General features: G+C 68.1%; 52 protein-coding genes (1 of these 52 only partly in view). 28 read left to right on the top strand and 24 right to left on the bottom strand.

Annotation, left to right across the window (positions count from 1 at the left end):
* Positions 1 to 322: the 3' portion of an anti-sigma factor antagonist RssC gene (gene rssC / locus FG99_RS01870; protein WP_043266908.1), read on the top strand. It extends 161 nt beyond the left edge of the window; only the last 322 of its 483 coding nucleotides appear in the window; the start codon falls outside the window, past its left edge; the stop codon is at positions 320 to 322.
* 76 nt (positions 323 to 398) lie between these two features.
* On the opposite strand, the gene tal is transcribed toward rssC, so the two are convergent.
* The gene (tal, locus tag FG99_RS01865; protein WP_009619159.1) at positions 399 to 1,319 is read right to left on the bottom strand and encodes a transaldolase; all 921 of its coding nucleotides are present in this window, start codon (positions 1,317 to 1,319) and stop codon (positions 399 to 401) included.
* A gap of 63 nt (positions 1,320 to 1,382) precedes the next feature.
* The gene (dusA, locus tag FG99_RS01860; RefSeq protein WP_051878354.1) at positions 1,383 to 2,354 is read right to left on the bottom strand and encodes a tRNA dihydrouridine(20/20a) synthase DusA; all 972 of its coding nucleotides are present in this window, start codon (positions 2,352 to 2,354) and stop codon (positions 1,383 to 1,385) included.
* A gap of 284 nt (positions 2,355 to 2,638) precedes the next feature.
* On the opposite strand from dusA, the gene FG99_RS01855 reads away from it, so the two are divergent.
* Entirely contained in the window at positions 2,639 to 2,899 is a 261-nt protein-coding gene (locus FG99_RS01855; RefSeq protein ID WP_043315376.1) for a hypothetical protein, read from the top strand.
* Between the two features lie 59 nt (positions 2,900 to 2,958).
* On the opposite strand, the gene FG99_RS31890 is transcribed toward FG99_RS01855, so the two are convergent.
* Positions 2,959 to 3,474 carry a hypothetical protein gene (locus FG99_RS31890; protein ID WP_043266903.1) on the bottom strand — a complete coding sequence of 172 codons (516 nt, stop codon included), beginning with the start codon at positions 3,472 to 3,474 and terminating at the stop codon, positions 2,959 to 2,961.
* A gap of 963 nt (positions 3,475 to 4,437) precedes the next feature.
* On the opposite strand from FG99_RS31890, the gene FG99_RS01845 reads away from it, so the two are divergent.
* On the top strand, positions 4,438 to 5,493 hold the full coding sequence (locus FG99_RS01845; protein WP_043266902.1) for an OmpA family protein: 1,056 nt from the start codon (positions 4,438 to 4,440) through the stop codon (positions 5,491 to 5,493).
* A gap of 338 nt (positions 5,494 to 5,831) precedes the next feature.
* On the opposite strand, the gene FG99_RS01840 is transcribed toward FG99_RS01845, so the two are convergent.
* Positions 5,832 to 6,368, bottom strand: a complete 537-nt coding sequence (locus FG99_RS01840) for a C40 family peptidase (protein ID WP_043266900.1) — start codon at positions 6,366 to 6,368, stop codon at positions 5,832 to 5,834.
* Positions 6,369 to 6,710: 342 nt separating this feature from the next.
* Here FG99_RS01840 and FG99_RS01835 point away from each other — a divergent pair, with 342 nt between their 5' ends.
* Positions 6,711 to 7,277: a DUF4124 domain-containing protein gene (locus FG99_RS01835; RefSeq protein WP_043266898.1), complete on the top strand. Its 567-nt coding sequence runs from the start codon at positions 6,711 to 6,713 to the stop codon at positions 7,275 to 7,277.
* A 7-nt stretch (positions 7,278 to 7,284) separates the two neighbouring features.
* On the opposite strand, the gene FG99_RS31885 is transcribed toward FG99_RS01835, so the two are convergent.
* Positions 7,285 to 7,659 (bottom strand): hypothetical protein, encoded by a 375-nt coding sequence (locus FG99_RS31885; RefSeq protein WP_141766131.1) that lies wholly within the window; start codon positions 7,657 to 7,659, stop codon positions 7,285 to 7,287.
* An 11-nt stretch (positions 7,660 to 7,670) separates the two neighbouring features.
* The gene (locus FG99_RS01830; protein ID WP_043266896.1) at positions 7,671 to 7,958 is read right to left on the bottom strand and encodes a colicin Z C-terminal domain-related protein; all 288 of its coding nucleotides are present in this window, start codon (positions 7,956 to 7,958) and stop codon (positions 7,671 to 7,673) included.
* A gap of 386 nt (positions 7,959 to 8,344) precedes the next feature.
* Here FG99_RS01830 and FG99_RS01825 point away from each other — a divergent pair, with 386 nt between their 5' ends.
* Entirely contained in the window at positions 8,345 to 9,967 is a 1,623-nt protein-coding gene (locus tag FG99_RS01825) for a methyl-accepting chemotaxis protein (protein WP_043266894.1), read from the top strand.
* Between the two features lie 391 nt (positions 9,968 to 10,358).
* Here FG99_RS01825 and FG99_RS01820 read toward each other — a convergent pair whose 3' ends face one another.
* Together FG99_RS01820 and FG99_RS01815 are read right to left on the bottom strand one after the other, a co-directional pair.
* Positions 10,359 to 11,102: a TorF family putative porin gene (locus FG99_RS01820; protein ID WP_043266892.1), complete on the bottom strand. Its 744-nt coding sequence runs from the start codon at positions 11,100 to 11,102 to the stop codon at positions 10,359 to 10,361.
* Positions 11,103 to 11,251: 149 nt separating this feature from the next.
* Positions 11,252 to 13,009 (bottom strand): amidohydrolase, encoded by a 1,758-nt coding sequence (locus FG99_RS01815; RefSeq protein WP_043266889.1) that lies wholly within the window; start codon positions 13,007 to 13,009, stop codon positions 11,252 to 11,254.
* 115 nt (positions 13,010 to 13,124) lie between these two features.
* Between FG99_RS01815 and FG99_RS01810 the strand changes: the two genes are divergently transcribed.
* Entirely contained in the window at positions 13,125 to 14,036 is a 912-nt protein-coding gene (locus FG99_RS01810; RefSeq protein WP_043266887.1) for a LysR family transcriptional regulator, read from the top strand.
* On the opposite strand, the gene FG99_RS01805 is transcribed toward FG99_RS01810, so the two are convergent.
* A complete protein-coding gene (locus FG99_RS01805; protein WP_043266885.1) occupies positions 14,033 to 15,040 on the bottom strand; it encodes an AraC family transcriptional regulator in 1,008 nt (335 codons plus the stop codon). The genes FG99_RS01810 and FG99_RS01805 overlap by 4 nt on opposite strands.
* A gap of 153 nt (positions 15,041 to 15,193) precedes the next feature.
* Here FG99_RS01805 and FG99_RS01800 point away from each other — a divergent pair, with 153 nt between their 5' ends.
* The 7 genes from FG99_RS01800 to FG99_RS01770 all read left to right on the top strand — a co-directional run bounded on the left by FG99_RS01800 (position 15,194) and on the right by FG99_RS01770 (position 21,988).
* A complete protein-coding gene (locus tag FG99_RS01800) occupies positions 15,194 to 16,669 on the top strand; it encodes a flavin-containing monooxygenase (RefSeq protein WP_043266883.1) in 1,476 nt (491 codons plus the stop codon).
* Positions 16,653 to 17,594 (top strand): alpha/beta hydrolase, encoded by a 942-nt coding sequence (locus tag FG99_RS01795; RefSeq protein ID WP_043266881.1) that lies wholly within the window; start codon positions 16,653 to 16,655, stop codon positions 17,592 to 17,594. The genes FG99_RS01800 and FG99_RS01795 overlap by 17 nt, the downstream gene beginning before the upstream one ends.
* Entirely contained in the window at positions 17,594 to 18,355 is a 762-nt protein-coding gene (locus FG99_RS01790; protein WP_043266879.1) for an SDR family oxidoreductase, read from the top strand. Before FG99_RS01795 ends, FG99_RS01790 begins: the two co-directional genes overlap by 1 nt.
* Positions 18,356 to 18,461: 106 nt before the next feature.
* Positions 18,462 to 19,361, top strand: a complete 900-nt coding sequence (locus FG99_RS01785; RefSeq protein ID WP_043266877.1) for a DMT family transporter — start codon at positions 18,462 to 18,464, stop codon at positions 19,359 to 19,361.
* Positions 19,362 to 19,596: 235 nt separating this feature from the next.
* Positions 19,597 to 19,938 carry a ribonuclease E inhibitor RraB gene (locus tag FG99_RS01780; RefSeq protein WP_009619201.1) on the top strand — a complete coding sequence of 114 codons (342 nt, stop codon included), beginning with the start codon at positions 19,597 to 19,599 and terminating at the stop codon, positions 19,936 to 19,938.
* A 163-nt stretch (positions 19,939 to 20,101) separates the two neighbouring features.
* The gene (locus tag FG99_RS01775; protein ID WP_043266875.1) at positions 20,102 to 20,806 is read left to right on the top strand and encodes a type 1 glutamine amidotransferase; all 705 of its coding nucleotides are present in this window, start codon (positions 20,102 to 20,104) and stop codon (positions 20,804 to 20,806) included.
* Between the two features lie 102 nt (positions 20,807 to 20,908).
* Entirely contained in the window at positions 20,909 to 21,988 is a 1,080-nt protein-coding gene (locus tag FG99_RS01770) for a PAS domain-containing protein (RefSeq protein ID WP_043266873.1), read from the top strand.
* Positions 21,989 to 22,357: 369 nt separating this feature from the next.
* On the opposite strand, the gene FG99_RS01765 is transcribed toward FG99_RS01770, so the two are convergent.
* Both FG99_RS01765 and FG99_RS01760 read right to left on the bottom strand, forming a co-directional pair.
* A complete protein-coding gene (locus FG99_RS01765) occupies positions 22,358 to 22,921 on the bottom strand; it encodes a carboxymuconolactone decarboxylase family protein (protein ID WP_043266871.1) in 564 nt (187 codons plus the stop codon).
* Positions 22,922 to 22,930: 9 nt separating this feature from the next.
* On the bottom strand, positions 22,931 to 24,259 hold the full coding sequence (locus FG99_RS01760) for an aspartate aminotransferase family protein (protein ID WP_043266869.1): 1,329 nt from the start codon (positions 24,257 to 24,259) through the stop codon (positions 22,931 to 22,933).
* 364 nt (positions 24,260 to 24,623) lie between these two features.
* Here FG99_RS01760 and glnH point away from each other — a divergent pair, with 364 nt between their 5' ends.
* The 5 genes from glnH to FG99_RS01735 are packed head-to-tail and all read left to right on the top strand — an operon-like array spanning position 24,624 to position 28,728.
* On the top strand, positions 24,624 to 25,367 hold the full coding sequence (gene glnH / locus FG99_RS01755) for a glutamine ABC transporter substrate-binding protein GlnH (protein WP_043266867.1): 744 nt from the start codon (positions 24,624 to 24,626) through the stop codon (positions 25,365 to 25,367).
* 17 nt (positions 25,368 to 25,384) lie between these two features.
* Positions 25,385 to 26,041, top strand: a complete 657-nt coding sequence (gene glnP, locus FG99_RS01750) for a glutamine ABC transporter permease GlnP (RefSeq protein WP_009619207.1) — start codon at positions 25,385 to 25,387, stop codon at positions 26,039 to 26,041.
* Positions 26,038 to 26,760, top strand: coding sequence for a glutamine ABC transporter ATP-binding protein GlnQ (gene glnQ, locus FG99_RS01745; RefSeq protein WP_009619208.1), 723 nt, complete (start codon positions 26,038 to 26,040; stop codon positions 26,758 to 26,760). The genes glnP and glnQ overlap by 4 nt, the downstream gene beginning before the upstream one ends.
* A 10-nt stretch (positions 26,761 to 26,770) precedes the next feature.
* Entirely contained in the window at positions 26,771 to 27,826 is a 1,056-nt protein-coding gene (locus FG99_RS01740; protein WP_043266865.1) for an acyl-CoA--6-aminopenicillanic acid acyl-transferase, read from the top strand.
* Positions 27,826 to 28,728 carry a MurR/RpiR family transcriptional regulator gene (locus tag FG99_RS01735; protein ID WP_024128311.1) on the top strand — a complete coding sequence of 301 codons (903 nt, stop codon included), beginning with the start codon at positions 27,826 to 27,828 and terminating at the stop codon, positions 28,726 to 28,728. Before FG99_RS01740 ends, FG99_RS01735 begins: the two co-directional genes overlap by 1 nt.
* Before the next feature lie 7 nt (positions 28,729 to 28,735).
* Here the strand turns inward: FG99_RS01735 and glpD are convergent, their stop codons facing one another.
* Positions 28,736 to 30,274 (bottom strand): glycerol-3-phosphate dehydrogenase, encoded by a 1,539-nt coding sequence (gene glpD, locus FG99_RS01730; protein ID WP_043266863.1) that lies wholly within the window; start codon positions 30,272 to 30,274, stop codon positions 28,736 to 28,738.
* A 141-nt stretch (positions 30,275 to 30,415) separates the two neighbouring features.
* Entirely contained in the window at positions 30,416 to 31,171 is a 756-nt protein-coding gene (locus FG99_RS01725; RefSeq protein ID WP_043266861.1) for a DeoR/GlpR family transcriptional regulator, read from the bottom strand.
* Between the two features lie 397 nt (positions 31,172 to 31,568).
* Here FG99_RS01725 and FG99_RS01720 point away from each other — a divergent pair, with 397 nt between their 5' ends.
* The 5 genes from FG99_RS01720 (at position 31,569) to nudC (ending at position 38,737) form a co-directional block, all read left to right on the top strand.
* Complete coding sequence (locus FG99_RS01720; RefSeq protein WP_009619217.1) at positions 31,569 to 33,836, top strand: Orn/Lys/Arg family decarboxylase; 2,268 nt, start codon at positions 31,569 to 31,571, stop codon at positions 33,834 to 33,836.
* Positions 33,837 to 33,873: 37 nt separating this feature from the next.
* Positions 33,874 to 35,226, top strand: coding sequence for an amino acid permease (locus FG99_RS01715; protein WP_043266859.1), 1,353 nt, complete (start codon positions 33,874 to 33,876; stop codon positions 35,224 to 35,226).
* A gap of 137 nt (positions 35,227 to 35,363) precedes the next feature.
* The gene (locus FG99_RS01710) at positions 35,364 to 36,176 is read left to right on the top strand and encodes a crotonase/enoyl-CoA hydratase family protein (RefSeq protein ID WP_043266857.1); all 813 of its coding nucleotides are present in this window, start codon (positions 35,364 to 35,366) and stop codon (positions 36,174 to 36,176) included.
* 39 nt (positions 36,177 to 36,215) lie between these two features.
* The gene (locus FG99_RS01705) at positions 36,216 to 37,895 is read left to right on the top strand and encodes a FimL-related protein (protein ID WP_043266856.1); all 1,680 of its coding nucleotides are present in this window, start codon (positions 36,216 to 36,218) and stop codon (positions 37,893 to 37,895) included.
* Positions 37,895 to 38,737: an NAD(+) diphosphatase gene (gene nudC, locus FG99_RS01700; RefSeq protein WP_043266854.1), complete on the top strand. Its 843-nt coding sequence runs from the start codon at positions 37,895 to 37,897 to the stop codon at positions 38,735 to 38,737. The genes FG99_RS01705 and nudC overlap by 1 nt, the downstream gene beginning before the upstream one ends.
* Before the next feature lie 22 nt (positions 38,738 to 38,759).
* Here nudC and FG99_RS01695 read toward each other — a convergent pair whose 3' ends face one another.
* Positions 38,760 to 39,551: a TSUP family transporter gene (locus FG99_RS01695; protein WP_043266851.1), complete on the bottom strand. Its 792-nt coding sequence runs from the start codon at positions 39,549 to 39,551 to the stop codon at positions 38,760 to 38,762.
* Positions 39,552 to 39,651: 100 nt separating this feature from the next.
* Between FG99_RS01695 and FG99_RS01690 the strand changes: the two genes are divergently transcribed.
* Positions 39,652 to 40,299 (top strand): hypothetical protein, encoded by a 648-nt coding sequence (locus tag FG99_RS01690; protein ID WP_043266849.1) that lies wholly within the window; start codon positions 39,652 to 39,654, stop codon positions 40,297 to 40,299.
* A gap of 919 nt (positions 40,300 to 41,218) precedes the next feature.
* On the opposite strand, the gene FG99_RS01685 is transcribed toward FG99_RS01690, so the two are convergent.
* The 4 genes from FG99_RS01685 to FG99_RS01670 all read right to left on the bottom strand — a co-directional run bounded on the left by FG99_RS01685 (position 41,219) and on the right by FG99_RS01670 (position 44,417).
* Positions 41,219 to 41,986 carry an SDR family oxidoreductase gene (locus FG99_RS01685; protein ID WP_043266847.1) on the bottom strand — a complete coding sequence of 256 codons (768 nt, stop codon included), beginning with the start codon at positions 41,984 to 41,986 and terminating at the stop codon, positions 41,219 to 41,221.
* A 25-nt stretch (positions 41,987 to 42,011) separates the two neighbouring features.
* Entirely contained in the window at positions 42,012 to 43,082 is a 1,071-nt protein-coding gene (locus tag FG99_RS01680) for a phosphotransferase family protein (RefSeq protein ID WP_043266845.1), read from the bottom strand.
* Between the two features lie 257 nt (positions 43,083 to 43,339).
* Positions 43,340 to 43,651 (bottom strand): SCP2 sterol-binding domain-containing protein, encoded by a 312-nt coding sequence (locus tag FG99_RS01675; protein WP_009619228.1) that lies wholly within the window; start codon positions 43,649 to 43,651, stop codon positions 43,340 to 43,342.
* Between the two features lie 55 nt (positions 43,652 to 43,706).
* Positions 43,707 to 44,417: a histidine phosphatase family protein gene (locus FG99_RS01670; protein ID WP_043266843.1), complete on the bottom strand. Its 711-nt coding sequence runs from the start codon at positions 44,415 to 44,417 to the stop codon at positions 43,707 to 43,709.
* Positions 44,418 to 44,622: 205 nt separating this feature from the next.
* Between FG99_RS01670 and sohB the strand changes: the two genes are divergently transcribed.
* Both sohB and FG99_RS01660 read left to right on the top strand, forming a co-directional pair.
* Positions 44,623 to 45,645: a protease SohB gene (sohB, locus tag FG99_RS01665; protein ID WP_043266841.1), complete on the top strand. Its 1,023-nt coding sequence runs from the start codon at positions 44,623 to 44,625 to the stop codon at positions 45,643 to 45,645.
* A 55-nt stretch (positions 45,646 to 45,700) separates the two neighbouring features.
* Entirely contained in the window at positions 45,701 to 46,693 is a 993-nt protein-coding gene (locus FG99_RS01660) for a YhdH/YhfP family quinone oxidoreductase (RefSeq protein ID WP_043266839.1), read from the top strand.
* Between the two features lie 22 nt (positions 46,694 to 46,715).
* Here the strand turns inward: FG99_RS01660 and FG99_RS01655 are convergent, their stop codons facing one another.
* Positions 46,716 to 47,567, bottom strand: coding sequence for an alpha/beta hydrolase family protein (locus FG99_RS01655; RefSeq protein WP_009619236.1), 852 nt, complete (start codon positions 47,565 to 47,567; stop codon positions 46,716 to 46,718).
* Between the two features lie 135 nt (positions 47,568 to 47,702).
* Between FG99_RS01655 and FG99_RS01650 the strand changes: the two genes are divergently transcribed.
* Positions 47,703 to 48,281, top strand: a complete 579-nt coding sequence (locus FG99_RS01650) for a TetR/AcrR family transcriptional regulator (protein WP_043266837.1) — start codon at positions 47,703 to 47,705, stop codon at positions 48,279 to 48,281.
* A 1,060-nt stretch (positions 48,282 to 49,341) separates the two neighbouring features.
* On the opposite strand, the gene FG99_RS01645 is transcribed toward FG99_RS01650, so the two are convergent.
* From FG99_RS01645 to FG99_RS01635, 3 genes are all read right to left on the bottom strand, one after another.
* Positions 49,342 to 49,845: a DUF934 domain-containing protein gene (locus FG99_RS01645; RefSeq protein ID WP_009619240.1), complete on the bottom strand. Its 504-nt coding sequence runs from the start codon at positions 49,843 to 49,845 to the stop codon at positions 49,342 to 49,344.
* The gene (locus FG99_RS01640; RefSeq protein ID WP_009619241.1) at positions 49,829 to 51,487 is read right to left on the bottom strand and encodes a nitrite/sulfite reductase; all 1,659 of its coding nucleotides are present in this window, start codon (positions 51,485 to 51,487) and stop codon (positions 49,829 to 49,831) included. The genes FG99_RS01645 and FG99_RS01640 overlap by 17 nt, the downstream gene beginning before the upstream one ends.
* 238 nt (positions 51,488 to 51,725) lie before the next feature.
* Positions 51,726 to 52,220: a PaaI family thioesterase gene (locus FG99_RS01635; protein ID WP_009619242.1), complete on the bottom strand. Its 495-nt coding sequence runs from the start codon at positions 52,218 to 52,220 to the stop codon at positions 51,726 to 51,728.
* 344 nt (positions 52,221 to 52,564) lie between these two features.
* Between FG99_RS01635 and FG99_RS01630 the strand changes: the two genes are divergently transcribed.
* Complete coding sequence (locus FG99_RS01630; protein ID WP_043266835.1) at positions 52,565 to 53,644, top strand: ABC transporter substrate-binding protein; 1,080 nt, start codon at positions 52,565 to 52,567, stop codon at positions 53,642 to 53,644.
* Here the strand turns inward: FG99_RS01630 and FG99_RS01625 are convergent.
* Complete coding sequence (locus tag FG99_RS01625; RefSeq protein WP_009619245.1) at positions 53,641 to 53,859, bottom strand: DUF2970 domain-containing protein; 219 nt, start codon at positions 53,857 to 53,859, stop codon at positions 53,641 to 53,643. The genes FG99_RS01630 and FG99_RS01625 overlap by 4 nt on opposite strands.
* A 37-nt stretch (positions 53,860 to 53,896) precedes the next feature.
* Positions 53,897 to 55,222, bottom strand: coding sequence for an MATE family efflux transporter (locus FG99_RS01620; protein WP_009619246.1), 1,326 nt, complete (start codon positions 55,220 to 55,222; stop codon positions 53,897 to 53,899).
* Positions 55,223 to 55,302: the final 80 nt, after the last annotated feature.

Genomic DNA, 55,302 nt, shown 5'->3' with positions numbered 1-55,302 from the left:
CCAGAGCATCGACAGCACCACCCTGGGCCTGCTGGCCAAGCTGTCGATCCTCTCGCGGCAGAAGGTGGGGCTGTTGCCGACCCTGGTGACCACCAACCCGGACATCACCCGGTTGCTGCAGTCCATGGGCTTCGACCAGGTGTTCAACATCGTCGACCGGCCCATCCCCTGCACGGACTGCCTCACCGACCTGCCGCCCCAGGACCAGTCCGAGGAAGTGGTGCGCAGCAAGGTGCTGGAGGCCCACCGCATCCTCATGGGCCTGAACGAGTCCAACCGTGAAGCCTTCCACGACCTGGTGAGTGCCCTCGAGCACCACTGATCCGCGCGAAGCCCGTCGATAGATAGAACGCAAACCGGCGCCCTGGGGCGCCGGTTCGTTTTGCTGCGCGTGGGTTTCAGCGGCCGCCGAGCAGGGCTTCCAGCTTCTCCTGGTCGCGGGCGAACAGGCGGATGCCCTCGGCCAGCTTTTCGGTGGCCATGGCGTCCTCGTTCATCTGCCAGCGGAAGGCGCTCTCGTCCAGCACCTGGCGCGCCTCGCCGCCGCCGGGCTGCAGGGTGCGCGGCAGCTCGCCCTGGGCGTCGGCCAGTTGCTGCAGCAGGTCCGGGCTGATGGTCAGGCGGTCGCAGCCGGCCAGTTGCTCGATCTGCCCGAGGTTGCGGAAGCTCGCGCCCATCACCACGGTGCGGTAGCCGTTGGCCTTGTAATAGCGGTAGATGCGCGACACCGACTGCACGCCCGGGTCCTCGGCGCCGACGTAGTCGCGGGCGTTGGCCTTCTTGTACCAGTCGTAGATGCGGCCGACGAAGGGCGAGATGAGGAACACCCCGGCGTCGGCGCAGGCCGCGGCCTGGGCGAAGGAGAACAGCAGGGTGAGGTTGGTCTGGATGCCGTCGCGCTCCAGCTGTTCGGCGGCGCGGATGCCTTCCCAGGTGGAGGCGATCTTGATCAGCACGCGATCCTTGCCGACGCCTTGTTCGTCGTACAGCTCGACCAGCCGGCGGGCGCGGGCCAGGGTGTCCTCGGTGTCGAAGGACAGGCGAGCGTCCACTTCGGTGGAGACGCGCCCGGGGATGACCCCGAGGATGTCCTTGCCCACCGCCACGGCGAAGCGGTCGCAGGCCAGGCCCGCGTCGCCGCCGCTGGCCGCGGTGGCGCGGGCCAGGTGCTCGGCGTAGCGGGGCAGGGCGGCGGCCTTGAGCAGCAGCGAGGGGTTGGTGGTGGCATCCACCGGCTTCAGGCGGGCAATGGCGTCGAAATCGCCGGTATCGGCGACGACGGTGGTGTACTGCTTCAGTTGTTCCAGCTTGGAGGTCATGGCAGGTCTTCCGAGTGCGATCCCCATGACCTTACCCGAGCGCAACCCCGCGCTCAACGGGACCTAGCGGCCAGCGAGAAGTTCGATGGCCTGGTCGAGCACCCGCAGCGGATCGGCGGCCTTGTGCACGTCCACCGAAAGCAGCTGGCGGAAGCGCCGGGCGCCGGGGAAACCCTGGCCAAGGCCGAGCACGTGACGTGTCACATGGTGCATGGCGCCGCCCTCGGCGATGTGCCGCTGGATGTACGGGCGCATCCGCGCCAGGGCCTCGGCACGGCTGATCGTGGGGGACTCGGCGCCGTACAGCGCGGCGTCCACCTGGGCCAGCAGGTAGGGGTTGTGATAGGCCTCGCGGCCGAGCATCACGCCGTCGAAGGTGCGCAGGTGCTCCTGGCATTCGGCCAGGGTCTTGATGCCGCCGTTGAGGACGATCTCCAGGTCCGGGAAGTCGCGCTTGAGCTGCGCCGCCACCTCGTAGCGCAGCGGCGGAACCTCGCGGTTCTCCTTGGGCGAGAGGCCTTCGAGGATGGCGATGCGCGCATGCACGGTGAAACTGCGGCAGCCGGCCTCGCGCACCTGGCCGACGAAGTCGCACAGCTCGGCATAGCTGTCGCGCCCGTTGATGCCGATGCGGTGCTTGACCGTGACCGGAATGGAAACCGCCTCGCGCATGGCCAGGACGCACTCGGCCACCAGCGCCGGATGGGCCATCAGGCAGGCGCCGATCATATTGTGCTGCACCCGGTCGCTGGGGCAGCCGACGTTCAGGTTGACCTCGTCGTAACCCGCAGCCTCCGCCAGCTTCGCCGCCGCCGCCAGCTCGGCCGGCACGCTGCCGCCCAGCTGCAGCGCCAGCGGGTGCTCGCACTCGTCATGGCGCAGGAAGCGCGCGGCATCGCCATGCAGCAAGGCCCCGGTGGTGACCATCTCGGTGTAGAGCAGGGCATGGCTCGACAGCTGGCGCAGGAAGAACCGGCAGTGGCGGTCGGTCCAGTCCATCATCGGTGCCACGGAAAATCTATGGGAAAAATTCATTTAAAATCAGTATTCGGCATGAAAAAACGCCCGATAAAGGGCGTTTGGGGACGTCGCGGGCAACCGGTGTCGCCAGATGGCGCCTAGTATACCTCGGTTGGTTGAGCCCTATAGGCATTGCCATTCGCCGAAGCCGGGGCCGACGTAATGTCGGACGCTGCAGCGTCGGCTGTCGTAGTCGTCGAACACTTCCACCTCGATGGCCGGGGTTCCGGTCTTGGCGAAGAACGTGTAGATGCGCCCTGGAGTACCTGCCCAACGCGCTGGTCTACAGATGGGTGCCGGTGTACCTGCAGAAGGGCCTGGGCATGACGCCGCTGCAATCGGGCTGCACGGCGATGGCGGCGACCCTCGGCGTGATCGTGTTCAACCTCGGCGTTTCGGCCTGGTCGCGGCGCCTGCTCAAGCGCGGCGTGCCGATGCAGACAGCGCAGGTGCGCCTGCCGGTGGTCTGCGCGCTGCTCGGCCTGCGCCTGATCGCCCCCGAGCGCACCCGCCAGGTGCTGCACGGCAGCGCCGCCACGGACCTGCCCGCCACGGCATGAGCCGCGGCGGCCGGCCGCCGCCCCCTGACCACCCGCTGCCCGGGCGCGATGGCGAGCCGCTAGCCCTCGACGTGGCCCGCGACGGCACGGAAGATGCCGGAGGCGAGCGAGCCCTGGCGGGCGCCGATCTGGTCGATGGCATGGGTGATCTGCGGCGGCTCGGCGGACAGCGGAGCGACGTTCAGTGCCGCAAGTTGTACGGGGGCCGCGGCGTCGCCGGTTTGGGGCTCCAGCTCCGCGGCGGGGGCGATTTCGGCGGAAGGCAGCAGCAGGCCCAGAACCGGGCTGACCACCTGCTGTTCAGTGGCGCTCGCTGCCTGCAGGTCGAAGGCGACCGGGCCTTGCTGCGGGTCGTCCTGGCCCATCACGGCGCGCAGGAGTTCGCCGTCGTGCTTGAGGACATGCAGGCGGGCGTCGTGGCTGAAGAACTGCTCGAACTTCAGCGCCGGGCGGGCTTGCTCCTGGGATCGGAAAGCCAGCAGCAGGTCTTCTCCGGAGCGTTCGGCAACCAGCGCATCGCTCAGGGAGGCATGCTGGGGCTCCTGCAATACGTACAGGTTGCCAGGCTTGCTCATCAGGACTTATTCAGGCGCGGCCTGGCTTGCATCCAGGGTATATGCCTGTATGAGGGAGTCTTCGGTCACGACCGAGAAATTTATTTTGCTATCGATCAGATTTTTCATTTAGGTACGGATAGTCAGATAGTTACAGGGTCAACCCTCTTCCCGCATCCTGCAGCAGGCGCGAACCCACAAGCGTCTCGAAAAGTGCCGATACCCGCGGGGCGGGCGGCATGAGTCTTCAGGGTCGCTTTCGGCGCTTGAGAAACAGTTCTCCGGTGGATTTCCGAAGGAGAAATTCAGCGCTGATCTGTTTAGAAGAAGTTGCGTCGTCTTGCGGGGAGAAGAGTAGGGCCGCGCCCTGCGGGGCAGGTATCTGACGAGTTCTAAAATGCCCTGGATCGGCGCCTTACTTTTCGTCAATTCGATATGCCGGGATCGCGCAGCCTGCGGGATGGCCGCCTCGGAAAGGGCCGTTTCATGCGCCTCCGCTGGCGGTGATATCGGGATCGGCTTGATGGCCGCCGCTACTGGGTCGATGCACTTCCTGCGCGCTTTCTGAAGTCAATGTCCGCTGATAGGCCTGGAAGATAATCCGCGTTCTTCCAGTCAGGGCTGTTGGGGGCCGGGTTCAAGATGATCGCGGTGTGTAGTGGCAGGGAGGGTTGGCCGCTGGGGTGGCCGTACTTGGCGGAATCGTGGAGCGAAGAATTCAGACGGCGTCGCATGGTGTTGCCGGAGTTCACCTGGATACCATCCTGGCTGCCCGGAACCGGTTCGGGACCTGCCGATAGCATTTGCTTGGCTTGAAACGAGTTGAATAGCGCCGGTCTTGCCTCGTGGATATTTCGAGAAAAAGACTCCAGGAAATGGAACTTCGCCCCTGTCGTGGATGAAAGATTCACACTCGTTCATCTGGTGTGGGTCTTCGGCTGTTGCTTGAACCTGTGCCCTGTATTTATTGAAAGGATCGCGTGAATGAAATCGAGAAACACCTTAGGCGTCGTTGTGGGTGCCGTGGTCGCCTTGTCTGCCATGGATGGCTTCGCCCAAGGCCGGAATTCGGTCGAGGTCGAGGCTTTCGGCAAGCGCTACTTCACCGACAGCAATCGCAACATGCAGAACGGCGACCTGTACGGCGGCTCCCTCGGCTACTTCCTGACCGACGACGTCGAGCTGGCGCTGTCCTACGGTGAATACCACGACCTGCGCGGCACCTCCGCCAGCGGCAATGCCAAGGTGCATGGCAGCCTGGCCTCGCTGGACGCCATCTACCACTTCGGCGCTCCCGGCGCGGGCCTGCGCCCGTACCTGTCCGCCGGCATCGGCCACCAGAGCCTGACCAACGTCAACAGCGAGAACGGCGGCCGTCAGAACCTGACCATGGCCAACATCGGCGCCGGCCTGAAGTACTACTTCACCGAGAACTTCTATGCCAGGGCCGGCCTCGACGGCCAGTACGGCCTGGAGAGGCGCGACAACGGCCACCAGGGCGAGTGGATGGCCGGCGTCGGCGTCGGCCTGAACTTCGGCGGCGGTTCCAAGCCGGCCCCGGCGACCGAGCCGGTCGCCGACGTCTGCTCCGACGAGGACCACGACGGCGTCTGCGACAACGTCGACAAGTGCCCGAACACCCCGGCCAACGTCACCGTCGACGCCAGCGGCTGCCCGGTCGTGGCCGAGGCCGTGCGCGTCCAGCTGGACGTCAAGTTCGACTTCGACAAGTCCAGGGTCAAGCAGAACAGCTACGTGGACATCAAGAACCTGGCCGACTTCATGAAGCAGTACCCGTCCACCAGCACCACCGTTGAAGGCCACACCGACTCCGTCGGCACCGACGCTTACAACCAGAGGCTGTCCGAGCGTCGCGCCAACGCCGTTCGTGACGTGCTGGTCAACGAGTACGGCGTGGAAGGCGGCCGCGTGAGCGCCGTGGGTTATGGTGAGAGCCGCCCGGTCGCTGACAACGGCACCGCCGAAGGCCGCGCCGTCAACCGTCGCGTGGAAGCCGAAGTGGAAGCACAGGCCAAGTGATGATCGGCCTGAGCTGACGAGTCAACCCGATCGAGGCTGCAATGCCGTTCACTTGAGCGGAGCAGCCTTTCCATCCACTGGATCGGGACCTTCACCGCCCAGGGCCTCGATGGCCCCGGGCGGTGATCCAGCAGCAAGCCCCCCCCGATACCAGCCCTCAACGCAGGCAAACGCCTTTCCATCGCCAAACGCATCCCGCCACGTCGGTAGGGGCTCGGTTGGGCATCCGGAGAAGATCGGCAACCCAGGCCTGCGCCCTCGGCTCCGCAGGCGCTTCCGGCGCTATTCCGTTGGTCTCACTACGTCTACGCCCGCACCTGTGCGGTGATGTTTTTCTGTCAGCCGCTGAAGTTGCGCGCGGTGACGTAGGCCCGCTTCCAGTAGGGGGACGCGAGGGAGTCGATGCGGATCTTCTTGCCCGTGCTGGGTGCATGAATGAAGCGGTTGTCGCCGATGTAGAGGCCGACGTGGCTGGCTCTATCGCTGCCGTTGTGGCTGAAGAACACGGCGTCGCCGGGTTGCAGTTCGTGGCGGGCGATAGTCGCATCGCGCCGTGCAATCATCGACCGCGTGGTGCGTGGCAGGCGCTGGTCGGCGACGCTGCGATACAGGTAGACCAACAGGCCGCTGCAATCGAACCCGGTTTCCTCCGATTCGCCGCCCCAGCGGTAGCGCTGGCCGACGAGCTGGTGCGCGCGGGCGACGATGAGCTGGCGCGTGTCCGGATTGACGGCGCCGGGCTGGCCTGTCGGCGCCTGCTGGGCCGATGCGGGCGCGTAGCGGCGCCACTGCGGGGTACCGAGGTCATCGGCATGGGCGAGGGGAACGATCAGCATGAGAAGTAAAAGAGCGATAAACCAATGAAGAGCACGCATTTCGGAACACTACGGGGCGAAGGTTGAGTCGTGGCGTGATCCTTCTGCTGGCAAGCCTGCACCGGGCCCTGGTCCGCGCGGACGAGGGAGGCATGGGTGATGCAGAGCTGGCCGCTACTTCCCTGGTAGCTGCTGGGGCTCTCCAGTATTCGTGCCGGCCAGGGCAGGCCCTGGCGGCGTGGCAGGTGCGGGCTCGGTGAAGGGACGCTGGCAGAAAGCACGGAGCCCCCGGCGTGGGTTATTCCTGGCGATGCGGTTAGGATTTCGTGTATCGGCCTTGGAACTTTCGCCGGCGCGGCGGTCTGAGGTGTCAATCTGCCATTGATCAACCAGGGAGGCTGTATGAAGGGTGTTCTCGTTGCTGTTCCGCTGCTGTTCTGCGCCGCCTGGGCGCAGGCGGATACGATCTACAAATGCGTCGATGCGCAGGGCAAGGTGACTTTCACCAAGCAGGCCTGCCCCAACGGCGGCAACGCCGGCGTCGAGCTGAACGTGGAGAACCGCCGGCCCAGTGGCGGCGGCGAGGGGGCGGTGATGGCGCAGCCGGCGCTTCAGGCGCCGACTGCGGATTACGCTCCGGCGGGGGCTTATCCGGCGCAGCAGCCGGCGGCCCCGGCGCCGGCCGGTGGTACGCGGGTGACCGTGGTGGGCGGCTCGGAGGAGCGGCCGGGCTGCTCCACCGGGCTTTCCGAGCGCGACCTGCGGACCGCCATGGTGCGCAAGGAAATCGTCCCGGGCATGAGCCGCAAGGAGATCGAGAGCATGTTCGGCACCCCGAGCAAGCAGGCCAGCGCCCACGGCGCCGGCAGCAGCACCTACTGGAACGACAAGTACCTGAACTTCTTCAGCATCAACTACGACGCCAATGGCTGCGTGGTGAACAGCTACCAGTCCGGTTCATCTCAATAAGTCGGGTTTATCGAGGTGGAGACAGCAAGCGCTCGACCTCGATTGCCAGCTTTGTATCCGGACTGGAGATTCTCAGGCTTCTGGCCTGAAACTCGCCAAGGATCGGCAATGATCTCGACAGATATTGTCCTTTGACCGAAACGGAAAGCAGGGCACCTCGCTCTGCATTCAGGAAACCGGCCAGTGAAGTTGCACAAGGATCGGTCAGTTCGACCTGTACATAGGCATGCCGCTCAAGGTCGTGTGATACCTCGGAGCGTTTGACGCATTCTCGTGTCAGCAGATAGCTGCGATTCTCGACACTGAACAGGACCCCTTCCTCAGCGGTGCTGGCGCAGGCCGCAACCAGAAGCATTGCGGGAAGCAGGATGGTCTTTTTCATCTCGGTATTCCCTAACGAACGGTAATGGCAATCACTTGCCCGACGCTGTGGCTTCTGAACCTGATCCGAGATACACAGACGCAGATGCCGCTGGTGAAATTGTGTGTTCCCGGGCCAACGACGATATCGCTCATTTCAGTGCCTCCCTGGAAATAGCGAATCTCGGCGTCGAAGGTCGAACTGCCTGAAATAGTTTCGAATTCGACTTTGTAAGAGAGTGGGCCCCCCATCTGTTCGCCGATGACTATCCAGGGTCCCCAGGCCCGCGCCGGCGGAGCCCAGCCTTCCAATTGGTTCATGGACGTCTCCTTTTGCTGTTCTGAAGCCAAGGAGCCGAAAATGACATGTCGCTTGCTTTTGTCATGCCTTGCAGCATTGCATCCGATTATTCGCTTTTTATCTCGGATGGCCGGGGACTAGGCGCTGTAGGAATTGCTGTCGGGAACGCTAATTCCTCCGCCGGCTCTCCACTTCCTTGGTCGGCAGTTTCCTGTGCTCAGGGGCTCGGTAAGGCTGTGGATCGAAGCGCAACAGTGCACCGCCCCGCAATGACAGCCACACTACCGACTAAGGGACGATAGCCGCGGCCGGCAAATGGTCGCCTAATGGCCCTGACAACAATAATTCAGGGCCTGCGCCAACCCGGGTGTTCCACGGGGCGGGCGATGGCTGGAGAGGTGCCCTCATGGACCCGACGCGTTCGCGCATCTTCCTCGTTCTTTCCCTGCAGACCACCGGCCTTCTCGCGCTGTTCATCGCCCAGTCGCTGGGCGGCTGGCCGCTGTCGCTGTGCCTGCTGCTCGGTTTCGCGTTGCTCTGGCTGCCGTGGTTCGTCGGCCAGCGGCGCAGCCTGCCCGGCGTATCCGCCGCCGCGCCGGAGCTGGCCGCGCTGACCCGCGATCTGTCCCGCAGCACCAGCCACAATGCGCTGTCCGCCGCCGGCGTGTCCTACTCGGTGCAGCGCCTGGTGGAGCGCCTGGAGTCGCAACTGGCGGCGGCCGAGCAGATCGTCGGCAGCGCCGAGGTGATGATCCACACCGAGCGCGCCACCTCTTCCCTGGCGCGCCAGGCCATGGACGCCGCCACCCAGGCCCGCGCCGGCAGCGATGTCGGGCGCAGCGAGCTGCAGCAGGCCATCGCCCGCATGCACCAGCTCAGCGGTCGCGCCGGTGAAAGCCGCGCGCTGATCGAGGCGCTGAGCCAGCGCAGCGAGGACATCCAGCGCGTTACCCAGGTGATCCAGTCCATCGCCAGCCAGACCAACCTGCTGGCCCTCAACGCCGCCATCGAGGCGGCCCGCGCCGGCGAGCACGGCCGCGGTTTCGCGGTGGTCGCCGACGAGGTGCGCGGGCTGGCCGCGCGCACCGCCGAGGCCACCGAGGAGGTGGGGCAGATGGTCGAGGACATCCAGCAGCGCACCGCCCAGGTCGCCGAGCAGATTCTCCAACTGGCCGCCGACCTCGACGAAGGCGTGGCCCAGGTGGAGCGCACCGGCGGGCAGCTGGAAGGCATCGCCGGGCTGGCCGCCGGCGTCGAGCGGCAGATCACCGAGATCGCCGAGGGCGCGGAGATCAACCGCCATCAACTGGACAACCTGTTCGCCGCGGTGGAGCGCATGCGCGCCGACATCCGCGTCAGCGACGAGCAGACCCACCGCCTGGCCGACGCCGCTGTGCACCTGGAGGCCCAGGCCGAGGCCATCAGCGAGCGCCTGGCCGAAGTGGGCCTGGACGACTATCACCAGCGCGTCTACGACCTGGCCCGCGAAGGCGCATCGAGCATAGGCGCGCGCTTCGCCGCCGACCTGGAGGACGGGCGGATTTCCGCCGAGGACCTGTTCGACCGCCACTACCAGCCGATCCCGGGCACCGAGCCGCAGAAGTACAGCACGCGTTTCGACCGCTACACCGACGAGGTGCTGCCGAAGATCCAGGAAGACCTGCTGCAGCGCCACGAGGGCCTGGTGTTCGCCATCGCCTGCACCGCCGAGGGCTACGTGCCGACGCACAACCGCGCCTTCGCCCAGGCACCGACCGGCGACCCCGAGGTGGACCGCCTGAAGAGCCGCAGCAAGCGCCTGTTCGACGACCGCACCGGCATCCGCTGTGGCAGCCACCAGCAGGCGCTGCTGTTGCAGACCTACTGCCGTGACACCGGCGAGCAGATGCACGACCTGTCGGTGCCGATCTTCGTCAACGGCCGCCACTGGGGCGGCCTGCGCCTGGGCTACCGGCCCGAGAGCATGCCGCTGAGCGAGACGCCGGCGCTGCGCAGCCCAGGCCGGCGCGAGGCCGCCTCGGCCCGGTGAGAGCCGGGGGAAGCAAAAAAGGCCGTGCATCCGAGGATGTGCGGCCTTTTCGTTTGAGTCAGGGCGGAGCGGATCTCATCCGCGAATCGCGCCGGGATGTCCGGCTATCGCGGACAGAGTCCTACGAAGAGCAGCTCGGCGCACGCAGGGGAATGGAATGGGGCACCGTAGGGCGCATAACCGTTCGCGGTTATCCGCCGTCGGCGTTATGCGCCCCACACATTGTAGGAGCAATTGTCTTGCCGGCTACGCCGAGGTGTTTTTCGTAGGATGGGTTGAGCTTGCGAAACCCATGCAGTCGGGGGTGATGGGTATCGCTTCGCTCAACGCCATCCTACGACGGCTCGCGAATGGGGACCGCTCGTGCCACCGGGCGCGACCCGCCGCGACCTCAGAACCGCTTCGTCGCCCGCGCCACCACGGTTGCCGTGCAGATGTCCTTGAACCCCTGCCAGTTGAAGCATTCGCTCTGCGACAGGTCGGTGTCGATGTAGCTCAGCGACCAGTCGATGCCGGCGAACTCCCTGTCCAGGCGCGCCTCCCATTCGTGGTAGGTGCTGCGCGTGCCGCCGTCGCCGGCGAGGTACAGCGGGTCCTTGGCGTCGTTGCGGCCGTAGCGCAGCTTGGCCTGGAAGCCGGCCGGCAGTTCGAAGCCGTAGCCGACGTAGCTGTAGAGCTGGCTCTGGTCCTTGCCGACGTAGGTGGTGATGTCCTTCGAGTAGTAGCTGGCCAGCTCGAAGCCGTAGGCGTTGAGGACGGCGTAGACCTCGCTCTGGTTGAACTGGCCTTCCTTCGGGTAGCGGTACTGGATGTAGCCCAGGTCCAGGCTCGCCGCGTCGGTGGCCTGCCAGTACCAGCCGGCGTAGTAGTCCAGCTCCTGGCGCGTCTTCAGGCCGTAGCCGAAGTCGACGTTGGAGCTCCACACGCCCAGGTACAGGCCGCTGCTGTGCTGCAGGGTGGCGGCGGCCTGGATGGCCGGGTCGTTCTGCGTCTGCGAGATGCCGCGGGTGCGGTAGTCGCTGGCCAGGGTGGCCTCCAACTGGACCGAGAGGTCCTCGGTCAGCTCCAGCGCATGGCTGCTGGCGAAAGGCGCGCAGGCGAGCGCCGCGCCGAGGACGAGTGCTTTGTACTTCATGGACTTACCCTTTGTTGTGCTTGTGTGGGCTGTGCTTGTGTGGGCAGGAAAAAAGCCCGCGCAGCCCCCTCCCGCCGGCGAGCCGGGAAGCGAAGGGGAAGGGGCGGCGGGAAGGGCCGGGCTTCAGCCCGGCAGTGGAGCGAACGGCGTCAGAGCGCTTCCTGGCCGTCGGCGCGGTAGACCTCGCGGCCGCCGAACAGGGTGTGCAGCACCTTGGCCTCGCCCAGTTCGGCGTCGGGGACGCTGAACAGGTCGCGGTCGAGCACCACCAGGTCGGCCTGCTTGCCGGGGGCCAGGCTGCCGATATTCTCGCCCAGGCCTATGGCCTTCGCGGCATTGGCGGTGTACGCGTAGAACATGGCCTGGCGGTCGATGCGCTGCTCGGGGTTGAGCACGCCCTTCGGGCCCTGGCGCGTCACCGCCTGGTACATGGCCTTCAGCGGGTCGGGGGTGGACACCGGCCAGTCGCTGGCCCCGGCTATGGTGGCGCCGGCGTCCAGCAGCGATTTGGCCGGGTACATGTAGCGGAAGGCGTCGTCGGCGATGTAGGGCTTGACCAGGTCGAGGGTGTAGTCCTCGGCGGTGGCCCAGTCCAGCTGCATCGAGGCGATCACGCCCAGCAGCCTGAAGCGCGGGAAGTCCGCCGGGTTGACCAGTTGCAGGTGGGTGATGGAGTGGGCGACGCCGCTTTGCCGGTCCTTGCGCGCCTGGGCGATGCCGTTGAGCGACTCGCGCACCGCGCGGTCGCCGATGGCGTGGATGTGCACCAGCCAGCCGCGGGCGTCGGCGGCGCTGACCAGCTCGCCGAAGTGCCGCGGATCGAGCAGCAGCTCGCCGGGCTTGTGCAGGTTGCTGTAGTTCTCCAGCAGCGCGGCGGACTGCGCCGGATATTCCAGCACGCCGTCGGCGAATACCTTGATGCCCGGCAGGCTCAGGTTGGGGATGCCCTGGAACTGCTGGCGCACCTTGTCGATCACCGCCAGGTCCGCCGGGCGGCTCTTCGGGTTGACCACCAGCAGCGCGGCGACATGGGCGCTGAGTTGGCCCTGTTGCGCCAGGTCGCGGTACACCGGCAGCACGCCGACGGTGTGCTCCGTGGGCTTGATGTCGAACAGCGCCTGGCCCGGGCTGCCGTTGGCTGCCGGGTCCATCCAGGCGGTGATGCCCAGGCTGTTGTTGTACCGCACGGCGGCCAGGCCGGCGCGGTCGAGGGTCTGCTGGTCGGCGGCGGGCATGGCCGCGGCGATGCGGTCGAAGCCGGAGTCGACGACGAAGCCGCTGGGGGTGAAGTCCTTGGCGTGGCCGATGTTCTGCTGCTCGGTGGCCGGCAGCGAGCGCACCAGCGCCGCGTCCAGCCTGGCGCGGCGCAGCATGGCGGCGTTGGCCCAGGCGGTGTGGTGGTCGCTGCCGATGAGCACGATGGGCACCTGCGCCCATTCGCCGGCATTGAAAATCTTCGCCAGCCCCTCGGCCTGGGACCAGTAGCTGGAGTGCATGCCGTTCAGCACCAGGATGTCGCCGACCCGGGCCTTGCCGTTGTCGCGGGCCTCGCGCAGGCGTTGCGCCAGCTCGTCGAGGCCGACCTGCTCGTCCTCCATGCTCGCGGCGATCAGCTCCAGGCCGCCGAAGATGGCGTGCGAGTGGCTGTCGATGAAACCGGGCATCAGCAGCTTGCCGCCCAGGTCCACCTGGCGGCTGTGGGCGTCGGCTAGGGCGCGCACTTCCTGGTCGCTGCCGACCTTCAGCACCTTGTCGCCGGCGATGGCCAGCGCCTGTTGCAGCGGCTGCCCGGGTTCGGCGGTGAAGACCTTGGCGTTGTACAGGATCAGGTCGGCGGTTTGTGCGTGGGCTTCCAAAGTGCCCAGTGCGATTGCGACAGCGAGTGCGCCCTTGATGAGCCTTCGCATGCTTCCCCCTTGCTTGGTGGTTGATTTTTATTGGTCTGGGCAAGAGGCTAATGGCCCGGAGCTAGTTCCCGAAAGCCAGTCGCTGGCACAAGACTTGTGAAAATCTGGAAAGAATATGGACAGGTTCAGTAGCCTCGCCCTTTTCGTCGCCTGCGCCGAGACCGGCAGTTTCAGCCGCGCCGCCGAGCAACTGGGCAAGACGCCCTCGGCGGTGACCAAGGCCATCGGCCAACTGGAGGCCAGCCTCGGCGCCCGCCTGTTCGAGCGCACCACCCGCAGCATGGCGCTGACCGAGGCCGGGCAGCTGTACCTGGACAGCGCCCGCGAGGTGCTGGCGCGCATGCACGAGACCGCCGAGGAGATCGGCCAGTTGCAGCACAGCCTGCGCGGCAGCCTGCGGATCACCGCGCCGCTGGCCTTCGGCGCGGCCTTCCTCAACGATGTCTGCGCCGACTTCCTCATCCAGCACCCGCAGCTGCGCCTGCAGGTGGACCTGAGCGACAGCTACGTCGACCTGCTCGACGGCCGCTACGACCTGGCCCTGCGCCTGGGCCACAGCAACCTGCCGGGGCTGATCGTGCGGCCGCTGGTGGAGAACCGCCTGGTGCTCTGCGCCAGCCCCGAGTACCTGGCGCGCCGCGGCGAGCCCCGGCACCCGCTGGAGCTGGCCGAGCACGACCGCCTGACCTACTGGCACCCGGCGCTGGACACCCGCTGGTGGCTGGAGCGCGACGGCGAGCGCTTCTCCATCCTGCGCGAGGGGCGCATGAGCAGCGACAACCACGAACTGCTGCTGGCCGCCTGCCTCAAGGGCAGGGGCCTGATGCCCTGCCCGCTGTGGAGCGTCCAGCCCTACCTGCGCGACGGGCGCCTGCGCAGCGTGCTGGAGGACTACCACTTCGACCCCGACGCCTTCGGCCAGCGCATCCTTGCCGTCTACCCCAGCCACAGGCGCGCCACGCGCAAGATCCTCGCCTTCATCGAGCACCTGGAAGAGGCCCTGCGCCAACTCGGCATCGAGGCCTAGCGCCCGCGGAAACGCCCCGGCGGCACGCCCTTCCAGCGCTTGAAGGCATGGATGAAGTTGGACACCTCGCCATAGCCCAGGCGCTCGGCGATCTCCTCCAGGCGGATGACGCCGGTGCCCAGCAGTTCCTCGGCCAGGGCCTGGCGCACCTCGTCGAGCAGGGCGCGGTAGCTGCTGCCCTCGTCCTGCAGGCGGCGGCGCAGGGTGCGCGAGGTCATGTGCAGTTCTTCCGCCACCTGCTCCATGTCCGGCAGGCGCCCGGGCGTGCGCAGCAGGCGGTCGCGGATGCGCCCGGCCAGGCCGCCCAGTTCCTGGCGGCGGGCCAGCAGCGCGCGGCACTCTTCCTCGCAGTGCCGCGCCACCTGCGGGTTGGCGCCGGGCAGCGGCAGGTCGAGGGCGGCGCTGGCGAAGACGATGCGGTTGGCGGGCTGGCCGAACGCCGGTTCCACGCCCAGTTCGGCCAGGTACAGGCTGCCGTCGGCAGGCCGGGGACGGCGGAATTCGGCGCGCAGGATCGGCAGCGGGCGCCCGGTGAGGTCGCGCTGGATGCGCAGCACGCCGCCCAGGTCGCGTTCGCAGGCGAAGGCGCGGGTGTCCTCCGGCACGCCGCTGTCGTCCAGCAGCAGGTGGGCCTCGGCGCCGTCCTCCTGCAATTCCAGGCGGGTGAACACGTAGGTCAGCCCCAGGTAGCGCAGGCCGAGGAGGGCGGCGCTGCGGAAGGTCGGGCTGCTGAGCAGGGCGAAACCCCAGATGCCGTAGGCGTTCAGGTGATAGCGCAGGCCGGCCTGCAGGCCGCTGCCGGCGGGCAGCCGCTGCGCCAGGTTGCGCAGCACCTGCAACTCGCAGGCGGCGTCGATCTCGCGGGCCGGGTCGGCGAGCACCGCCAGGTCCAGGCCGCTGCCGTGCAGGCAGTCCTCCAGCGCCAGGCTGTGGTCGAGGCCGAACTGGGTGAGCAGTTGCACGCTCAGGGCGCTGCGGCGGCTGGGCCGGGGCTGGTCGGGCATCGCGGGCTCCGTCTTGTCCGGAAATCACAATTTAATGTCCGACTATGCCATAAACCGGCGCCGCCGGCGGCACTAGCCTATGCTCATCCGCCAGCGCGGCGGATGACGGCAGGCCCCGCGCGGCCGCCGTCCAGCCAAACCGGGAGCACAACAATGCACAATACTTCCCGTGATCCGGCACCCTTGCGCGTGCTGATCATCGGCGCCGGCTTCGGCGGCCTGGGCCTGGCCGTCCGCTTGCAGCAGGCCGGCATCCACGACTACCTGATCCTCGAAAAGGCCGCCGACGTCGGCGGTGTGTGGCGCGAGAACAGCTACCCCGGCGCCGCCTGCGACGTGCCTTCGCACCTGTATTCCTTTTCCTTCGAGCCCAAGGCCGACTGGAGCCGCAAGTTTGCCCCGCAGGGGGAAATCCTCGACTACCTGCGTCACTGCGCCGACAAGTACGGCCTGCGTGAACGCATCCGCTTCGGCTGCGAGGCGGTGGATGCCCGCTTCGACGAGGCCGCCGGGGAGTGGCAGGTGCGCTGCGCCGACGGCCAGACGCTGCGCGCCCGCGCCCTGGTCTGCGCCACCGGCCAGCTGAGCCGGCCGCTGTACCCGCGCATCGCCGGGCTCGACGACTTCAAGGGCGTGGCCTTCCACTCGGCGCGCTGGGACCACCGCGCCGACCTGCGCGGCAAGCGCGTGGCGGTGATCGGCACCGGCGCCAGCGCCATCCAGTTCGTCCCGCGCATCGCCCCGCAGGTGGCCGAACTGCTGCTGTTCCAGCGCAGCGCGCCCTACGTGATCGCCAAGCCGGACCGCCCCTACGCCGCCTGGGAACGCCGCCTGAAGGCGCGCCTGCCCTGGCTGCAGCGCCTGGACCGCGGCCTCAAGTACCTGCAGCACGAGGCGCGGGTACTGGCCTTTTCCACCTTCCCGCCGCTGATGAAGTTCATGCAGCTGAGCTTCCGCCTGAACCTGCGCCGCGGCATCGCCGACGCGCAGCTGCGCCGGCGGCTGATCCCGGACTACCCGCTGGGCTGCAAGCGCATCCTTATCAGCAACGACTACTACCCGGCGCTGGCGCGGGACAACGTGCGGGTGATCGACAGCGGCATCGAGCGGGTGACCGGGGACGCCGTCGTCACCCGCGACGGCCAGCGCCACCCGGTGGACGCCATCGTCTTCGGCACCGGCTTCGCCGCCACCGAGTTCCTCGCCCCGCTGCGCGTCCAGGGCCTGGGCGGGCGCTGGCTGGAACAGGCCTGGGCCGGGGGCGCCGAGGCCTACAAGGGCATCAGCGTCGCCGGTTTCCCCAACCTGTTCATCCTCTACGGGCCGAACACCAACCTGGGGCACAACTCCATCGTCTACATGCTGGAGAGCCAGTTCCCCTACGTGCTGGCCTGCCTGCGCCACCTGGACCGCCAGGGTCTGCGCTACCTGGACGTGAAGCCCGAGGTGCAGCGCGCCTACAACCAGGCCCTGCAGCACGGCCTGCAGCACACCGTGTGGGAGAGCGGCTGCGACAGCTGGTACAAGACCGCCGCCGGCCGCAACACCAACAATTGGCCGGGCTTCACCTTCCGCTATCGCCAACAGACCCGCCAGCCGGAGTTCGCCGACTATGAATGCGCCCGTTGAGTTCGCACCGCCCGTTTCCACCTCGCAGCGCCTGCTCGCCGGCCTGCTGCGCGGCACCCTGCGCCTGCTGTTCCGCGGGCTGATGCGCCCGTCGATCCCGGTGTCGATGCAGCGCCGGGTGCTCAATGCGCTCACCGCCGCGACCCTGACCCCGCGCGGCGTGCAGCGCAGCGCGGAAGTCATCGCCGGGGTGCCCTGCGAATGGCAGCGCGCGGGCCAGAGCGAAGGCCGCACGCTGCTCTACCTGCACGGCGGGGCCTACCTGGTGGGCTCGCCGGCCACGCACCGGGCGATCACCGCCAACCTGGCGCGCCTGGGCCGCCTCGATGTGTGCGCGGCGGACTACCGCCTGGCGCCGGAGCACCGCTTCCCGGCGCCGCTGGAAGATGCCCTGGCGGTGTACCAGGCGCTGCTGGCGCGCGGCCAGGACCCGGCGCGGCTGGCCGTGGCCGGGGATTCGGCCGGCGGCCACCTGACCCTGCAGCTGGCCGTGGCGCTGAAGGAGCGCGGCCTGCCGCTGCCCGGCGCGCTGGTGGTGTTCTCGCCGGTCACCGACGTCAGTTGCAGCCAGTGGCACCAGCCAAAAGCCGGCGACCCGCTGATCAGCCGCGCCTGGGTGGACAGCGCCATCGCGATGTTCTGCCCGCCCGGCGTGGCGCGCGACTCGGCGCAGCTGTCGCCGCTGTTCGCCGACCTGGCCGGGTTGCCGCCGCTGCTGATCCAGGTCGGCGAGGACGAGGTGCTGCGCAACGACAGCCTGCGTCTGGCCGGCGCGGCGCGTAAGCGGGGAGTGGACGTCACCCTGCAGCGCTACCGCGACTGCTGGCACGTGTTCCAGGCCCACGCCGGGGTGCTGCGCATCGCCGACCAGGCCCTGGGCGAGGTGGCGGGCTTCCTCGGCCGGCACCTCGGGGGAGGGCGCTGATGCACGGCATCCTGATCACCGGGGCGGCTTCGGGCATAGGCGCGGCCAGCGCGCGGCTGTTCCATGCCCGCGGCTGGCGCGTCGGCCTGCTGGACATGAACGCCGAGGCATTGGCCGGGCTCGCCGCCGAATTGGGCGGCGCCTGGCAGCGGGCGCTGGACGTGACCGATGCGGCGGCGGTGCGCGCGGCCGTGGCGGACTTCGTCGGCGCCGGCGACGGCCGCCTGCGTCTGCTGTTCAACTGCGCCGGCATCCTGCGCTTCGGCCGCTTCGAGGAAATCCCCGCGCAGGACCACGCCCGCCTGCTGGCGATCAACGTGCAGGGCCTGCTCAACTGCTGCCACGCCGCTTTCGAGCACCTCAAGGCCACCCCCGGCGCCCAGGTGCTGAACATGGGCTCGGCCTCGGGGCTGTATGGGGTGCCGGAGATGGCCACCTACTCGGCCTCGAAGTTCGCCGTGCGCGGCTTCACCGAGGCGCTGGAGCTGGAGTGGCGGCGCCATGGCATCCGCGTCGCCGACCTGATGCCGCCCTTCGTGCGCACGCCCATGGTCACCAGCCAGGGCTACGAGCCGCCGGTGCTGCGCCGCCTGGGCGTGCGCCTGAAGGCCGAGGACATCGCCGCGGCGGCCTGGCGCCAGGCCCACAGCGACAAGGTGCACCGGCCCATCGGCGCGCTGTTCCGGGCGATGTATTGGTCCGGCCAGCTGTCGCCGCCGGCGCTCAACCGCTGGGTGATGGGCTGGCTCAGCCGCGACTGACGGAAAGGGGCTTGCACCCATGGGGCGCAGCCCGGATGCTGTAGGGCTGGTCTGCAGCTGTAGGAAGTCGGCTGCCTTTCCCTTCGCCTGTCGCAAGGAAGCCGCCATGCCTTTCGCCTATTTCTGCCTGGCCTTGTCGATGCTGCTGGTCGGCGGCAACATCGCCATCGGCAAGCTGGTGCTGGAAGAACTGCCCGTCTACCTGTTCGCCCTGCTGCGCTTCCTCATCGCCAGCCTGGTGCTGCTGCCCGGCCTGGCCCTGCCGCGGGTGCGCGCGGGGCTGGATGGCGGCGCCTGCCGCGGGCTGTTCCTGCAGGCCTTCTTCGGCTGCTTCCTGTTCAGCCTGTGCATGCTGCACGGCGTGCAGCTGACCTCCGCCACCAGCGCCGGCATCATCACCAGCGCCACGCCCAGCGTCATCGCCCTGCTGGCCTGGCTGTGGCTGCGCGAGCGCCTGGAGCCGCGCGGCCTGCTGGCCATCGCCCTGGCGGTGCTGGGCATCGCCGCGCTGAACCTGCTGGAGCGCCCGGCGGGCGGCCGCAGCGGCGTGCCGGGCAATGCCCTGGTGCTGGGCGCGGTGCTCGCCGAGGCGCTGTTCGCCATCTACTCGCGGCGCCTGTCGCTGCACCTGCACCCCTGGACCATGGCCCTGGGCGTCAACCTCGCCGGGCTGCTGCTGTTCCTGCCGCTGGCGCTGCCCGAGGCGCGGGCGCTGGACTGGCGCGCGGTGCCGGCGGCGACCTGGGGCTGGACGCTGTTCTACGCCCTGAGCGCCAGCGTGCTGTCGTTCCTGCTGTGGTACCGCGGCATTTCCCGGGTGCCGGCCAGCACCGCCGGGCTGTTCACCGGGCTGATGCCGGTGGGCTCGGCGCTGGTCGGCGTGAGCCTGCTGGGCGAGCGCTTCGGCGCCGGCCACGCCCTGGGCATGGCCCTGGTGCTGGCGGCCCTGGTGCTGGCGACGCGCCCCGCGGCGCTGCCGCCCGTCGCCGCCGAACGTACCGACTGACCGGTAGGGCGGCATTCGGCCTGCATAGACGCTACTCTGAAACTGTTGGTTGCCGGCAGACGGGCCTTCCTGCCTGCCAGTTCAAGACCTTTGGCGACCAATTGGGGGACGTTGAAGCATTTTTGGCGTTTCCTGTGGCACAGCGAGTGCCCGCCGCGGGCCCGGTCGCAAGCCAGGCCCGCATCGGCTGGGAAACTAGGTGAAACCCTGAACGTCTCGAAAGGAGGTGCGTACCATGGAAAAGCCCCTCTCGGAGGATATCAGTGTCAATGTGCTGCGCCGGATGAAGGAAGGGGGCTTCGATTTCGCCCGCATTCATCCCATCGACTTCTTCGCCATCTTTCCCGATGAACAGAACGCCCGCCAGGCCGCCCGGCAATTCCGCGGCGAATCCCTGAGGGCCCAGGTCGAAGCCCGCTCCGACGGTGGCTGGAACCTGCAGATCAGCAAGGTGATGTTCGCCACCCACGCGGCGATCGGCGCATTCGAACACGACCTGGAGGAAGTCGTGGCGCCGCTCGGAGGTGTGCTCGACGGCTGGGGGGTTACCCAGGAAGTGAGCAGCCTGCGTCCCTGATCCAACACCTTCGTCTCGCCGCCAGGCCGCGTCGGCCGGCGGCTTCCCACTCCCATGAACCCCATGCGCCCGCGCCGCCGGAAGGCGGTGCGGGCCTGCCCGCGGGCGCGCTGGGGGTTATGGTCGCGCGCCTTTTGCGGCAGACTGCCGCGCGGAGGTAAGCATGACCGATATCCTGATCCTGACCCACGCCGACTTCTGCCCGCCGGGCCACCTGGCCCGCGTGCTCGACCGCGCCGGCCTGGGCTTCGAAGTGCGCCGCGCCGACCACGGCGAGCTGGACGGCTACGACCTGGAGCGCCCGAAGGCCGTGGCCATCATGGGCGGCCCCATGAGCGTGAACGACGACCTGCCCTGGCTGCGCACCGAGGTGGCGGCGCTGCGCCGCTTCATCGAGCGCCGGGTGCCGCTGATCGGCCACTGCCTGGGCGGCCAGTTGCTGGCCAAGGCCCTGGGCGCGTCCATCCGCCAGCAGGGCTACACCGAGATGGGCTGGCAGCCGATGCGCCGCCTGGAGGCCGAGAGCCCCTGGCTTGCGCACCTGCCCGAGGAATTCCCGATCTACCAGTGGCACGGCGACACCTTCGACCTGCCCGAGGGCGCCGAGCACCTGCTGTCCAGCCCCTGGTGCGCCAACCAGGGCTTCTCCTGGGGCGGCTTCGTCCTCGGCCTGCAGGGCCACCCGGAGATGACCGAGGAGCTGGTCAGCGGCTGGATCAACGGCTGGCCGCAGTACCTGGACCCCAGCCAGCCGAGCCAGGAAAGCGCCGAGGTGATGCTCGCCGACCTGCCACGCAAGGTGGCCGAGCTGAACCGCGTGGCCGAGGGCTTCTACGCCCATTGGCTGAAGCTGGCCGGCCTGGCGTGAGCCGGTGGGGCGCACGGCCGTGCGCCCCGGGGTTTGCTGTAATCCGGCGGTTTACAGCTGTGTATACTGCGGCTCCAGGCTTCTTCCAGGACAGGACCGCGTATGACGGAAAACAGCTTCGCCTTCCGCCTCAAGGAATTGCTCGAGCTCAACAAGCTGACCCTGCAGGCCGTGGCCACCGCGCTGGGCATCTCGCGTACCGCGGTGCACAAGTGGACGCGCGGCGGCGAGATCGACTACGACAACCTGCGCAAGCTGGCCGCCTTCCTCAAGGTCAACTGGATCTGGCTGCGTTATGGCGAGGAGGCGGTGCGCGACCTGCAGGCGCTGGAGCCCATCGAACTGCCGATGACCGACGTGCGCCGCCGCTACACCGCCGAGATCATGGAGAGCGAGGCGCGCATGAAGCTGGCCCAGGAGAGCGCGCGCATCGTCACCTGGGAATGGAACCTGATCAGCGACGAGGTGACCTACTCGCCCAACGTCGAGGAGGTCTACGGCTGGCCGGTGAGCCACAACCAGGACTTCTGGCCGCACCTGCCGGCCGAGGACGTGGCCGCCATGCGCGCCATGTACGACCAGGCCATCGCCGAGGGCAGCGGCTGCGAGTGCGACTTCCGCATCTACCGCCCGGACGGCGAGCTGCGCTGGATCGCCTCCCGCGCCCGGGTGATCAAGGACAGCGCCGGGCGCTCGGTGAAGATAGTCGGCATCAGCATGGACAACACCGCGCGCATGGCCGCCGAGGAAGAGCTGCGCAACAGCGAGGAGCGCTTGCGCGCCATCTTCGAGCTGACCTGGGGCGCGCTGGCCTACATCGGCCTGGACGGCACCTGGCTGCGCGTCAACGGCAGCCTCTGCGAACTGCTCGGCTACAGCGCCGAGGAGCTCTACGGCATGACCTTCCAGCAGCTCACCCACCCCGACGACCTGGAGCGCAGCCTGCAGCTGCTGCGCAGCATGCTGGCCGGCGAGATCGACCGCTACGTGGTGGAAAAGCGCTGCCGGCGCAAGGACGGCCGCTACGTCTGGGTGCGCGCCCGCACCTCGCTGCAGCGCCGCCGCCAGGATGGCCTGCCGGAGCACCTGATCAGCGTCTACGAAGACATAGGCCCGGCCCGTGCCGAACGCGAACGCCTGCAGGCGCGCATCGCCGAGCTGGAGGCGCAGTTGGCCGGGTAGGCGCGGGCTGCGCCCGCGATATCGCGCGCAGGGCGCGCTCCTACAGGGGAATGGCGCGGGTGGCGCAGCGTAGGAGCGGATCTCATCCGCGAATCGCGCCGGGATGTCCGGCTATCGCGGACAAGGTCCGCTCCTACGGGGAGGAATACCGTGCCCCCGGCGACCTGAAGGAGCGGGCCCTGCCCGCGAAATCGCGCGCAGGGCGCGCTCCTACGGGGGGATGGCGCGGGTGGGGGCGGCGTAGGAGATCTTATCCGCGATCCGCGCCGATATGCCCGGCTATCGCGGACAAGGTCCGCTTGTACGAAGAGCACTTCGGCGCGGCTGGCAAGACGGTTGCTCCTACGAGAAGCCGCGCCCGCCCGCAATTCAGGGCTCGGCGAAGGGCAGGGGCGCCTCCGTCTCGCGCTGTACCGCGAAGGCGTTGAGGGTCATGGCCACCAGCGCGTAGTAGCCGAAGATACCCACCAGTTCCACCATCCCGGCCTCGCCAAAGGCAGCCACGCCCTCGTCATAGAGCGTCTGCTCGATGCGCTTATTCGCATAGAGACTACGCCCCAGGCGATAGACCAGGCGTTCATCATCCCGCTCGAAAGGCGGCTCTTCCCCACGCCGTAGCGCTTCGATCACACCCTCGGCCAAACCCGCCTGGCGCGCGATGGGCTCGTGGATCTGCCATTCCGCCTGGGACTGCCACCAGGCGGCGGTAACCAGGATCGCCAGTTCGCTCAGGCGCAGTTCCAGGCGCGTGCCGTAGCGGCAGAAGGCGCCCAGTTTCTGTGCGCTGTCGGCCAGCTGCGGGCTGTGCACCCAGGCCAGGAAGGGGCCGTCGAGGTTGCCGCGCGGGCCGCTGAGGATGTCGCTCAGCACGCGGCGCTGCTCGTCGTCCATGTTCGCGTCGGTGAGCGGGGTGAGGCGCGAGGTGATCTTCATGGGCTTTCCTCAGAGGCTGCCGATGGCCTGGTCGATGGCGCGTTGCAGCTTGTCCACCAGTTCGTCCAGCTGCGCCTCTTCGAGGATGAAGGGCGGCGCCAGGAGGATGTGGTCGCCGCTGCGGCCGTCCAGGGTGCCGCCCATGGGATAGCACAGCAGGCCTTCCTGCATGGCGGCCTTCTTGATCCGCGCGTGCAGCTTCGCCTCGGCGGGGAAGGGCGCCTTGCTATCGCGCTCGGCCACCAGTTCCAGGCCCTGGAACAGCCCGCGGCCGCGGATGTCGCCGATATGCGGGTGGGCGCCGAAGGCCTGTTGCAGCCGCTGCTGCAGGTCGAGGCCGAGGCTGCGCACGCGCGCCAGCAGGCCGCGTTCCTCGATGGTCTTCTGTACCGCCAGGGCCGCGGCGCAGGCGGTGGCGTGGCCGATGTAGGTGTGGCCGTGCTGGAAGAAGCCCGAGCCCTGGGCGATGGCGTCGTGGATGCGCTCGCTCACCAGGGTGGCGCCGATCGGCTGGTAGCCGGCGCCCAGGCCCTTGGCGATGGTGATCAGGTCGGCGCCGATGCCTTCCTGCTCGGCGGCGAACAGGCTGCCGGTGCGGCCCATGCCGCACATGACTTCGTCGAGGATCAGCAGCACCCCGTGGCGGTCGCAGATTTCCCGCACGCGCTTGAAGTAGCCGGGCACCGCGGGCACTGCGCCGAGGGTAGCGCCCACCACCGGCTCGGCGACGAAGGCCATGACCTTGTCCGCGCCCAGGCGGAGGATTTCCGCCTCCAGCTCCCGGGCTAGGCGTTCGCCATAGGCTTCGGGCGTCTCGCCGACGGCCTGGTCGCGGTAGGCGTAACAGGGGCTGACGTGGCTGACGTCGATCAGCAGCGGCTGGAACTGCTGGCGCCGCCAGGCGTTGCCGCCGGTGGCCAGGGCGCCGAGGGTGTTGCCGTGGTAGCTCTGGCGGCGGGCGATCAGGTGCGTGCGTTGCGGCTGGCCGATCTCGACGAAGTACTGGCGGGCCAGCTTGAGCGCCGCTTCCACCGCCTCGGAGCCGCCGCTGACGAAGTACACCGAGCGCATCCCCGCTGGCGCGCGGGCGATCAGGAAGTCCGCCAGCTGTTCCATGGGCTCGGTGGTGAAGAAGGAAGTGTGGGCATAGGCCAGGGTGCCGACCTGCCGGCGCACCGCCTCGATCACCGCCGCGTCGCTGTGGCCCAGGCAGGACACCGCCGCGCCGCCGCTGGCGTCCAGGTAGCGGCGGCCTTCGCTGTCGATCAGGTAGGCGCCGTCGCCGCGGACGGCCGTGGGGTAGGACTGGGTGAGGCTGCGGTGCAGGACGTGGCTCATGGTGACCTCCGGGGTGATTGCGCAAATATTAATTGCATTTTTGATCTTGGCAATCTTTTGTTGCGCGCCCGTTGCGCAGCCGGACAGTTCACGATGGGCTGAAAGCGGCGAAGCAGAGAGGCTAAAGGCGAAATTCCGCCTGGCTCTCGTCCGCAAAGCCTCGGCAATGCGTGAGAAAAATACTTGCAATCGAATTTATTGCATGTTTATTTTGCGAAAAAGCACTCTGTGCATGCAGCCCCTTCCGTGGGTTAGCCGCTCAAAACAATAAAGTCCGGGCCCCGGCCCGTTGCGATCGAACTGCCGCTAATGCGCGCCCCGCCAAGGCGGGGCGCATCCACCGACCTGCAAGAGGAAGACCTGCATGAAAAAGCTGCTTCAAGCCTCCTTCGCCGCGCTGTCCCTGTTCGCCGCCGCCAGTTCCATGGCCGCCGGCAAGGAACTGCTGATCGCCACCGACACCGCCTTCGTGCCCTTCGAGTTCAAGCAGGGCGACAAGTACGTCGGCTTCGACATCGACCTGTGGGCGGCCATCGCCAAGGAGATGGGCGTCACCTACCAGCTCAAGCCGATGGACTTCAACGGCATCATCCCTGCGCTGCAGACGCGCAACGTCGACGCCGCGCTGGCCGGCATCACCATCAAGGAAGACCGCAAGCAGGTCATCGACTTCTCCGACGGCTACTACGACAGCGGCTTCCTGCTGATGGTCAAGGCCGACAACGACAGCATCAAGGGCGAGGCCGACATCGCCGGCAAGAGCCTGGCGGTGAAGAGCGGCACCTCGGCGGCGGACTACGCCAAGGCCAACCTCAAGGCCGCCGACCTGCGCCAGTTCCCCAACATCGACAACGCCTACCTGGAGCTGCGCACCGGCCGCGTCGACGCCGCCATGCACGACACGCCCAACGTCCTCTACTACATCAAGACCGCCGGCGACGGCCAGGTGAAGGCGGTCGGCGAGCAGATGATGGCGCAGCAGTACGGCATCGGCTTCCCCAAGGGCAGCGAGCTGCGCGAGCCGGTCAACGCGGCGCTGAAGAAGCTGCGCGAAGACGGCACCTACGCGCAGATCTACCGCAAGTGGTTCGGCACCGACCCCAAGTGAGCCGGAGGTAGAACCCCATGCATTTCCAATGGTCCGCCATCTGGGACGCGCTGCCGGTGCTGCTCGAGGGCGCCCGGCTGACCCTGTGGATTTCCATCCTCGGCCTTGCCGGCGGCGCCGTGATCGGCCTGTTGGCCGGCGTCGCCCGCGCCTACGGCGGCTTCTTCTCCAGCCGCCTGGCGCTGGTGTTCGTCGAGCTGATCCGCGGCACGCCGATCATGGTCCAGGTGATGTTCATCTACTTCGCCCTGCCGCTGATGGTCCCGGTGCGCATCGATCCGTTCAGCGCGGCGGTGGTCACCATCATGATCAACTCCGGCGCCTACATCGCCGAGATCACCCGCGGCGCGCTGCTCTCGGTGAACCGCGGGTTCCGCGAGGCGGGGCTGGCCCTGGGGCTGTCCGGGCGCGACACCCTGCGCTACGTGATCGCCCCGCTGGCCTTCCGGCGGATGATCCCGGCGCTGGGCAACCAGTGGATCGTCAGCATCAAGGACACCTCGCTGTTCATCGTCATCGGCGTGGCCGAGCTGACCCGCCAGGGCCAGGAGGTGATCGCCGGCAACTTCCGGGCGATGGAGATCTGGTCGGCGGTGGCGGTGATCTACCTGGTCATCACCCTGGTATTGAGTTACGTGCTGCGGCGCATGGAGTCGAGGCTGAAGATCCTATGATCGAGTTCAAGCGGGTTTCCAAGCATTTCGGCCAGACCGAGGTGCTCCACGACATCAATCTGAAGATCGGTTCCGGCGAGGTGGTGGTGATCATCGGCCCCTCCGGTTCGGGCAAGTCCACACTGCTGCGCTGCATCAACAAGCTGGAGGTGATCACCGGCGGCGAGCTGTTCGTCGACGGCATGGAGGTCAACGACCCCAAGGTGGACGAGCGCCTGATCCGCCAGGAGGCGGGCATGGTGTTCCAGCAGTTCCACCTGTTTCCGCAGATGACCGCGCTGGAGAACGTGGCCTTCGGCCCGATCCGCGTGCGCGGGGCGAAGAAGGCCGAGGCCGAGGCGCTGGCCCGCGAGCTGCTGGCCAAGGTCGGCCTGTCCGAGCGCGCCGGGCATTACCCCTCGGAGCTCTCCGGCGGCCAGCAGCAGCGTGTGGCCATCGCCCGCGCCCTGGCGGTGAAGCCCAAGCTGATGCTGTTCGACGAGCCGACCTCGGCGCTGGACCCGGAGCTGCGCCACGAGGTGCTGCAGGTGATGAAGGACCTGGCGGAGGAGGGCATGACCATGGTCATCGTCACCCACGAGATCGACTTCGCGCGCAAGGTCGCCTCGCGGCTGATCTTCATCGACAAGGGCCGCATCGCCGAGGACGGCGAGCCCGCCAGCCTGATCGGCAACCCCACCAGCCCGCGCCTGCGGGAGTTCCTGCAACATGTCGCCTGAAGGTCGCCCCATGAGCCTGAGCCCCCTGAACCTTGCCGGCAGCGCCTACGAAATCGGCCTGGGCCTGGGCCGCTTCGGCCGCGACGCGGTGCATCAGCGCCTGCGCCCGCTGCCGCTGTGGCGCAGCCTGGCGGCGCGGGCCGGCTCGGCCGCGGCGCAGCATATGCAGGCGCAGGTCCAGGCGCAGTTCCCGCGCATCTGGGACGAGCTGCGCGGCCTGGCCGACGGCCTGGAATTGCCGCTGGAAGAAGTCTTCCTGTGGAACTGCCGTGGCGATTTCGTCCAGGATGCCAGCGTCGACGGCTGCACCACGGTGTTCGGCCCCGCCGAGGGCGGCTGGCTGATCGCTCACAACGAGGACGGCCTGCCTTCGCTCGACGGCTTCTGCGGCCTGCTCCAGGCGCAACCCAAGCAGGGACTGGGCTTCACCAGCTTCGTCTACCCCGGTTCGATCCCCGGCCATACCTTCGCGGTGAACGAGCGCGGGCTGGTCAGCACGGTCAACAACATCCGCCCGCGCGCCATCCCGGCGGGCCTGCCGCGCCAGGTGCTGGCTCGGGCGGTGCTGGATGCCGGCAGCCTGGCGCAGGCCGTCGCCGTGCTGTCCACGGCGGGGCGCGCCGGGGCCTTCCACCATGCCCTGGGGCAGGTGGGGGCGAGCCAGCTGTTCAGCGTCGAAGCCTGTTCCACCGGCGTGGCGGTGCGCGAAATCCAGCACCCGGCGGGGCATTCCAACCACCTGCTGGATGCCGGCCTGGACGCCGCCGGCCAGCGCATCACCGGCAGTTCCGGCAGCCGCCAGCAGTGCGTCGATGCCTTGCTGGCCGGGGCGCCTGCGCTGCTGGACGAGGGCCAAGCGCTGGCCATCCTGCGCGACACGGCGGATGCCGAACTGCCGGTGTACCGCCGCGCGGCGGACGACCCGGACGAGGAGAACACCCTGGCCACGGCCGTGTTCCGCATCGGGGCGAACTCGGTAGAATGGCGCGTCCACTGCCAGCCCGACACCCGCGAGGTCGAGGCCCGGGGCAGTGTCCGCCCCGATCCCGAACCTGGACCTGCATGATGAGCCAAGCGCCCGCCGCCCTGCCCGACAACCTGGGAGCCCTCAAGCAACTGCTGGAGGACATCGAGCGCGGCGAGGCGGGCATCTCCCTGGGCGCCAGCTCGCGCCGCGTGCTGACGGCGCTGATCGAGGCGCCGCAGCGCACCGCGGTGTCGTCCATCAGTGAGCTGGCCGAGCAGCTGGGGGTCAATGCCTCGACCCTCTCGCGGCTGGCCCAGCGCCTGGGCTATGGCGGCTTCAGCAAGTTCCAGGACGTGTTCCGCCGCGAGCTGACCGAGGGCAAGAGCTTCTACAGCGACCAGGCCTCGCGCCTGCTGCTGACCCCCGCCGACAGCACCCTGTCGCGCCTGACGCGCCTGGGCCGGCAGGAAAGCGCCAACATCGCCAGCCTGATCGAGCAGGTGGAGCCGGAAGCGTTCGCCCGCGTGGTGGAGCTGCTGGCCGGCGCGCGCCGCGTGCGCATTCACGGCATGCGCCAGTTCACCTCGCTGGCGCTGTTCATGTCCTACGGCCTGGGGATGTTGCGCCCCGACGTGGCGGCGCTGGACTCCAACCGCCAGGGCGTGGCCGATGCGCTGGCGCAGCTGGATGCCGGCGACGTGCTGGTGGTCGCCAGTTGCTTCCCCTATACGCCCAGCGTGCTGGCCACCGCCGAAGTGGCGGCGCGCCACGGCATCGAGGTGGTGGCCCTGACCGATTCTTCGAGTTCGCCGTTGGCGCGGGTGGCGGCGCACAGCTTCTATGTGCCCAACCACAGCCTGTTCTACAGCAACAGCATGTGCGCCTTCATGCTCCTGGCCCAGGGCCTGCTCAGCGAGGTGGCCGGACGGCTGGGCGAGAGCGCGCTGGCCTCGCTCAAGCATCGCGAAGCGCTGATCAGCGAGTTGAACGCTTCGCTCTGAGCCTGCCTCAGGCTACCTGCACGCTGGCCTTGCGCGGATGTTCTCGGGCCAGGTACTCGGCCAGGCGCAGTTTCTGCGCGGCATCGAGGAACAGCCCGAGCTTGCTGCGGCGCCAGAGGATGTCATCGGCGTTCTCGGCCCATTCCTCGCGGCACAGGTAGTCCACCTCGCGGGCGTAGAGCCCGGCGCCCAGGTGTTCGCCCAGGTCGGTTTCGCCCTTCACCCCGTCGAGCAGGCGCCAGCTGCGCGTGCCGTAGCTGGTGGCCCAGCGCCGCGCCAGGCCGGCCGGCAGCCAGGGGTGCCTGGCCAGCAGCTCGACGGCCAGGTCCTCAGGGCTGCTCATGTTTTCGCCGCCGGGTAGCGGGGCATCGGCGGTCCAGGCCGGGCCCAGGCGCGGGAAGGTCGGCGCCAGCTCGGCCAGGGCGGCCTCGGCCAGCTTGCGGTAGGTGGTCAGTTTGCCGCCGAACACCGACAGCAGCGGCGCCTCGCCTGGCGCGCCCTGCAGCGCCAGGGTGTAGTCGCGGGTGACGGCGGACGGCTCGTCGGATTCGTCGTCGCACAGCGGGCGCACCCCGGAGAAGCTCCAGAGGATGTCCTCGCGATGCAACTGGCGCTTGAAGTGGGCGTTGACCACCGCCAGCAGGTAACCGGTTTCCTCGTCGCTGATCTGCACCTTCGCCGGGTCGCCCAGGTATTCGCGGTCGGTGGTGCCGATCAGGGTGAAGCGCTCCAGGTAGGGGATGACGAAGACGATGCGGCGGTCCTCGTTCTGCAGGATGTACGCCTGCTCGCCCTCGTACAGCCGCGGCACCACTAGGTGGCTGCCCTGGATCAGGCGGATGCCGTAGGGCGGCCGCTGGCGCAGGTCGTCGCGGAGGAATTGCGCCACCCAGGGCCCGGCGGCGTTGACCAGGGCGCGGGCGCGGATCGAGTAGAGACTGCCGTCGTCGCGCTCCAGATGCAGGTGCCACAGGCCCTTGCTGCGCCGCGCGCTGACGCAGCGGGTGCGCGGGTGCACGTGGGCGCCGCGCTCGCGGGCGGCCATGGCGTTGAGTACCACCAGGCGGGCGTCGTCGACGGAGCAGTCGGCATACTCGAAGCCGCGGCGCAGGTGCTCCTGCAGCGGGCTGTCGGCGCCGAAACGCAGACCGCGCGAGGCCGGCAGCTTCTCGCGCCGGCCCAGGTGGTCGTAGAAGAACAGCCCGGCGCGGATCATCCAGGCCGGGCGCAGGTGCGGCTGGTGCGGCAGGACGAAACGCAGCGGGTGAACGATGTGCGGCGCCTTGGCCAGCAGCACCTCGCGCTCGGCCAGGGCCTCGCGCACCAGGCGGAATTCGCCGTGTTCCAGGTAGCGCAGGCCGCCGTGGACCAGCTTGCTGCTGGCCGAGGAGGTATGGCTGGCCAGGTCGTGCTGTTCGCAAAGGAAGGTGAGCAGGCCGCGCCCGGCGGCGTCCGCCGCGATGCCCGCGCCATTGATGCCGCCGCCGACCACCGCCAGGTCGTAGACCTCAGCCAGGGGAGCGGAGCGCTTGTGGGAATGGCTCATGGGGCGTCCTCTTGGCTGGAAATGAACATGAATGCGTTCGAATTCGAAAATATGATAGGCGAGCGAACGCCGAATGGCCAGGCTGAAGCCCAGCCATTCGGCTGATTTACCGGGGATTTTCGGATTCGAACGTAAAGCGCGTCAGACCAGCTCCAGCTGCACCTTGTGCTGGGCCAGCAGGCGCGCCACGGCGGGCGGCGGCGCGGCGTCGGTGAACAGGCGGTCGACCAGGCCGATCGGCCCCAGGCGCACCAGGGCGTTGCGCCCGAACTTGCTGGAGTCGGCGGCGAGGAACACCTGCCGGGCGTTGTCGATGATGGCGCGGGAGACGCGCACTTCCTGGTAGTCGAAGTCCAGCAGGCTGCCGTCCTCGTCGATGCCGCTGATGCCCACCAGGGCGAAGTCGGCGCGGAACTGCTCGATGAAGTCCACCGCCGCCTGGCCGACCACGCCGCCGTCGCCGCGCACGGTGCCGCCGGCCACCAGCACTTCGAAATCGTCCTTGGCGCTGAGGGTGGCGGCGACGTGCAGGTTGTTGGTGATGATCTTCAGGTGGCGATGCCCGAGCAGGGCGCGGGCGATGGCCTCGGTGGTGGTGCCGATATTGATGAACAGCGAGGCGTCGTCGGGAATCTGCGCCGCCACCGCCTCGGCGATGCGCTGCTTCTCGTCGCGCATCTGGTCGGCGCGGGTGTTGTAGGCGGTGTTCTCGATGCTCGAGTCCCAGGCTGCGCCGCCATGGTAGCGGCGCAGCAGGCTGCGCTCGGCGAGCTGGTTGATGTCGCGGCGGATGGTCTGCGGGGTGACGGCGAACTGCTGGGCCAGCTCCTCGATGCTCAGGTAGCCGCGTTCGCGGACCAGGTCGAGGATGTCTTGCTGTCGGGGGGGCAGGTTCATCTGCGCTCTCGTGGGGGCGGGGCGGAGGGTCAAGGATGCCGGAGTGGGGCGGGGCTGTCATGTGGGGCTGTTCGTGCCGCCGGTGAATCCGATCGCGGACGGAGTTCGCTCCTGCGGGCGCAGGTCTCCTCGTAGGATGGGTTGAGCGAAGCGATACCCATCACCCTGGCCCGATGGGTTTCGCAGGCTCAACCCATCCTACGAAAAGCACCTCGGCGCAGTCGGTGACCTCCGCGCGCTGGCGAGAGGGCGCTCTTGAAGCCGACCTCCCCAGCCCCGCCTTTCGCCCGTGCGACCTATTCTTATAGCCAACAGCCGACCCTATTCCCCTGCGGAATGTAAGCCCATACGCTGCAGGGGATCGACGGAAAGCCTCCGTCAGCATTCGGGGCTCACAATGTATAAAGATCTGAAATTCCCCATCCTCATCGTCCACCGCGACATCAAGGCCGACACCGTCGCCGGCGACCGCGTCCGCGGCATCGCCCGCGAGCTGGAGCTGGACGGCTTCAGCATCCTTTCCACCGCCAGCGCCACCGAGGGGCGCATCGTCGCCTCCACCCACCATGGCCTGGCCTGCATCCTGGTCGCCGCCGAGGGGGCGGGGGAGAACCAGCGCCTGTTGCAGGATGTGGTGGAGCTGATCCGCGTGGCGCGGGTGCGGGCGCCGCAGTTGCCGATCTTCGCCCTCGGCGAGCAGATGACCATCGAGAATGCGCCGGCCGAGTCCATGGCCGACCTGCACCAGCTGCGCGGCATCCTCTACCTGTTCGAAGACACCGTGCCCTTCCTCGCCCGCCAGGTCTCGAGGGCCGCGCGCAAGTACCTGGAGGGCCTGCTGCCGCCGTTCTTCCGCGCCCTGGTGGAACACACCGCGCAATCCAACTACTCCTGGCACACGCCTGGCCACGGCGGTGGCGTGGCCTACCGCAAGAGCCCGGTGGGGCAGGCCTTCCACCAGTTCTTCGGGGAGAACACCCTGCGCTCGGACCTGTCCGTTTCGGTGCCCGAGCTGGGCTCGCTGCTGGACCACACCGGCCCGCTCGCCGAGGCCGAGGCCCGCGCCGCGCGCAACTTCGGCGCCGACCACACCTTCTTCGTGATCAACGGCACCTCCACGGCGAACAAGATCGTCTGGCATTCCATGGTCAGCCGCGACGACCTGGTGCTGGTGGACCGCAACTGCCACAAGTCGGTGCTGCACTCGATCATCATGACCGGCGCCATCCCGCTGTACCTGTGCCCGGAGCGCAACGAGCTGGGCATCATCGGGCCCATCCCGCTGTCCGAGTTCAGCCGCGAGTCGATCGCCGCGAAGATCGCCGCCAACCCCCTGGCTCGCGGCCGCGAGCCGAAGGTGCGGCTGGCGGTGGTGACCAACTCCACCTACGACGGCCTGTGCTACAACGCCGAGCTGATCAAGCAGGCCCTGGACGGCAGCGTCGAGGTGCTGCACTTCGACGAGGCCTGGTACGCCTACGCCGCCTTCCACGAGTTCTACGACCGCCGCTACGGCATGGCCACCAGCCGCGGCGAGGACGGCCCGCTGGTGTTCACCACGCATTCCACGCACAAGATGCTGGCGGCCTTCAGCCAGGCCTCGATGATCCACGTGCAGGACGGCGGCAAGCGGCGCCTGGACCGCGCGCGCTTCAACGAAGCCTTCATGATGCACATCTCCACTTCGCCGCAGTACGGCATCATCGCCTCGCTGGACGTGGCCTCGGCGATGATGGAAGGCCCGGCCGGGCGTTCGCTGATCCAGGAGACCTTCGACGAGGCCCTGAGCTTCCGCCGCGCCCTGGCCAACGTGCAGCAGAACCTGGCGGCCGGCGACTGGTGGTTCTGCGTGTGGCAGCCGCCGGGGGTGGAAGGCACCGACGAGGTGCGCACCCGCGACTGGCTGCTGGAGCCCGACGCCGAGTGGCACGGCTTCGGCGAGGTGGAAGACGACTACGTGCTGCTCGACCCGATCAAGGTCACCCTGGCCACCCCGGGCCTGAACGCCGCCGGGCGTCTCGAGGAGCACGGCATTCCCGCCGCGGTGGTCGGCCGCTTCCTCTGGGAGCGCGGCCTGGTGGTGGAGAAGACCGGCCTGTACTCCTTCCTGGTGCTGTTCTCCATGGGCGTGACCAAGGGCAAGTGGAGCACCCTGGTCACCGAGCTGCTGGAGTTCAAGCGCAGCTACGACGGCAACGCGCCGCTGTCCGAGGCCCTGCCCAGCGTGCTCCAGGCCGCCCCGGCGCGCTACGCCGGCATGGGCCTGCGCGACCTCTGCGAGCAGTTGCACGCCTGCTACCGCGAGCACGCCACGGCCAAGGCCATGCGCCGCATGTACACCATCCTGCCGGAGCTGGCGCTGCGCCCGGCCGATGCCTACACCCAGCTGGTGCGCGGCGAGGTCGAGGCGGTGCCCATCGAGCGCCTCGAAGGGCGCATCGCCGCGGTCATGCTGGTGCCTTACCCGCCGGGCATCCCGCTGATCATGCCGGGCGAGCGCTTCACCGAGGCGACGCGCTCGATCCTCGACTACCTGGCCTTCGCCCGGACCTTCGAACACGACTTCCCCGGTTTCGATTCCGATGTGCATGGCCTGCAGGTGCAGGACGTGGACGGCCGGCGCTGCTATACAGTTGAGTGCATCGTGGAAAATGCCGACAGCTGATTCCGTCGTCCAGGGCGGCGGAACCTAAGGAGCGAGGATGAGCGGGGGAGAGGCTGCCAAGAAAGGCAGCATGGGGTTCTGGAGCTGTACCGCGCTGGTGATCGGCAACATGGTCGGCTCGGGCGTCTTCCTGCTGCCCTCCAGCCTCGCCGCCTATGGCGGGCTCAGCCTGTTCGGCTGGCTGGTCTCCAGCACCGGCGCGGTGCTGCTGGCCTTCACCTTCGCCCGCCTGGCGCGGCTCAACCCCGGCGCCGGCGGGCCCTACGCCTACACCCGCGAGGGCTTCGGCAGCTTCGCCGGCTACCTGTGCGCCTGGACCTACTGGAAGGCCGCGTGGATCGGCAACGCCGCCATCGCCGTGACCCTGGTGGGCTACCTGCGGGTGTTCATCCCGGCGCTGGCCGACCCGCTGCTGATGGTGGCCACCGCCATCGGCGCCATCTGGCTGTGCACTTTCATCAACCTGCGCGGCATCGCCACCTTCGCCGTGGTGCAGAACCTGCTCACCGCGCTCAAGCTCATTCCGCTGCTGCTGGTCGGGGTGCTCGGCTGGCTGCACTTCAACCCCGACTACCTGACCATTCCGCCGCGCGAGCAACTGCCGAACATGGGCTACGCCCAGGCCATCGCCACCACCGCGGCGCTGACGCTCTGGTCGTTCATCGGCCTGGAATCGGCGACGGTGCCGGCCGACGACGTGCGCGACCCCAAGCGCACCATCCCGCGCGCCACGCTGTTCGGCACCCTGGCCGCGGCCGGGGTGTACGTGCTGTCGATCACCTCGGTGCAGGGCCTGATGCCGCCGGAGGTGCTGGCCAAGTCGACCTCGCCCTTCGCCGACGCCGCGCGCGTGCTGATGGGCGACTGGGGCTACTACCTGGTGGCCGCCGGCGCGGTGATCGCCTGCCTCGGCGCGCTCAACGGCTGGGTGCTGCTGCAGGGGCAGATCCCGGTGGCGCCGGCGCGCGACGGGCTGTTCCCCGAATCCCTCGGCAGGCTCAACAAGCACGGCGCCCCGGCCAACGGCCTGTGGGCCTCGGGGCTGCTGGTGACGGTGCTGGTGCTGATCGACGGCCAGGGCGACCTGGTGGACGTGTTCAACGTCATCATCCTGCTCGGCACCATGACCGGCGTGGTGCCCTACGCCTTCTGCACCGCGGCGCTGCTGCAACTGCTGGCGGTGCGCACCAGCGAGTTCTCGCCGCGCTCGCGGCCGCAGCTGATCGCCGTCGGCTCGCTGGGCTTCCTCTACTCGCTGTGGGCCCTCTACGGCACCGGCGAGCAGGCCATCTTCTGGGGCTTCCTGGTGTTCATGGCGGGCATCCCGATGTACACCTGGCGGCAATGGCGCAACCGCCAGCAGGGCCTGCCGGTGGCGGAAATCGACTAGCGCCCGTTCGCAGCTGGAGCGTGCCCTGTGTCACATAGGCCGGCATCGACTTTTGCCCTTGCCTTGTTATAGTGGCACGCCATCACTACAAGAACTGCCGCGCACAGCAGAGCAGGGCATTCCCGAGGGTTTCCCCCGTGACCGAGTACAAAGCATTTCGCGTCGAACTGGCCGACAAGATCGCGCATGTGATCATCAATCGCCCGGAAAAAGTCAACGCGATGAACGCCGATTTCTGGCGCGAGATCGTCGATATCTTCCGTTGGGCCGATGAAACGGATGAAGTCCGCGTGGTGGTGATTTCCGGCGCCGGCAAGCATTTCTCCGCCGGCATCGACCTGATGCTGCTGGCCCAGGCCGGCAGCCAGCTGGGCAAGGACGTCGGCCGCAACGCCCGCGCCCTGCGCCGCAAGATTCTCGAGCTGCAGGCCTCGTTCAACGCCATCGACGCCTGCAGCAAGCCGGTGCTCGCCGCCGTGCAGGGCTATTGCCTGGGCGGCGCCATCGACCTGATCTCGGCCTGCGACATGCGCTACTGCAGCGAAGACGCGCAGTTCTCCATCAAGGAAATCGACATGGGCATGGCCGCCGACGTCGGCACCTTGCAGCGCCTGCCGCGGCTGATCGGCGACGGCATCATGCGCGAGCTGGCCTACACCGGGCGCATGGTCGACGCCGCCGAGGCGGTGCGCATCGGCCTGGTCAACCGCAGCTACGCCGACAGCGCGGCGCTGCTCGACGGCGTGTTCGAATTGGCGCGGCAGATCGCCGGCAAGTCGCCGATCGCCATCCGCGGCACCAAGGAGATGATCCGCTACGCCCGCGACCACAGCGTCGAGGACGGCCTGGAATACATCGCCACCTGGAACGCCGCCATGCTGCAATCGGCCGACCTGCAGAAGGCCATGGCCGCCCACATGAGCAAGCAGCAGCCGGAGTTCGCCGACTGATGCCCCATTACTCCCTCGCGCAGGAGGCGCGTTAGCCCGATGGTCACTGGAGCCACCTCCCTCAGTCTGGTGCGCGATGAACTCTTCGCCACCATGGAGCAGGCCGAGCAGAACCTCGAGCAATTCATCGCCGAGCGCCAGAACGGCAGCCTGCTGCAACACGCGGTCGAATGCCTGGCGCAGATCCGCGGCACCCTCAACCTGATCGAACTGGCCGGCGCCGAGCTGCTGGCCCAGGAGGCTCTGCAGCTGGCCACCGACATCCCCACCGGCGTCGGCGAGGAGCGCGACGGCCAACTGGCCGCCCTGGGCAACGCCCTGTACGTGCTGCGCCGCTACCTGGAGAACCTGGAGGCCAACCGCCAGGAAATCCCCGAGCTGCTGCTGCCGGCGATCAACGACGTGCGCCTGGCCGCCGGCCAGCCGGTGCTGCCGGAGAGCTTCTTCTTCAGCGCGCGCCTGGACCTGCCGCGCCCGGCGGCGCCCCGCGCGGTGCCCACGGTGGCCGACCGCGCCCAGGAAGTCCGCCGCCTGCGGCACATGTACCAGGTCGGCCTGCTCGCCCTGGTGCGCGAACAGGACCATTACTCCGGCCTCAAGCTGATGGGGCGCGCCCTGGCGCGCCTCGACGCGCTGCTCGGCTACGGCCAGCGCAGCCGCCTGTGCTGGATAGGCGCGGGCGCCCTGGAAGCCCTGGTGGATGCGCAGATGCTGCCGCGCAAGGCGCGCAAGCAGCTGTTCTCGCGCCTGGACCGGGAACTCAAGCAGCTGCTGGCCAACGCCAACTACGAGGCGCCGCGCCAGCTGCTCAAGGAACTGCTCTACCTCACCGCCCTGGCCGACACCCGCGGCCCGCGGGCCAGCGAGCTGCGCGAGGTGTTCGGCCTGGCGCCGCTGCCGTTCACCGACCACCTGCTGGAAGACGAGTCGCAGCGCCTGTCCGGTCCCGGCCAGGCGGTGATGCGCTCGCTGTCGGCGGCCATCCGCGAGGAGCTCACCACGGTCAAGGACCAGCTCGACCTGATCGAGCGCGGCGTGTCCCCGGCCGATGCCCTGGGCACCCTGCACACCCAGCTGGGCAAGCTGGCCAAGACCCTCGGCATGGTCGGCCTGAACTCCGCGGCCAACGTGCTGCAGGGCCAGGTCTCGGTGGTGTCCGGCTGGGTGGCCAGGGGCGCGGTGGAGTCGCCGGTGGCGCTGAACGCCCTGGCCGACGCGCTGCTCTACGTGGAAAGCCTGGTCGGCAGCCTGGAACGCGGCGAGCGCATGGCCGCCCCCGCCATCATCGACCTCGAGCCCAGCGCCGAGTCCTTCGCCGTGCACCAGCTGGCCGAGGCGCGCATCGTGGTCATAGACGAAGCCCAGGGCGGCCTGGCCCTGGCCAAGCGGGCGATCACCGCCTACCTGGAATCCAACGGCGACAAGCTGCACCTGGCCAACGTCCCCGGCAGCCTGCAGGCTGTGCGCGGCGGGCTCTGGTTCCTCGGCCAGGAACGCGCCGCCCGGCTGGTCGGGGCTTGCGCCGACTACATCCAGCGGCAGATGATCGAAACCACGCAGATGCCGTCGGAGCAGATGCTGGAAACCCTGGCCGATGCCCTGACCGGCCTCGAATACTACCTGGAGGGCGGTGCCGTGCTGCGTCCCGAAGGCCAGCCCGACGTGCTGGACGTGGCCAGCGAGAGCGTGCGCGCCCTCGGCCTGGAGGTGGCTGCCTGATGCGTACCGGACGTTGGGAGTCCGCCTGGCTCGACCCGGCGGAAAAGGGTGGCTGGGCCGTGGCCCACTATCGCCAGCAGTTCCTCGGCGATGCCAATGGCGTGCTCTTCCCCCGTGACTGGCTCAAGCGCCAGGACCTGCCGGTGCTCTCCGAGCAGGGCGTCGGCCACTTCGACGGCGATGCCGTGTACCTGCTGGAGCTGGCGTCTCCCGCCAGCGTCGAGGGCTGCAGCTGGACAGGCCTGCGCCACGTCATGCTCGAAGCCGAGGAAGACCAGTTCGCCATGCTCGGCTTCGCCAGCCAGGTCGGCACCTGGGCCCGCGAGAACCGTTTCTGCGGCGGCTGCGGCCAGCCGATGCGCGCCGTGCCGCGCGAGCGCGCCATGCGCTGCGACGCCTGCGACATCCAGCGCTACCCGCTGCTGTCGCCGAGCATGATCGTCCTGGTCACCCGCGGCGACGAACTGCTGCTGGCGCGCTCGCCGCGCTTCGTGCCGGGCATGTACAGCACCCTGGCCGGCTTCGTCGAGCCGGGCGAGTCGGTGGAGCACTGCGTGGCCCGCGAGGTGAAGGAAGAAGTGGGGCTGCAGGTCGGCAACATCCGCTACCTGGGCAGCCAGAACTGGCCCTTCCCGCATTCGCTGATGCTCGGCTTCCACGCCGAGTACGTCAGCGGCGAGATCGTCTGCCAACCGGACGAGATCGAGGACGCCCAGTGGTTCCCCTACGACTCGCTGCCGCGCCTGCCGGCCGGGCGTTCCATCGCCCGCTACCTGATCGAGACCTGGCTGGCGCGCCGCGCCGGACGGCCCGATCCGATCCTGCCGGGCGGCGGCTACTGACGCCCGGCGTTTTCTCCTCGCTTCAAGCCGCGCTGAACCAGTGCTGCCAGACCAGGCGCGCGGTCAGCGCCAGCACCACCAGGATGAACACCGGGCGGATGAATTTTGCGCCGCCGCCGATGGCGGTGCGCGCACCCAGGTAGGCGCCGACCATCAGCGCGCTGCCCATGCACAGCCCGAGCAGCCAGACCACCTGGCCGGAAGCGACGAACACCGCCAGCGCCACTATGTTGCTGACGAAGTTCATGGTGCGCGCCACGCCGCTGGCGCGGACCAGGTCCAGGGGGTACATCAGCAGGCTGCTGACGGTCCAGAAGGCGCCGGTGCCGGGGCCGGCCACGCCGTCGTAGAAACCCAGGCCCAGGCCTTGCGGCCACTGGCGCTTGCGCCCGACCGGGGCGTCGGCGTCCAGCGGCGCCTTGGGCGTGCCGCCGAAGAGCATGTAGATCCCGCAGGAGAACACCACCACCGGCAACATGCGGTTCAGCCATTCCGCCGGCAGCAGGTGCGCGGCCCAGGCGCCGACGGCCGCGCCTATGGCGGTGGCGAGCAGGCCGTTGCGCCACTTCGCCGGGTGGAACAGCTTGCGCTTGTAGAAGGTGTAGCTGGCGGTGGCCGAGCCGAAGGTGGAACTCAGCTTGTTGGTGCCCAGCGCCAGGTGCGGCGGCACGCCGGCGGTGAGCAGGGCGGGGATGGTCAGCAGGCCGCCGCCGCCGGCGATGGCGTCGATGAAGCCGGCGAGGAAGGCCACGACAGCGAGGATCAGCAGGGTGAGCGGGTCGATGGCCAGCTCGAAGGGGAGGGTGAAGGGCATGAAAAGTACGACCTGGGTTCAAGGCTGCGACGCCACGGCTGGCCGTCGCGTCGAGGGGTGCGCATAATGCCGGCAATTCTACCCGCAAGGAACTGATTCAATGCAGTACGACGGCCTGGCCTGGACGTTCGCGCTGATCGCCCTGCTGGCGCTGCTGGTCGCCGCACGTATCCTCTTCGACCGCCACTGGTTCCTCGGCTGGCTGCGCGGCTGCGCCGGCCTGGCCTTCGTCGCCGCCGCGCTGGCTCTGGGCCTGGCGGCCTGGGACCTGCGCAGCTACGACGCGCTGCCCGCCGAGCGGCCGCTGGCGACCCTGAGCTTCCAGCGCCTGGCGCCGCAGCGCTATGAGGTGAAAATCCTCGAAGGCGACCGCGAACGCCGCGTCGAGCTGGGCGGCGACCTCTGGCAACTGGACGTGCGCATCATGCAGTGGCGTGGTTTGGCCGCGCTGATCGGCCTGGATCCCGGCTACCGCCTGCAGGGCCTGGCCGGCCGCTACCTGGCCATCGAGCAGCAACAGGCCCAGGCCCGCCAGCAGGTGCTGGCGCAAAGCCCCTACGGCTTCGACCTGTGGCGCTGGCTGCGCGACGGCCAGCACGACCTGCTGACCTTCCGGCCGCTGGCGGCGCGGGTGAACTTCCTGCCCATGGCGGACCAGGCGGTCTACAGCGTCCGCCTGGGCCCCGCGGGCCTGGAGGCGGAACCGGTCAACACCGCGGCGCAGCAGGCGTTGCGGGAGTGGCGGTAGGCGGGCCGCACCGGAGCAACTGTCTTGCCGGTTGCGCCGAGAGGCTTTTCGTAGGATGGGTTGAGTTTACGAAACCCATGCGGTCGTGGTGATGGGTATCGCTTCGCTCAACGCCATCCTACGTCGCCCCACCCGCCGGGAGGCACGGCATTCCTCCCCCGTAGGAGCGGACCTTGTCCGCGATGGCCGGACACCCCGGCGCGATTCGCGGATGAGATCCGCTCCTACAGGTCGCCGGCCGGGAGGCACGGTATTCCTTCCCCCGTAGGAGCGGACCTTGTCCGCGATGGCCGGACACCCCGGCGCGATTCGCAGATGAGATCCGCTTGTCCCACCCGCGCCATTCCCTTGTAGGAGCGCGCCCTGCGCGCGAAATCGCGGGCAGGGCCCGCTCCTACAGATCGCCGGGAGGCACGGTATTCCTTCCCCCGTAGGAGCGGACCTTGTCCGCGATAGCCGGACGCCCCGGCGCGGTTCGCGGATAAGATCCGCTCCTACGCCGCCCACCCGCGCCATTCCCCTGTAGGAGCGCGCCCTGCGCGCGAAATCGCGGGCAGGGCCCGCTCCTACAGGTCGTTGGATGGCACGGTATTCCTTCCCTCGTAGGAGCGGACCTTGTCCGCGATAGCCGGACATCCCGGCGCGATTCGCGGATAAGATCCGCTCCTACGCCGCCCACCCGCGCCATTCTCTGGTAGGAGCGCGCCCTGCGCGCGATTTCGCGGGCAGGGCCCGCTACAGGTCGCCGGGAGGCACGGTATTCCTTCCCTCGTAGGAGCGGACCTTGTCCGCGTAGCCGGACGCCCCGGCGCGATTCGCAGATGAGATCCGCCGCCCCACCCGCGCGCATCCGTGCATCGACGGATCGCCCAACGAAAAAGGGAGCCCGAAGGCTCCCTTGTTCATTGCGCTTTCGCGATCAGGCGAGGAACCCGCCGTCGACGTTCAGCGCCACGCCGGTGGTGTAGCTGGAGGCGTTGCTGGCCAGGTACAGCACGGCGCCGGCCATTTCGCTCGGGTCGGCCACGCGCTTGAGCGGGATGCGCTGCAGGGCGGCGTTGCGGATGCTGTCGTTCTTCACCAGGGCCGAGGCGAACTTGGTGTCGGTCAGGCCCGGCAGCAGGGCGTTGCAGCGGATGCCGAACTGCGCGCATTCCTTGGCGAAGACCTTGGTCATGCTGATCACCGCGGCCTTGGTCACCGAGTAGATGCCCTGGAACTCGCCGGGGCTGACGCCGTTGATCGAGGCGACGTTGATGATGCTGCCGCCGCCGTTCTCCTTCATCAGCTTGCCGCCTTCGATGGACATGAAGTAGTAGCCGCGGATGTTCACGTCCACGGTCTTCTGGAAGGCGCCCAGGTCGGTGTCCAGCACGTTGCAGAACTGCGGGTTGGTGGCGGCGTTGTTGACCAGGATGTCCAGGCGGCCGAACTGCTCGCGGATCTGCGCGAAGACGCTCTGGATCTGCTCCATCTCGCCGATGTGGCAGGCGATGGCGGTGGCCTTGCCGCCGGCGGCATTGATGGCGTCGGCCACTTCCTGGCAGCCCTCGATCTTGCGGCTGGAGACGATCACGTGGGCGCCTTGCTGGGCCAGCAGCTTGGCGATGGCCTCGCCGATGCCGCGGCTGGCGCCGGAAACGAAGGCGATCTTGCCGTCGAGGTCGAACAGATTGGTCTTGGACATGGGGTTCCCCTTGTTGTGATCGTCGTTACAGGCGCGATTTGCCGATGACCTGCAGGCTCATCTGCTCCAGCAGCTTGTTCATGTGGATGAACTGGGCGAAGCGCTTGTCCTGGGTCTGGCCGTGGAAGTAGCGGTAGTAGATCTGCTGCACGATGCCGGCCAGGCGGAACAGGCCGTAGGTGTAGTAGAAGTCGAGATTGTCGATGCGCGGCAGGCCGGCGCGTTCGGCGTAGTAGTCGGCGAACTGCTGGCGCGTCAGCATGCCCGGCAGGTGGCTCGGCTGGCGGCGCATGAGCTGCACCGGCGCCGGGTCGTCGGCTTCGATCCAGTAGGCGAGGGTGTTGCCCAGGTCCATCAGCGGGTCGCCGATGGTGGTCAGCTCCCAGTCCAGCACGCCGATGATGCGCATCGGGTCCTTGGGGTCGAGGATGACGTTGTCGAAGCGGTAGTCGTTGTGCACGATGCCCGGCTTGGGGTGGTCGGCCGGTATCTTCTCGCGCAGCCAGGCCTTGACCGCTTCCCAGCTCGGCGCGTCGGGGGTCAGGGCCTTCTCGTAGCGGTCGCTCCAGCCTTCGATCTGGCGCTGCACGTAGCCCTCGGGCTTGCCCAGGTCGCCCAGGCCGCAGGCCTGGTAGTCGACGTTGTGCAGTTCCACGAAGCGGTCGATGAAGTTCTTGCACAGGGTGTTGGCCTGCTGCGCGTCGAGCTTGAGCTCCGGCGGCAGGTCGGCGCGCAGGATGATGCCGTTGACGCGCTCCATCACGTAGAACTCGGCGCCGATCACCGACTCGTCGGTGCAGTGCACGTAGGCCTTCGGGCAGTACGGGAAGCCGGCGTTGAGCTGGTTGAGGATGCGGTACTCGCGGCCCATGTCGTGGGCCGACTTGGCCTTGCGGCCGAACGGCGGGCGGCGCAGCACCAGCTCGTGGCTGGGGTATTCCAGCAGGTAGGTCAGGTTCGAGGCGCCGCCAGGGAACTGGCTGATCTTCGGCTCGCCCTGCAGGCCGGGAATGTGGGCCTTCAGGTAGGGATCGATGACCGCGGCGTCGAGCTCTTCGCCTTGGCGGATGCGGGTGGACTGGTCAGTCAGCGACATGCTTATCCCTTTCTTGTAGTCGGTAGTTGCCGGGGCAGCGGCGCCCGGGATCCATCATGCAGGGCAATAATGGTGTCCCGAGATAATTGGCTAATCTAATGCTCGCCTGCTACCCCCACAAGCGCCGCAGGGCGTTATTGGCGAGCGTGTTGGACCCCGATCAGGCTGCCTGATACGCCTTTGCCAGAGCGGCGCGGGCGAAAAAAAACCGGAGCCGCGGGGCCCCGGTTTCTCGTGCCGGCAGGCAGCGCTCCAGGTCAGACCGGGAACAGCTCGCCCAGCTTCATGGCCAGCATCATGTCGCCTTCGGCGCGCAGCTTGCCGGCCATGAAGGCCTGCATGCCGTCGGTTTCGCCGCTGGTGATGCCCTTGAGGGTCTCGCTGTCCATGATCAGGGTGACGTTGGGGTTCGGCGCATCGCCCTGCACGACTTCGCAGGTGCCATCCTTGACCACCAGGTAGTGGTTGTCGCCGTCCTCGATGTTGAACTGGAAGACCAGGTCCAGGCCGGCGGCGGCGCCAGCGTTGAATTTGCTCTTCATGGTGGAGACGATGTCAGCAACGCTCATGGTTCTATCCCTTTTCTAGGTTTTCTCGCGCGCCCGGGGGCGCAATGGGCCGGGCTCATCTATAGGTGATGAGCTCCGGCGCCCTCAACAGTTCCAGGTGCACGTGACTGTTGAAGGAAGCCAGGGACACTTCGTCGCCGCGGAACTTCAGGCGGCTGAGCGAAGTGTTGACGATCTGCCAGTTCAGCTCGAAGGCCTTGATCGCCGGCATGCCGACGATCTGCTGGAGCACGGCGGTGATGGTCCCGCCGGAGGTGAACACGGCGATGTTGTCCTTGCCGCTGGCCTGGCGCAGCAGGCGCTGCAGGCCGTCGTGCACGGTGTCGAGGAATTCCTGCCAACTGACCAGGCCTTCCTTGTGGTGCTCGCCGGAAACCCAGCGGGCGATCACGTAGGAGAACAGGCGCTGGAACTCGCCGCGGTGCTGCGCGGCGTTGCGCAGGATGTGCAGGGCCTGGGGCTCGTGCTGCAGCAGGTCGTCGAGGTGGGCGCGGATCACCGCGTCGGCCTCGAACTCGTTGAAGGCGGCGTCGATCTCCAGCTCCGGCACCTCGAGCCCGGCTTCGCGCATGCGTCCCAGGGCTTCGCTGGCGGTGTGGCGCTGGCGCTGCAGGTCGCCGGCCAGGCAGCGGTCCAGGCGCAGGCCCAGGCCCGCCAGGTGTTCGCCCAGGACCTGGGCCTGGCGCACGCCGGTCGCCGAGAGCACGTCGTAGTCGTCGGCGCCGAACGAAGCCTGGCCATGTCGAATCAGATAGATGCTGCCCACGCACGGACCTCGGCAGGGGGAAAGTTCCGGCGAGGGTATGAGGAAGGCCCTGGGCTGTCAACGAAAAAACATACGCTTGTTTGAATGCTATTCCCAACGCTGATGAAGGCGTTCGCCAGCGCTGGCTGCGGCCCGGCGGGCTGGGTATGCTTGCGGGATTCCCCGGCCCGGTCGGCGGGCGGGGCACAGGTTGATAGGGGGAAGTGTGGAGTTTCTTCTGGATTACGCGGGTTTCCTGGCCAGGACCTTCACCGTGCTGGTGGCGGTGCTGGTGGTGCTGGTGGTGGTCGCCGCCCTGCGCGGCCGCGGGCGGCGCAGCTCGGGCCATCTGGAAGTGCGCAAGCTCAACGACTTCTACAAGGACCTGCGTGAGCGCCTGCAGGGCAGCGTGCTCGACAAGGACAAGCTCAAGGCCCTGCGCAAGTCCGAGCACAAGGCCGCCAAGCAGGCGAAGAAGGCCGGCGCGCAGAAGAGCCGCGTCTACGTGCTGGACTTCGATGGCGACATCAAGGCCTCGGCCACCGAGCACCTGCGCAACGAGATCACCGCGCTGCTCAGCCTGGCCACGCCCAAGGACGAAGTGGTGCTGCGCCTGGAGAGCGGCGGCGGCATGGTCCACAGCTACGGCCTGGCCGCCTCGCAACTGGCGCGCATCCGCCAGGCCGGCGTGCCGCTGACCGTGTGCGTCGACAAGATCGCCGCCAGCGGCGGCTACATGATGGCCTGCATCGGCGAGCGCATTCTGTCCGCGCCCTTCGCCATCCTCGGTTCCATCGGCGTGGTGGCGCAGCTGCCCAACGTGCACCGCCTGCTGAAGAAGCACGACATCGATTTCGAGGTGCTCACCGCCGGCGAGTACAAGCGCACCCTGACGGTGTTCGGCGAGAACACCGACAAGGGCCGCGAGAAGTTCCAGGAGGACCTGGAGTCCACCCACGAGCTGTTCAAGGGCTTCGTCGCCCACTACCGGCCGAAGCTGGCCATCGAGGAAATCGCCACCGGCGAGGTCTGGCTGGGCCAGGCGGCGCTGGGGCGCAAGTTGGTGGACGAGCTGAAGACCAGCGACGAGTACCTGGCCGAACGCGCCCGCGAGTCGGACGTCTACCACTTGCAGTACGTGCAGAAGAAAAGCGTCCAGGAGCGCCTGGGCGTGGGCGCCAGCACGGTGATCGACCGCGTGCTGCTGAGCTGGTGGGAGCGCCTGGGGCGCAGCCGTTACTGGCAATGATTCCGGCGCGGGCGCAGGGGCGCCCGCGCGGCAGGCTTTGCAGAAGGAGAGCGTGATGAGTGCATTCAAGGCCCTCTGGGTTACCGAGTCCCCGCATGGCATCTACGAGCAGCAGGTGGTCGAGCGCGACACCAGCCAGTTGCCGGCCGGCGAGGTGCTGATCCGGGTGCGGTATTCGTCGCTGAACTACAAGGATGCGTTGTCGGCCAGCGGCAACCGTGGCGTGACCCGCAAGTACCCGCACACCCCCGGCATCGATGCCGCCGGGGTGGTGGAGGAATCCTCGGTGGGCGAGTTCGCCGCCGGCGACGAGGTGATAGTCACCGGCTACGACCTGGGGATGAACACCCCGGGCGGCTTCGGCCAGTACATCCGCGTGCCGGCCGCCTGGCTGATCAAGCGCCCGCAGGGCCTGAGCCTGCGCGAGGCGATGATCCTCGGCACCGCCGGCCTGACCGCGGCGCTGTGCGTCGACAAGCTGGAGCAGGCCGGCGTGACCCCGGCCTCCGGCCCGGTGCTGGTCACCGGCGCCAGCGGCGGCGTCGGCAGCATCGCGGTGATGCTGCTGGCCCAGCTGGGCTACAGCGTGGCGGCCTCCACCGGCAAGCTGGAGCAGGCCGAGTTCCTCAACGGCCTGGGCGCGCGGCAGATCATCGACCGCGCCACCGTCGCCGACGGCGTCGACAAGCCGTTGCTCAAGGAGCAGTGGGCCGGCGCCGTGGACACGGTCGGCGGCGACATCCTGTTCAACGTGGTCAAGTCGCTGCAGTACGGCGGCAGCGTGGCCTGCTGCGGGCTGACCGCCGGCGCCGCGTTCAAGGCCACGGTGCTGCCGTTCATCCTGCGCGGGGTGAACCTGCTGGGCGTGGACTCGGTGGAGCTGCCGCTGGTGGTCAAGGCGTCCATGTGGGACAAGCTCTCGCTGCAGTGGAAGCTGCCGCGCCTGGAGGAGCTGGTGCGCGAAATCCGCCTTGACGACCTGCCCACCGCCATCCACCAGATCCTCGCCGGCAAGCTGGTCGGCCGGCTGCTGGTGAACCTCGACTGATGCCCGCGCCGGGGCCGGGCGTTCAGCCCAGCTCCGGCAGCAGGTAGCCCTCCCACAGCGTGTCGGCGAACTGCTCGCGGAAGAACCCGAAGTGGCCGATGCGCTTCACCCCCAGCTGTTCCGGGGCGATGCGCCGGCTCACCTTGGGCGCGCTGCGGTAGAAGCCGAGCAGGGCCTCGGTGCTGCGCTGGGACATCATCTCGTCGTCGGTGAAGGACAGCGAAACGATAGGCGTGTGCACCGCCGAATAGCGGATGCGCATCTGCTCCCCTTCGCCCAGGGCGTACTGCGGGTGCAGGCACCAGCGCCGCCATTGCTCGATCACCCCGCGCGGCAGGTCGCCGACGATGCCCAGTCGGCGGCCCGGGAAGTAGCCCAGCAGCGGCGTGACGGTTGGCGCGATGAAGTGCCAGAGCAGCCAGGCGCGGCCGCGCAGGCCGGCGGTGTTGTCGCGCCAGTAGCCGCTGCCGCTGGCGATGCTGAAGGCCCGGGTGATGCGCCCGCGGCCGTCGACGAAGGGCAGGATCTGCCCGCCCAGGCTGTGGCCGATCCAGTACAGCGGCTTGTCCTGCGCGGCCTCGGCCACCGCCGCGAGCACGGCGCTGCAGTCGTGGCGGCCCCAGTCGACGACATTGGCCTTCACCTCGCGCAGCGGGCCGCTGCGCGACTGGCCCATGCCCTGGTAATCGAAGGTCACGACCAGATAGCCGCGCTCGGCCAGCCAGTTGGCGAAGGCGCCGTAGAAGCGCTGCTCGACGCCCATGGCCGGAACGATCAGGGCGGCGCCGAGCATCTCGCCCGGCGGCCGGTACCAGTGGCTGGCCAGGCGCTGGCCGTGGCCGTTGTCGATCTCGCGAGGTTGCGGGGTGGTCATGCTGCATGCTCCTGGGGCTGGCCGGTCAGGTTGCGTGGATTCGGGTTGAAGGATGGCGGCGCGTCAGGGCAGTATACGAAGGCTAGAAATTAATTCTAGAAAAATATTCTAGAAGCGATCCGTACAAGGAACCCCATGGGCCGAGCTTCCCGTAAAGACGACATCCTCCAGGCCGCGCTGGCCTGCTTCAGCGAATCCGGGGTGGACGCTACCACCATCGAGATGATCCGCGACCGCTCCGGCGCCAGCATCGGCAGCCTGTACCACCACTTCGGCAACCGCGAGCGGATCATCGGCGCGCTCTACCTGGAAGGCATCGGCCAGTACGCGGCCCTGCTCGACGCCGGGCTGCGCGAGGGCATGGGCGCCGAGGCCACGGTCAAGCTGTTCGTCACCTGCTATATCGACTGGGTGGTGGCGCACCCGGACTGGGCCCGCTTCATCCTGCACAACCGCGGCCGGGTGGAGGCGGGGGAGATGGGCGAGCAACTGCGCGAAGCCAACCGCCAGCAGGGCCGGCGCATCGCCGAGCTGCTGGCGGTGCACCGCCAGGCCGGCGCCTTCCGGGAAATGCCCTTCGAGCTGTTCAACTCGGTGGTGATAGGCCCCACTCACGATTACGTACGCAATTGGCTGGCCGGGCGGACGCGGGTGGAGCTGGCGGATTGCCGGGACCTGCTGGCGCAGATTGCCTGGGAGAGTGTCAGGGCGTAGGGCGGATGACCGTTCGTGGTTATGCGCCGTTGGCCGTGCCTCCGGGGTGTGCGACGTGGCCGGTGAATCCAATCGCGGACAAAGTCCGCTCCTACGCCCGTGCTTCCCTGAACCGTAGGAGCAACTGTCTTGCGCGGAGGTGCTCTTCGTAGGATGGGTTGAGCTTGCGATACCCATGCTGCCGTGGTGATGGGTATCGCTTCGCTCAACGCCATCCTACGAAAAGCTGCGCTTCCTGGAACCGTAGGAGCGGACTCTGTCCGCGATCCGGCGGATAACGCCGACGGTCGGGGATCAAGAGCGCCCTCACCCCAACCCTCTCCCGCAAGCGGGAGAGGGGGCTGTCCGTGCCGAGAAGGGGCCTGGCTTTAGCCGGTAATCTCTGTGCTAGCCGGTTGACTCCAGAACATCCGAGGTGTCAGCCGGCCACTCGGCGCAAGCCGGCTAACGCGGAAATATCAGCGCACGCCGAACGGTCCCCTCTCCCTTCAGGGCGGGGCGCGCAGCCGAGGGTTAGGGGGAGGGGCGGCGTTGAACCGGTGCGCAGATATCACCGGCCAGTTCTCGAGCAAGTTCGCTCCTACGAAAAACAAATACGCATTTGCTCTTGCTTTTGGACTTCCAGAGAAACCTCCGCGCACTCCGAAACGCCCCTTCAGAAGGCCGAGCGAAACCGGCGCTCAGGAGGTCATGCGACATGGATGTCGCGAGAGCCCCGATGGGCTACAGGGACGTACCCTCGGGGCGGGCCTCCGTGGCGGGGGAGTTCGTGAGGGTAGCCCGGCTCCATCGGGCCCGTATGGCGGGGCAAGCCTTTTTGGTTCCTTTTGTGGCGATTGACAAAAGGGACTCGCCCGAGGGGGCGAAACAAGAAGGCCGGGCAAACTCGGAGCGGCGCAGAAACACCCAAGCCAAGGCAGCTGGGTTATCCCCCTTCGGGCCAGCACAAGCGCTGTTCGCGATGGAGCCGCGTCCCACGTTCGTGGGAACGACGATGGGGAAGAGAAGCGTGATGCCGCCGGCCCAACGAAAAAGCCCCGCCAGGGCGGGGCTTTTCAGGTCAGGCCAACTGCCGCCGGCGGAACAGCGGCTGCGGCTGGGTCACCGAGGTCTGGTAGACCTCGCTGAAGTCGTCCAGGCTGGCCAGCGCATCATATGGATCGCGGTCCGCACGAATGGCGTAGGCGTCGAAACCGCAGCTCTGCATGTAGAACAGCTGGTCGCGCAGCACGTCGCCGATGGCGCGCACCTCGCCCTTGTAGCCGTAGCGCTCGCGCAGCAGGCGCGCGGTGCTGAAGCCGCGGCCGTCGGTGAAGGCCGGGAAGTTCACCGCAATCACCTGGAACTTGTCCAGGTCCCCGGCGATGGCTTCGGGCTCCTCGTCGGAGTCCAGCCACACGCCCAGGCCGCCGTCGCGGCCGCGCAGGGCCGGGCCGTGTTCCAGCCACAGGGCCAGCGGGATGATCACGTCGTCGCTGTTGGGCACGCTCTCCAGGGTGGCGTCCTTGGGCAGCAGGTGCCAGCGGTCGTCGACCACTTCGCGGTGCTTAATGATTCGCTGCATATACGCGCTCCTTGAAGGGGTCGATGCCGATGCGGCGGTAGGTATCGAGGAAGCGTTCCTCTTCGGTGCGCCGTTCGACGTAGACCTTGATCAGCTTCTCGATCACGTCGGCCATCTGATCCTGGGCGAACGACGGGCCGAGGATCTGCGCCAGGCTGGCTTCGCGGCCGGCGCTGCCGCCGAGGGACACCTGGTAGAACTCCTCGCCCTTCTTGTCCACCCCGAGGATGCCGATGTGGCCCACGTGGTGGTGGCCGCAGGCGTTCATGCAGCCGGAGATGTTGAGGTCGATGTCGCCGATGTCGAACAGGTAGTCGAGGTCGTCGAAGCGGCGCTGGATGGCCTCGGCCACCGGGATCGACTTGGCGTTGGCCAGGGAGCAGAAGTCGCCGCCCGGGCAGCAGATGATATCGGTCAGCAGGCCCACGTTGGGGCTGGCGAAGCCCAGCTCGCGCAGTTCGCCCCAGAGGGTGAACAGCTGCGCCTGCTCGACGTCGGCGAGGATGATGTTCTGGTTATGGCTGTTGCGCACTTCGCCGAAGCTGTAGCGGTCGGCCAACTCGGCGATGGCGTCCAGTTGCTTGTCGGTCACGTCGCCCGGGGCGGTGCCGGTGGGCTTGAGCGACAGGGTCACGGCGACGTAGCCGGGCTTCTTGTGGGCGAAGGTGTTGCGCTCGCGCCAGCGGGCGAAGCCGGGATGCTCGGCGTCCAGGGCGGCGAGGGCGGCGTCCTGGTCTTCCAGGGCCTTGTAGGCCGGGTCGACGAAGAACGCGGAAACGCGCTGCACTTCCGCCTCGGTCAGGGTGCTGGGGCCGTCCTTGAGGTGCGCCCATTCGGCGTTGACCTTCTCGGCGAAGACTTCCGGGGTCAGCGCCTTGACCAGGATCTTGATGCGCGCCTTGAACTTGTTGTCGCGGCGGCCATAGCGGTTGTACACGCGCAGGATGGCGTCCAGGTACGACAGCAGGTGCTTCCAGGGCAGGAATTCGTTGATGAAGCTGCCGACGATCGGGGTACGGCCCAGGCCGCCGCCGACCAGCACGCGGAAGCCCAGCTCGCCGGCCTCGTTCTTCACCGCTTCCAGGCCGATGTCGTGCACCTCGATGGCAGCGCGGTCGCTCGCGGCGCCGTTGACGGCGATCTTGAACTTGCGCGGCAGGTGGGCGAACTCGGGGTGGAAGGTCGACCACTGGCGGATGATCTCGCACCAGGGGCGCGGGTCCACCAGCTCGTCGCGGGCGATGCCGGCGAACTGGTCGGTGGTGGTGTTGCGGATGCAGTTGCCGCTGGTCTGGATCGAGTGCATCTGCACGGTGGCCAGTTCGGCGAGGATGTCCGGCACGTCTTCCAGCGCCGGCCAGTTGAACTGCACGTTCTGCCGGGTGCTGATGTGGGCGTAGCCCTTGTCGTAGTCGCGGGCGATCTGCGCCAGCTTGCGCAGCTGCCGGGAGGCGAGCAGGCCGTAGGGCACGGCGATACGCAGCATCGGCGCATAGCGCTGGATGTACAGGCCGTTCTGCAGACGCAGCGGGCGGAATTCCTCGCCGGTCAGTTCGCCCGCCAGGTAGCGGCGGGTCTGATCGCGGAACTGCTTGACGCGATCCTCTACGATCCTCTGATCGTATTCGTCGTATACGTACATGAAAAATCCTGCTGTCAGGCTATAGCGCTCGGGCGTACTACGCTTCCGAGCGCGCACGGCAACGCGCTCCACGCGGAGTGGCGGGCAAGATACCAGTTAGGGAATATGCGTAAAAGTGAAGTTTGAGTATATGGCGAGAACTTTCTGATATAAGCGCGGCATCCGTGGGAACCTTCTCCACCCACCGGCGCCGCGCCAGGGCTTGCGGCGCCTGGCCGCAGGCCCTCGCGGCGGGTCCTCAGCCCTCGCGGCCGTGGGCCTGGGCGCCCAGCTGAGCGGCATCGACGCGGACGAAAATGGAGTCGCCGATGGCGGTCAGCACGTCGCCGGCGTACACCTCGCAGATGATCCGGCTCTTGCGTCCCAGCTCGCCTTCAACGTGCGCGCGCAGGGTCAGCGGCACGCCCATCGGCGTGGGCTTGATGAACTTGATGCCGAGGTTGCCGGTGACGCAGTCCAGGCGCGGCAGGCTGCCCGGCTCGCGGCCTTCGGCGCGGTAGTGGTAGGCCATCGCCGTCCAGTTCGAGTGGCAGTCCACCAGCATGGCGATCAGGCCGCCGTAGACCAGCTCCGGCCAGCCGGTGTACTTGGCCTCGGGCAGGTGCTCGGCCATCACGTGGATGCCGTCCTCGTGCCAGTAGCTCTTGATGTGCAGGCCGTGGGGGTTGCTGCCGCCGCAGCCGTAGCAGATGCCTTCGGGCGCGGCGCGGTCTTGCAGGGAGAGGTTGTCCATGGGGTGCCTTGTTCTTGTCGCGGAAACCGCCCCAGCCTAGCCGGTTTCGCCGCCCTCATGAAGGGCCGCGCCTTGTCGCTGCCCGTGCCCTGGTCTTAACTGCTGGTGGGTCCACCGAAAACAGCAATAACAAATGGGGGAAACATGAGCGAAGAATCCCGTAACGAGAACCGCGACAGCGTGGTCGATGCCCGCGCGGCCTTCATCCTCATCCTGCTGGTGGTGTCTACGGCGATATTCTGGGTGAGCCATCAGTAATTTCGCTCCACCGGTCCGGGGCGAGCGAACACAGTGAAGGCAAATGGCTATACTTCGCCGGCTTCCGGTCGGTGGGGTGTGGGTTCTTGAGTCTTCTGTGCAGGTCCTGGTTGCTGCTTGTCGGTCTGTTGCTGTCGTTGGGCTGCCAGGCGGCGTCGGTGGTGTTCCTCAACCCGGGGCGGTCCAACGAGCCCTATTGGCTCAGCTATACCCACTTCATGCAGGCCGCCGCTCGCGACCTGGGCATGCCGCTGCGCGTGCTCTACGCCGAGCGCGACCCGCAGCGCTCCTTGCAGCAGGCGCGCGAGCTTTTGCGCGACGGCCAGTTGCCCGACTACCTGGTGTTCACCAATGAGGGCTACATCGGCCCGGAACTGCTGCGCCTGTTCGCCGATACCCCGGTGCGCCTGTTCGCCGTGAACAACATGCTGACCACCGACCAGCAGCGCATCGTCGGCGGTAGCCGCGAGCGTTACCGCAACTGGATCGGCAGCCTGGTGGCCAACGAGGAGGAGGCGGGTTACCTGATGGCCCATGGCCTGCTCAAGGCCGGCGCAGCGGCGGGGCAGGGGCTGGACCTGCTGGCCTTCTCCGGGCTGGCCCAGGCGCCGGTGGCGCAGCTGCGCGAGCAGGGCATGCGCCGGGCCCTGGCCGACTTCCCGCGGGCCCGGCTGCTGCAGGTGGTCTATGGCGGCTGGGACCGCCAGCGCGCCTACGGGCAGGCGCAGCAGTTGCTGCGCCGCTACCCGCAGGTGCGGCTGGTGTGGTCGGCCAACGACGAGATGGCTTTCGGCGCGATGAAGGCGGCCCGCGAGGCAGGCCGCGTGCCGGGCCGCGACATGCTGTTCAGCGGCCTGAACAACTCCCCGGAGCTACTCGGCGCGGTGATCGACGGCAGCATCAGCGTGGCCATGAGCGGCCATTTCACCCTGGGTGGCTGGGCCATGGTCCTGCTGCACGACTACGACGCCGGGGTGGACTTCGCCGCCCATGGCGGCAAGGACCGCCAGTTGCCGGTGTTCATCCTGCTGGACAAACGCCGCGCGCAGAAACTGCGCGCCAACCTGGCGCGTCCCGGCTATGGCCTGGACTTCCGTGACTTCAGCCTGGCCCTGCACCCGAAACAGAAGGCCTACCGTTTCTCCCTGCAGCCGCTGCTGGACTAGACGCCGGCCAGGTGCAGCACCAGGCGCACCAGGGCATAGAGCAACAGGACGAAGACCAGGGTGAAGCCCACGCCGAGAACGATGAAGTGGCTGGGCTTGCCATGGGTGAAGTCGCGGGCGCGGTTCTTCCCGCTCTGCACGCCGAAGGCGGCGGCCAGCACGCTTTGCAGCATCTGCCAGAAGCTCGGCGGGCGGTTCTGCGGATCGTCGTTCATGCAAGCCTCCTTTGCTGTGGGATAAGCATAGCCGGCCTCAGAGCTCTATCTGCGTCCACTGGCGCTTCTGCCACATCACCGCGAAGATCGCCGAGGCCAGGCCGCGCTGGATGATCTGCATGCTCCAGATCGCCAGCAGGCCGCCGCCCAGCACCGGGCCGACCAGGTAGGCCAGGGGCAGGAAGAACAGCCACTGGTTGCCCAGGCTGACGGCCATCACCGTGCGCGTGGCGCCGGCGCCGAGCAGCGCCTGGGTCAGCACCAAAGCGGTGGCGTCGATGACCATGCCCAGGCCGGTGAACATCAGCGGCACGCGGCCCAGCTCGATCAGCGCCGGGTCGCTGACGAACAGCCGCAGGATCGCCTCGGGGAACATCCAGAACGGCGTGCCCAGCAGCGCCAGGCCGCAGGCGGCGACCTTGACCACGTCCCAGCCCCAGCGGTGCGCGCTGTCGAAGTCGCGCTCGCCCATGCACTGGCTGACCAGGGTGGTGGCCGCCATGCCCAGGCCGATGCCGGGCAGGATCAGGAACAGCGCCAGGTTGATCAGCACGTGGGCCACCGCCAGCTCGCGGGTGCCGACCTGGGCGATGATCCAGAACAGCAGGGTGATGCCGGCGGCGAAGAAGAACTGCTGCAGCGAATTGGGCAGCGACAGGCGCAGCATCACGCGGATTTCCCGCTCGCTCGGGCGGCGCGCGAGGAAGCCGTGCTGGCGTGCGTCGCGCCAGGTGATCCAGGCGTAGATCGCCGAGCCCAGGTACAGCGCCAGGGTGGTGCCCAGGCCGCTGCCCACCGCGCCCATGCGCGGCAGGCCGAACAGGCCGTGGATCAGGCTGTAGCTGATGGCGGCGTTGGCCAGGTGCATGACCACCAGGGTGCGCATGTAGGTGCCCGAGCGGCGGGTGCCGTTCCAGTAGCCGCGGAAGGAGAAGTTCAGGCCCACGGCCAGCACTGAGAGCGTGCGCCACTCGAAGTAGGGCACGCCAATGGCCAGCACCTCGGGGTCGGGCGACAGCAGGCTGACGATGGGTCTGGCGAACAGCAGGCAGGCCAGGCTGATGGGCAGGGCCAGGCCCAGGGCCACCAGCAGTCCGCAGTTCAGCGGCGCGGCCAGGTCGCCGTCGCGCCCTTGGCCGCGGCGCCGCGCCACCAGCGCCTGGACGCCGGCGCCCAGGCCCATGACCAGGGAAATGGCGACGAAGTTGGCGTAGCTGCCGATGCCCACCCCGGCCAGGGACTTTTCCCCCAGGTGGCCCACCATGGCGGCATCCACCAGGTTGAGCAGGCTCTGGCTGAGCATGCCGCCGATGATCGGCAGCCCCAGGCAGAGGATGTTGCGAAGGCGCTCGCGCTCTAGCATGGCGTCCCCGAACTGCAGGTGATCCGGCGATTGTTGGTCGAGGGCGGCGGCGTGCCGGTGACCGCGCCCCTCACGGCAAA

It is taken from the genome of Pseudomonas sp. AAC, from assembly GCF_000725445.1.
GTDB classification, from domain to species: domain Bacteria; phylum Pseudomonadota; class Gammaproteobacteria; order Pseudomonadales; family Pseudomonadaceae; genus Pseudomonas; species Pseudomonas citronellolis.
Note: the sequence above shows the minus strand (reverse complement) of the source record. Positions and strands in the feature narration are given on the sequence as shown.

Bases quoted from the DNA above. Each gene is read 5' to 3' on its own strand.
- tal (WP_009619159.1), bottom strand. From the start codon at position 1,319: ATGACCTCCAAGCTGGAACAACTGAAGCAGTACACCACCGTCGTCGCC.
- dusA (WP_051878354.1), bottom strand. From the start codon at position 2,354: ATGAATTTTTCCCATAGATTTTCCGTGGCACCGATGATGGACTGGACC.
- FG99_RS31890 (WP_043266903.1), bottom strand. From the start codon at position 3,474: ATGAGCAAGCCTGGCAACCTGTACGTATTGCAGGAGCCCCAGCATGCC.
- FG99_RS01845 (WP_043266902.1), top strand. From the start codon at position 4,438: ATGAAATCGAGAAACACCTTAGGCGTCGTTGTGGGTGCCGTGGTCGCC.
- FG99_RS01840 (WP_043266900.1), bottom strand. From the start codon at position 6,368: ATGCGTGCTCTTCATTGGTTTATCGCTCTTTTACTTCTCATGCTGATC.
- FG99_RS01835 (WP_043266898.1), top strand. From the start codon at position 6,711: ATGAAGGGTGTTCTCGTTGCTGTTCCGCTGCTGTTCTGCGCCGCCTGG.
- FG99_RS31885 (WP_141766131.1), bottom strand. From the start codon at position 7,659: ATGAAAAAGACCATCCTGCTTCCCGCAATGCTTCTGGTTGCGGCCTGC.
- FG99_RS01830 (WP_043266896.1), bottom strand. From the start codon at position 7,958: ATGAACCAATTGGAAGGCTGGGCTCCGCCGGCGCGGGCCTGGGGACCC.
- FG99_RS01825 (WP_043266894.1), top strand. From the start codon at position 8,345: ATGGACCCGACGCGTTCGCGCATCTTCCTCGTTCTTTCCCTGCAGACC.
- FG99_RS01820 (WP_043266892.1), bottom strand. From the start codon at position 11,102: ATGAAGTACAAAGCACTCGTCCTCGGCGCGGCGCTCGCCTGCGCGCCT.
- FG99_RS01815 (WP_043266889.1), bottom strand. From the start codon at position 13,009: ATGCGAAGGCTCATCAAGGGCGCACTCGCTGTCGCAATCGCACTGGGC.
- FG99_RS01810 (WP_043266887.1), top strand. From the start codon at position 13,125: ATGGACAGGTTCAGTAGCCTCGCCCTTTTCGTCGCCTGCGCCGAGACC.
- FG99_RS01805 (WP_043266885.1), bottom strand. From the start codon at position 15,040: ATGCCCGACCAGCCCCGGCCCAGCCGCCGCAGCGCCCTGAGCGTGCAA.
- FG99_RS01800 (WP_043266883.1), top strand. From the start codon at position 15,194: ATGCACAATACTTCCCGTGATCCGGCACCCTTGCGCGTGCTGATCATC.
- FG99_RS01795 (WP_043266881.1), top strand. From the start codon at position 16,653: ATGAATGCGCCCGTTGAGTTCGCACCGCCCGTTTCCACCTCGCAGCGC.
- FG99_RS01790 (WP_043266879.1), top strand. From the start codon at position 17,594: ATGCACGGCATCCTGATCACCGGGGCGGCTTCGGGCATAGGCGCGGCC.
- FG99_RS01785 (WP_043266877.1), top strand. From the start codon at position 18,462: ATGCCTTTCGCCTATTTCTGCCTGGCCTTGTCGATGCTGCTGGTCGGC.
- FG99_RS01780 (WP_009619201.1), top strand. From the start codon at position 19,597: ATGGAAAAGCCCCTCTCGGAGGATATCAGTGTCAATGTGCTGCGCCGG.
- FG99_RS01775 (WP_043266875.1), top strand. From the start codon at position 20,102: ATGACCGATATCCTGATCCTGACCCACGCCGACTTCTGCCCGCCGGGC.
- FG99_RS01770 (WP_043266873.1), top strand. From the start codon at position 20,909: ATGACGGAAAACAGCTTCGCCTTCCGCCTCAAGGAATTGCTCGAGCTC.
- FG99_RS01765 (WP_043266871.1), bottom strand. From the start codon at position 22,921: ATGAAGATCACCTCGCGCCTCACCCCGCTCACCGACGCGAACATGGAC.
- FG99_RS01760 (WP_043266869.1), bottom strand. From the start codon at position 24,259: ATGAGCCACGTCCTGCACCGCAGCCTCACCCAGTCCTACCCCACGGCC.
- glnH (WP_043266867.1), top strand. From the start codon at position 24,624: ATGAAAAAGCTGCTTCAAGCCTCCTTCGCCGCGCTGTCCCTGTTCGCC.
- glnP (WP_009619207.1), top strand. From the start codon at position 25,385: ATGCATTTCCAATGGTCCGCCATCTGGGACGCGCTGCCGGTGCTGCTC.
- glnQ (WP_009619208.1), top strand. From the start codon at position 26,038: ATGATCGAGTTCAAGCGGGTTTCCAAGCATTTCGGCCAGACCGAGGTG.
- FG99_RS01740 (WP_043266865.1), top strand. From the start codon at position 26,771: ATGAGCCTGAGCCCCCTGAACCTTGCCGGCAGCGCCTACGAAATCGGC.
- FG99_RS01735 (WP_024128311.1), top strand. From the start codon at position 27,826: ATGAGCCAAGCGCCCGCCGCCCTGCCCGACAACCTGGGAGCCCTCAAG.
- glpD (WP_043266863.1), bottom strand. From the start codon at position 30,274: ATGAGCCATTCCCACAAGCGCTCCGCTCCCCTGGCTGAGGTCTACGAC.
- FG99_RS01725 (WP_043266861.1), bottom strand. From the start codon at position 31,171: ATGAACCTGCCCCCCCGACAGCAAGACATCCTCGACCTGGTCCGCGAA.
- FG99_RS01720 (WP_009619217.1), top strand. From the start codon at position 31,569: ATGTATAAAGATCTGAAATTCCCCATCCTCATCGTCCACCGCGACATC.
- FG99_RS01715 (WP_043266859.1), top strand. From the start codon at position 33,874: ATGAGCGGGGGAGAGGCTGCCAAGAAAGGCAGCATGGGGTTCTGGAGC.
- FG99_RS01705 (WP_043266856.1), top strand. From the start codon at position 36,216: ATGGTCACTGGAGCCACCTCCCTCAGTCTGGTGCGCGATGAACTCTTC.
- nudC (WP_043266854.1), top strand. From the start codon at position 37,895: ATGCGTACCGGACGTTGGGAGTCCGCCTGGCTCGACCCGGCGGAAAAG.
- FG99_RS01695 (WP_043266851.1), bottom strand. From the start codon at position 39,551: ATGCCCTTCACCCTCCCCTTCGAGCTGGCCATCGACCCGCTCACCCTG.
- FG99_RS01690 (WP_043266849.1), top strand. From the start codon at position 39,652: ATGCAGTACGACGGCCTGGCCTGGACGTTCGCGCTGATCGCCCTGCTG.
- FG99_RS01685 (WP_043266847.1), bottom strand. From the start codon at position 41,986: ATGTCCAAGACCAATCTGTTCGACCTCGACGGCAAGATCGCCTTCGTT.
- FG99_RS01680 (WP_043266845.1), bottom strand. From the start codon at position 43,082: ATGTCGCTGACTGACCAGTCCACCCGCATCCGCCAAGGCGAAGAGCTC.
- FG99_RS01675 (WP_009619228.1), bottom strand. From the start codon at position 43,651: ATGAGCGTTGCTGACATCGTCTCCACCATGAAGAGCAAATTCAACGCT.
- FG99_RS01660 (WP_043266839.1), top strand. From the start codon at position 45,701: ATGAGTGCATTCAAGGCCCTCTGGGTTACCGAGTCCCCGCATGGCATC.
- FG99_RS01655 (WP_009619236.1), bottom strand. From the start codon at position 47,567: ATGACCACCCCGCAACCTCGCGAGATCGACAACGGCCACGGCCAGCGC.
- FG99_RS01650 (WP_043266837.1), top strand. From the start codon at position 47,703: ATGGGCCGAGCTTCCCGTAAAGACGACATCCTCCAGGCCGCGCTGGCC.
- FG99_RS01645 (WP_009619240.1), bottom strand. From the start codon at position 49,845: ATGCAGCGAATCATTAAGCACCGCGAAGTGGTCGACGACCGCTGGCAC.
- FG99_RS01640 (WP_009619241.1), bottom strand. From the start codon at position 51,487: ATGTACGTATACGACGAATACGATCAGAGGATCGTAGAGGATCGCGTC.
- FG99_RS01635 (WP_009619242.1), bottom strand. From the start codon at position 52,220: ATGGACAACCTCTCCCTGCAAGACCGCGCCGCGCCCGAAGGCATCTGC.
- FG99_RS01625 (WP_009619245.1), bottom strand. From the start codon at position 53,859: ATGAACGACGATCCGCAGAACCGCCCGCCGAGCTTCTGGCAGATGCTG.
- FG99_RS01620 (WP_009619246.1), bottom strand. From the start codon at position 55,222: ATGCTAGAGCGCGAGCGCCTTCGCAACATCCTCTGCCTGGGGCTGCCG.